Below are 56,666 nucleotides of genomic sequence, written 5' to 3' on the forward strand. Positions count from 1 at the left end.
TCGCGTACACCCTCCTGCAGCGCTGGATCGTCGGCGGCCTCACCGCCGGCTCTCTCAAGGGCTGACCGAAACCGCCCCACACGAAGGAGTAACCACCAATGACTGACATGCCGGTCTTCGGCGCAGGTATCTGGCACTTCGCGACGTACAAGGACCGCTACGCCACCGACGGGTACGGCGACCCGGTCGGCCTGCTCGAGCAGATCGACCGGGCCGGCGCCGTCGGCGACCTGTCCGTCGTCGACCTGAACTGGCCGTTCGCCGGGTACGACGGGGCGCTCGACGAGGTCAAGGAGGCACTGAAGCGCAACAACCTGAAGGCGATCGCGATCACCCCGGAGATCTACACCCGCGACTTCGTCAAGGGATCCTTCACCAACCCCGATCCCGGCGTCCGCAAGCAGGCGCTGGAGCTGATGCACAACGCCACCGAGCTGGCCAAGGACCTGGGCTGCTCGTACGTGAAGCTCTGGCCCGGTCAGGACGGCTGGGACTACCCGTTCCAGGTGGACTACCGCGACATCTGGAACCTCGCGCTGGACGGCCTGAAGGAGCTCGTCTCCGCGCACCCGGACATCAACTTCGTGATCGAGTACAAGCCGCGCGAGCCGCGGGTGAAGATCATCTTCCCGAACGTCGCCCGGACGCTGCTCGGGATCGAGAAGATCGGCCTGCCGAACCTCGGCATCCTGCTCGACTTCGGCCACTCGCTGTACGGCCAGGAGACGCCGGCCGACGCCGCCCAGCTGGCGATCGACTACAACCGGCTGTTCGCGATCGACGTGAACGACAACCTGCGCGGCTGGGACGACGACATGGTGGTCGGCTCGGTGCACCTGGTCGAGACGTTCGAGTTCTTCCACACGCTGCGCAAGAACAACTGGGAGGGTGTCTGGCAGCTGGACCAGTTCCCGTTCCGCGAGGACAGCGTCGAGGCGGCCAAGCAGGCGATCCGGTTCCTCAAGGCGGTGCACCACGCGCTCGACGTACTTGACGACGAGGCGTTGGCCGCGGCGCAGGCGTCGCACGACGCGCTGGCCGCGCAGAAGCTGGTGCAGAAGGTGCTCCTGAGTTCGATGGCGGAGCTCGCATGACACTGACCGTCGAACACACCACGATGCCGGTGCTCGGGCGGCTGCCGATCCACAGCAGCCGGGCCGAGCAGGTGGCGCACATCGCCGAGGCGGCCCGGCAGATCCGGATCCAGGACCTCAAGCTGGTCCACCACGCAGGCGCCGGCCACATCGGCGGTGACTTCTCCGCCATCGACATCCTGGCCACCCTGTACGGCGCGGTGCTCGACATCACGCCGGACACGGTGACCGCGCACGAGCGCGACCGGTTCATCCTGAGCAAGGGCCACGTCGCCGGGGCGCTCTACACCACGCTGGCGGCCTTCGGGTTCCTGCCGGTCGACGAGCTCGCCACCTTCCTCAAGCCCGAGTCGGCCCTGAACGGGCATCCGAACCGGAACAAGGTCGCCGGGGTCGAGGCGAACACCGGTCCGCTCGGCCACGGGCTGCCGGTCGCGGTCGGGCATGCGCTGTCGGCCAAGCTGGACGTGTCGATGCGCCGGACCTACGTGCTGGTCGGTGACGGCGAGCTGCAGGAGGGCAGCAACTGGGAGGCGATGATGGCGGCCTCGCAGTACCAGCTGGACCGGCTGACCGTGATCGTCGACCGGAACCGGCTCCAGCAGGGCGCCACCACGAAGGAGACCAACGACCTGGACCCGCTGCCGGAGAAGGCGATGGCGTTCGGGTTCGCGGTGGTGGAGGTGAACGGTCACGACCACGGCGAGCTGCTCGACGTGCTGTCTGCCGTACCCTTCCGGCCCGGCAAGCCGACCTTCGTGATCGCCCACACGCACAAGGGGCACCCGATCTCGTTCATGAGCAACAACGTCGCCTGGCACCACCGGGTGCCGGACGCGGCGGAGTTCCAGCAGGCGCTGACCGAGCTGGAGGCTGTTGTTCCCGGATACACCAAGGAGCTTCCAATGACCGAGCGAAGCGAGGGCATCATCAAGCACAGCCGGCCTCGTGTCTCATCCGCGCCCGGAGCGAAGCGAGGACGCGGATGAGCATGGTCGAGACTGCCTCGATCGCCGACCAGCCGCGGTACGACTGCCGGGACGCGTACGTCGAGACGCTCGCCGAGCTCGCGCACGCGGACCACCGGATCGTCGGGGTGGTGAACGACTCGGTCGGGTCCAGCAAGCTGAACAGCTTCCGCAAGGCGTTCCCGGACCGGTTGATCAACGTCGGGATCGCCGAGCAGGACATGGTCGGGGTCGCGTCCGGCCTGGCCAACGGCGGCCGGATCCCGTTCGTCTCGGCCGCGTCCTGCTTTCTGACCGGCCGCGCGCTGGAGCAGATCAAGGCGGACGTCGCCTACTCGAACACCAACGTGAAGCTCTGCGGGATGAGCCCGGGCGTCGCGTACGGCGAGCTCGGCCCGACGCACCACTCGATCGAGGACATCGCCTGGTTGCGGGCGATCTCCAACCTGACCGTGATCGTGCCGGCCGACCCGATCGAGACCGCGGCGGCGCTGCGCTGGGCGGCGGCCTCGGACGGGCCGGTGTTCATCCGGGTCAGCCGGATGAGCGTGCCGAAGGTGTACGCCGACGACTACGAGTTTCGGATCGGCAAGGCGATCACGGTCCGGGCCGGTGACGACGTGACGCTGATCAGCAACGGGACGGTGCTGTGGCGGGCGCTGGCCGCGGCCGAGCAGCTCGCCACCGAAGGGATCTCGGCCCGGGTGCTGTCGATGCCGACGGTGAAGCCGCTCGACGTCGAGGCCGTGGTCGCGGCCGCGCGGGAGACGGCCGGAATCGTCACCGCGGAGGAGGCAGTGTCCGGCGGCGGCCTCGGCGGTGCGGTGGCGGAGACCGTCGTACAGCAGCACCCGGCGCGGGTGTCGATCCTCGGGATCCCCGAGTTCGCGCCCACGGGGTCGGCCGGGTACCTGCTGGACCGCTACGGGCTCTCGCCGGACGGCATCGCGGACGCCGCGCGCCGGCTGCTCAAGCCAAGTAGCTGACCAGGTCGGCGATCGAGATCATCGCGAAACCGTGAGTGTCGGCGAACGCGCGCAGGTCGGGCCCGGTCATCAGGGTGCCGTCGTCGTTCATCAGTTCGCCGATCACTCCGACCGGCGGCAGCCCGGCCAGCCGGACGAGCTCGACCGTGGCCTCGGTGTGACCGGGCCGCTGCCGGACACCGCCCTGCACTGCCCGCAACGGGAGGATGTGACCGGGCCTGATCAGGTCCGTGGGCTGCGCCGCCGGATCGGCCAGCACGCGGACCGTCCGGGCCCGGTCGGCGGCCGAGATGCCGGTCCCGACCCCGCTGCTCGCGTCGACCGAGACCGTGTACGCGGTCCGCAGGCTGTCCTGGTTGTCCGGCACCATCAGCGGCAGCTCGAGCCGGTCGAGGATCTCCGGTGCGGCGGGTGCGCAGACGTAGCCGCTGGTGTGCCGGACCAGCAGCGCCATCAGCTCGGGGGTCGCCAGGCTCGCGGCGAAGGTCAGGTCGCCCTCGTTCTCGCGGTCCTCGTCGTCGACGACCACGACCGGCCGTCCCAGGGCGAGCTCGTCGATGGCGCGCCGGACGGTGTCCAGCCGGGTCTTGGTCGCGGTGCTCACGGTCGTTGTCCTCTCGGCGTGAAACTGGCGCCGTACTCCGGGGCAACGACAAGCTCCGCGGGCACCACGGCAGCAAACGCCGACAGCGCACCGCGAAGACCTGCCACGTGCGTCTTCCCATCCGGACTTTCACCGTCGGTCCCGGAGTTCCACCGGGTCAACCGCATCTCCTTGCGGACATGCGGGTCGCGGACTGTCACCGCCGGCTCGGAATTTCACCGACCCCAGAGCACGTGTGGTCTTGCTGTTCGCCGCTCAGTCTATCCGTCACAACCACCCTTGGAGTGTCATGTCCATCTCAGTCTGGCGTGCAGTCGAGCTGACGCTGACGCGCAACCACGAGGAGCCGTACGCCGCCGAGGAGTGGGCCGACTTCGAGCACGAGAGCGGCCTCCGGCTGCGGCGGCCCGCGTTCTGGGACGGCGGTGACACCTGGCGGGTCCGCTTCGCCGCGCCGTCGCCCGGCCGGTGGACCTGGACGAGCGGCTCAGACAGCGGCGAGCTCGACGTGGAACCGGCTGATCCCGGGCAGGACGACCCGTTCTACGCACGCGGCTTCTGGCGGATGTCGCCCGGCGGTCGCAGCCTGGTGCACGCGGACGGCACGCCAGCCATCCTCGCGGGCGACACCGCCTGGGCGCTGCCCTGGCGAGCGACCCCCGAGCAGGTCCGGGAGTACGCCGCCGACCGGCAGGCGAAGGGGTTCAACGCGGTCCTGCTGATGACCGTGCAGCCGGACATGCGTGCCGTCGGCCCACGCGACCGCACCCAGGACGAAGGCTTCGCGGTCGGCTTCGAGGACCTCCCGGACGGGCACCTCAACCAGCCGAACATCGAGTACTTCCAGTACCTCGACGACCTGCTCCGGATCCTGGTCGAGCACGGGCTGGTCCCGGTGCTCCAGCCTGTCTTCCACGGCTTCGGCTGGAAGGGCCTCGAGGTAGCCGGGCCCGTCGTACCGCCGGAGGAGTATGCCCGCTACTGCCGATACCTGGTCGCCCGGTACGGCGCTCAGCCGGCGATCTACCTGGTCGGCGGGGACGGATCCGGTCGCGAGCCCCAGATCGCCGCCGGCGGGGCCGAGGTGCACGCGACGGACTGCTACGAGCAGCCGACCGGCATCCACTACCGCCCGCACATCCACGCGGACGCGCACCAGGATGCGGACTGGCTGGACTTCCAGTGGTGCCAGACGGGTCACAGCGGTGAACACGTCCCCGAGCGGGTTGCGGACATGTGGCGGAACCGGCCCGTCAAGGCGATCGCGAACGGCGAACCGACGTACGAGAACACCGGGCGGACCGGCGTCGGCGCCGGCTGGTGGCAGGGTCACGAGGCGTGGAGCAACCTCTGCGCGGGCGGGACGATGGGCGTCGTCTACGGCGCCGGCAGCCTGTGGCAGTGGAAGCTGCATCCGGACGAGCCGGGGCACGCGGACTTCTTCGCGGCGCCGGGCGCGGGCTGGCGGGAGGCGGTCGGCTTCGAGGGGTCGTCGTACGTCGGTCTGCTCACCAAGATCCTGCGTGGGCTGCCGACGACCGACATGGAGCCGGACTGGACCCGGGTCATCTCCGGCCGGGCGCTGAGCGTGCCGGGCCGGCTGCTGATCATCTACCGCGAGCACGGCGGCCCGGTGCCGGTGTTCGACGACGACGTGCCGCTGCCGTACACGATCATCGACCCCCGCGACGGCTCGGTGGTGGCCGCCGGCAAGCGCGACTCGCCCCGCGACGTCCTCCCCGACCCCGGTGGACAGCCCCGCGTCTACATCTGCCTGGCTGACCTATAGTCGTCGCTTGTTAGGGGGTCTCGACGTGAACAACCGCGCGGTGCGCCAGCCAGGGCTGGACGAGTTGCGGCTGCTGGCGAAGGTGGCCCGGATGTACCACGAGAAGGGCATCCGGCAGCCGAAGATCGCGGCTGAGCTCAACCTGTCCCAGGCGCGGGTGTCGCGGATGCTCAAGCAGGCCGTCGAGGTCGGCATCGTGCACACCGTGGTGACCATGCCGAGCGGCGTGCACAGCGACCTCGAGGACGAGCTCCAGGGCCGGTACGGACTGCGGGACGCGGTCGTCGTCGACACCCTCGGCGTGGCGGACGACGTGCTCCCGGCGCTCGGCTCGGGCGCGGCGGCGTACATCGACATGACGCTCACCGGCGGGCATGTGATCGGTATCTCGTCCTGGAGCGAGACCCTGATCAGCGCCGTCGACCGGATGCCGCGCAAGAGCGTGCCGGTCGTGGACCGGGTGGTGCAGATCGTCGGCGGGCTGGGTGACGCCGCGGTACAGATGCAGGCCACCCGGCTGACCGCCCGGTTCGCCGAGCTGACCGGCGGGATGCCGGTCTACCTGCCCGCCCCGGGCCTGGTCGGCACCCCGGCGGTCCGGCGGGCGATGATGAACGACGTGTCCGTTCGGGACGTTCTGGGCACCTGGGGACAGCTCACCGACGCCCTGGTCGGGATCGGCAGCCTCGAGCCCTCACCGCTGTTGCAGCGCAGTGGGAACGCGGTCGCGGAGGCCGACCAGGACGAGCTGCGCCGGCTCGGCGCGGTGGGCGACGTCTGTTTCCGGTTCTTCGACGAAGAGGGAAAGCACGTGCGCTCGACGTTCGACCAGCGAGTCATCGGGGTGACCGCCAAGGAGCTGCTGGCGGTGCCGCGCCGGATCGGGGTGGCCGGCGGCGACCGGAAGTTCTCCGCGATCCGGGCCGCGCTGCTCGGCGGCTGGGTCAACATCCTGATCACCGACCTGGCGATGGCCAACCGCCTGCTCGACGCCTGATGGATCGCGAGGAGCAGCAAGACGTCTACCGGACGCTCGACCTGGCCCTGCGGGTCGGCGAGGTGCTGCTGTCCAGCGGCGCCGGTACGGCGGACGCGACCGCGACCATCCTCGGCGTCACCGCGGCCGGTGGGCTGCGCGGCTGCGAGGTCGACATCACCTTCACCTCGATGGCGATCTCGTACCAGGCGGCGCCCGAGGTCGCGCCCGAGACCCACATCCGCCTGGTCCGCTACCGCTCGCAGGACTTCTCCCGGCTGACCGACGTCGACCGGCTGGTACGGCGACTCGCCCGGGGCGACGTGACCCGGGACGAAGCGAGTCGCGAGCTGGCGCGGCTGACGTCGGCGGGACCGCCGTACCCACGCTGGAGCGCCGTGCTGGCCTGGGGGGTGATGGCCGGTGGCGCGACGTTGCTGCTCGGTGGTGGCTGGCTGATCACGCTGGTCGCGGTCGTCACCGCGATCGTGATCGACCTGAACAACCGGTGGTTCAACCGGCAGCGGCTGCCTGCCTTCTACCAGCAGGTCGCGGGCGCGTTCGTCGCCACCGCGGTCGCGCTGGTCCTGTACGCCGTCCACGCGCCGGTGAAACCGTCCCTGGTCGTTGCCGCAGGCATCATCATGCTGCTGGCCGGGATCGCGCTCACCGGTGCCGTCCAGGACGCGCTCACCGGGTACTACGTGACGGCGGCGGCCCGAAGTTTCGAGGCGATGCTGCTGACCGGCGGGATCATCGCCGGCGTGAGCCTCGGCCTCACGGTGGGGATCAAGCTCGGTCTCAACGTCGGCATCGAGGCGCAGACGATCCAGCTGGCGAACCTGCCGATCATGGTCGGGTCCGGTGCGCTGATGGCGGTCGCGTTCGCGTACGCGTCGTACGCGCCGCTGCGGGTGCTGCTCCCGGTCGCGATCATCGGGGCGCTCGGGTCGCTGGTCTTCACGTTGATGACGCGGGCTTCGTTCGGGCCGGCGTGGTCGACGGCAGCCGCGGCCTTCGTGGTGGGTCTCGGGAGCTACTCGCTGGGTCGGCGTACCGGAGTGCCGCCGCTGGTGGTCGTTGTGTCGGGCACCATTCCGCTGCTGCCGGGACTGACGATCTACAAGGGCCTCTACGAGCTGATGGGACTGGGCAACCTGATCGGCATCGTCAGCCTCGCGACCGCGGTCGCGATCGGTGTCGCCATCGCGTCCGGTGTGATCCTCGGTGAGTACGTCGCCCAGCCGATCCGCCGCGAGGCCCGGCGACTCGAGGATCGCCTCGCCGGGCCACGCCTGGTCGGACCACGCCGTCCGGTCCGTCGCCGGACCGGATCCCGCCGGTCCCGCCGACGGTCTGCTCAGCCTCAGTAGGCCCGCCTTACCTGATCTCCTCCAGTACGACGTCGTCCAGCTGCAGCCAGACGTCCTGGCCGCGGCCGAAGAAGCCGCCGTACAGCTCGATCAGGGACTCACGGCCGGAGTCGAACTCGACGCTGACCTTCTCGTACGCCGGGTGCGCCCCGCCGGACTTCTGCGCGATGGTCTGGCCGCGCAGGGTGCGGACGCCGAGCATCGTCTCGGTGTTGTTCGCCGCGGTGCGCATCCAGGCGGACAGGCGGTAGCGGTGGTGCGGCCGGACGACGACGTTCTGTTGCAGCTGGTGGGTGCCGATCGAGTCCCGGACGTAGGCGTTGTTGGTGCCGCTGTGGCCGAGGTTGGACCGGTCGATGCCGCCCCGGCCGTTGAGCTGCCAGGGTGAGGTCGGCGTACTGCCGGTCTGGTCCTCGAAGCCGGGGTCGCTCACCAGGTTGGTGACCTGGCCGTCGTCGGTGAGCTTGGTGCGCATCAGGAACACGTTGTACGGATCCCACTGCGACATCGTGAAGTAGAGGTCGTCACCGGACGACCACGGGTGCATGTAGGTCCCGTACAGTCCGGGGAAGTCCTTGCCCTTCACAACAACCTGCTCGCCGCTCCACGGTCCGGTCAGCGACTTCGACGAGCGCAGTACGACGGATGCCCGCGTCTCGTCCAGGTACATCATCAGCCACTTGCCGACGTGCGCGTTCCACTGCACCGAGACCTCGCTGACCGGGCCGATCGCGATCGGCACCGCCGCGCTCTCCTTCGGCGACCAGGTCCGGCCGTCCCAGTACCGCCAGGCGCTCTTCTGCAGGACCTGCTGCTCCGGGACTCTGGCGATGTGGGCGTTGCCGAAGCGGCCGTTCGGTGTGCCGATCATGTAGACGTAGCCCTGGTCGCGGACCAGGGCCACCATCTGGAAGTTGTTGTCCCACGCCTTGGTGTTCTGCCAGCGTGCGTTCGGGTCCTTGGTCCAGGTCTCGCCGTTGTCGTCGGAGTAGGCGAAGCCGGAGTAGTTCGTGAACCAGCTGCCGGCCGGGCCCCAGTAGTTGACCGACATGTACTGCACGTACTGGCGCTTGCCGACCGCGATACCGCCGGTCGGGATGACCGTGTGCTCGTCGCGGTCGACCTTCTTGCAGTCGAGGAACTGCTTGGCGTGGCCGGGACGGTCCTCGGCGGCCGAGTCCAGCGACATCCCGTCGGCCAGGTTGCGGTCCTTGCTGCGGAACAGCAGGTTGCAGCGCCAGTCGATGGTGGCCGGGTCGCCGACACCGCCGCCCGGGCCGGTCCAGCCGCTGCCGTAGCTGTCGCCGAACGCGGTAAGGATCTCCCCGGACCCGTTGTCCCACAGGATGCCGAGGTCGGTCGCCTTCAGGGCGAACCGCGCCTCGGTGTCGTTGATCGACTCCGGGCCGGTCAGTTTGGCGATGCGCTCGGCGGGCGACGGCACCGCGGACGCCTGGGCTTCGGAGGACTGGTCGGCCGGCACCAGAGCGGCTCCGATCAGCACGGGCAGGACGAGTAGCAATCGTTTCCGCATGCGTTGTCTCCTCGGGCGGGCAGAGCACGATCGTGAGAAATCGATTTCCGCCGAACGTAGTCCTTCGTTGTCAATGGGTCAACAGCTGGGTGTGGTTTACTTCCTGCTGGTGCGATTCCAAGGTGTGACGGTCGGGAGCTTCCCGGGCCCGTCGGCTCCGCCGGTGGCGGAGTGACCCGGCGCTGACCGGGGCCACGCGGTGATACCCCGCTTCTAGCTCGGACCCCCAGTGGTCCCTGACCGGAACCTAGGCGGTGTCTCCTGGTCCCGCGCCTACTGCGCGGGACCACCAGCCACGACCTACGCTGAATGTCGTGCAGCGTGTGGATCTGGGTGAGGTCGAGTACGAGGTCGCGGCGAAGGAGATGCGCGGCTGGGTGGAAGAGCGGGTCGAGGACGCGGCTCCGGACCGGCTGTTCCTGCTGAGTCATCCGCCGGTGATCACCTACGGGCCGCGGACCGTGCTGGACGATCTGCCGGCGGAGGCCGCGGGGATTCCGGCGGTGGCGGTCGATCGGGGCGGGTTCGCGACGTACCACGGGCCGGGCCAGCTGGTCGGGTACCTGGTCATCGACCTGAAGCGCCGCGGGCCGGTCGACATCGTGCGCTGGCTCGAGAACGGGCTGATCGAGGCGCTCGGGTCACTCGGGTTCCCGCTGGTACGACGAGACACGCCGAAGGGCGCGAGCAGCCTGGTCGGGGTCTGGACCGAGGACCACCGGAAGCTGTGCTCGATCGGGATGCGGATCCGGCGCGGCGTGACCAGTCACGGCTTCTCGGTGAACGTGGACCCGGACATGACGGTCTTTCACACGTTCACGAGTTGCGGCCTGCACGACGTGACGATGGTCTCGCTGGCCGAGCTCGCCGCCGAGCGCGGCGTCCCGGCGCCCACGGACGCCGCCGTCCGTGACGCGATCGCCCACTCCCTCGGATCCCGGTAGCCTGCGGCAATGAGCCAGGAGGAGGACGACGGCCGGTACGACGCTCCGCCGTTGCCGCCGGTGGTGATCCTCGCCGTCGTCGGGCTGCTGTGCGGGTTCGCGACCATCGCGCTGGTGTGGCTGAGTGAGCGCAGCTGCGAGCGGTTCCGCGACACCACGAACTGCGGCGCGCTCGGCCTCCCGCTGCTCGTGCTGATCGTCGCGATCACCATGGTGCTCGGCGGGCTCGCGCTGAGCCGGCTCGCGATGCCCAACCCGCGCGTGGTGGCCTTCCTCGGCGTCGCCTTCATGCTGATCGTCGTCCTGGCGTTCCTCACCGAGAACCTGTCGTCACCGTGGACACTGGCCGTCGTCCCGGTGCTGACCGCGATCACCTTCCTCGTCGCCAATCTCGTCGCCCGACTCCTGGAGCGTGCCGATGCCTGACCTGCCCGTCTACGACTGCCCGCGTACGCCGGTCGCCCCCGCCCTCGACGGGACCCTGACCGACCCGGCCTGGAACATCGCGCCGTGGACCACCCCGTTCGTCGACATCGGCGGCGACGGCCCGGTCCCGCAGTACCGGACCCGGGCGAAGCTCATGTACGACGACGAGTACCTCTACGTCGGCGGTCTGCTCGAGGAGCCGCACGTCTGGTCCACGATGGCCGAGAAGAACACCAAGTTGTTCGAGGAGAACAACTTCGAACTGTTCCTCGACCCGGACGGCGACGGGCTGAACTACTACGAGTTCGAGATCAACCCGCTCGGCACGATCTGGGAGCTGACCCTGCCGAAGCCGTACGTCGACGGCGGCGTGCCGGTGGACCCGACCAACCTGCCCGGGCTACGGACAGCGATCGACATCGACGGCACGCTGAACGACCCGTCCGACATCGACACCGGCTGGTCGGTGGAGCTCGCCGTACCGTGGGCGGACCTAGCGGCGTACAACGAGGGTCGCGCGACGCCGCCGAACCCGGGTGACGAGTGGCGGATGAACCTGATGCGCTGCCAGTGGCCGCACGAGGTCGTCGACGGCGCCTACGTGAAGGGCGACGACCTCAGCTTCTGGGTCTGGTCGCCGCAGTACGTGGTCGACATGCACCGCCCGGACCGCTGGGGCATCCTTCGGTTCTGACCCCGCTACCCGGCGTCAACAGACCAGGGGGACAATGAGGTACGTGGACTTGGGGGGTGACGACAGGTACGGCGACGAGGTCGTGAGCGCGATCGAGCGTGCCTGTGAGAGCGACCCCCGGACGGCGCTGCGGCTTGTCGCGGAGTACTCGAGCCACTGGTGGTCCCAAGGACTGCAGGACGAGGCTGCCGCCGCCGCTGAGCGGGTGCTGAGCATCCTGGGCCGGAGCGTGCCTGTCGGACTCGACGAGGAGTACCTGCTCGCCGTACTGCACGGAGCCGCGTCGGCCGAGCAGGAGCAGCTGGAGCTGGCCCAGCAGATCGTGCAGGCGACGACAGGTCCCTTTCGGTACTCCGTCACCGTGCTGCTGTGGTCGCTGGTGTTCGGGCCGTTCGAGTCCGCCGCGGTGGTCGAGGAGGTCCTGGCGCGGAACGAGGGCGGCGACGCTTGGACCAGGGCAGCAGTCGAGCTGTGCCGCGGTTACCCGGGCCTGACGTCCGCCACTCCGGGTGATGCCGCTCAGGCGCTCCGTACGGCGCTGGGACGCTTCCGGATGCTCGACGACCGCTGGGGGATGTTCCTGGCGCTGACCGCGCTCAGAGAGATCGTGGACGACCCGGTCGACGTCATCAGCGAGGCCCTGGAGCTGGCCGAGAAGCTCCGCGCGGACGACGAGTCCGGACTGCTCCTGTGCCAGCGGGGCGAGCTCTACCGCCGCCATGGTGACCTGGACGCGGCCGGCGAGGACTTCAGCTGGGCGCTGGCCTTGGCCGAGCACGCCGAGCTGCCGGAAACGGCTGCCGCCGCCCACATCGGCCTGGCGCGGGTCGCCCGCGGCTGCGGCGACCTCCTGACCGCCCGGGAGCACCTGGCCGTCGTCCTGTCCCGCGACTCCGAGGATCTGGAAGACGCCCGCTACGAGGCGATGCACGAGCTGAACCTCCTGATCAACTCCGAAGCCTCCGCATAGCACCAGGCCACACACTCCTGTGGTACGGCGACACACCTGTGGCAGCGGCCACAACAGGCGGGTCTCGCCGGACTCGCGGATGGCTGGTTAGAGTCGAGTCGACCCAGCCCCCGACACTGCAACGGAGCAGCCGGATGGACAAGACGTACGACTCGCCGCAGGCAGCGGTCGACGACATCGGCGACGGCGCGAGCCTCGCGGTCGGCGGCTTCGGGCTGTGCGGCAACCCGATGGAGCTGATCAGCGCCCTGCACGACAAGGGGGTGACCGGGCTCAGCGTGGTGTCGAACAACTGCGGTGTCGACGACTGGGGCCTCGGGATCCTGCTCGCGGACAAGCGGATCGCCAAGATGACGTCGTCGTACGTCGGGGAGAACAAGGAGTTCGCCCGGCAGTTCCTGTCCGGTGAGCTCGAGGTCGAGCTGACCCCGCAGGGCACGCTGGCCGAGAAGCTGCGGGCCGGCGGCTGCGGGATCGCCGCCTTCTTCACGCTGGCCGGCGTCGGCACCCAGGTCGCCGAGGGCGGGCTGCCGCAGAAGTACAACGCCGACGGCACGGTCGCGAAGGCGTCGCAGCCGAAGGAGACCCGGGAGATCAACGGGACGACGTACGTGCTGGAGGACTCGATCACCACCGACTTCGGGCTGGTGCACGCGCTCAAGGGCGACACCCACGGCAACCTCGTGTTCGACCGCAGCGCGCGGAACTTCAACCCGCTGGCCGCGATGGCCGGCCGGGTCACCATCGCCCAGGTCGAGGAGCTGGTCCAGCCTGGTGAGCTGGACCCGGACGAGATCCACCTGCCCGGTGTCTACGTCCAGCGCGTCGTTGCCGTCGGCAAGGACATCGAGAAGCGGATCGAGAAGCGCACGGTTCAGCCGCGCGAGGCCTACGAGGCCCAGCGCGAGAAGATGGAGGCCTGAGATGCCACTCACCCGTGAGCAGATGGCCGCCCGCGCCGCCGCGGAGCTGGCGGACGGCTCCTACGTGAACCTCGGCATCGGCCTGCCGACGCTGGTGCCGAACTACATCCCGGACGGCGTCACCGTCGTACTGCAGTCGGAGAACGGCATCCTCGGCGTCGGGCCGTACCCGGTCGAGGGGGACGAGGACCCGGACCTGATCAACGCCGGCAAGGAGACCGTCACGACGCTGCCGGGGGCCTCGTTCTTCGACTCCGCACTGTCGTTCGGGATGATCCGCGGCGGCGCAATCGACGCGGCCATCCTGGGCGCCATGCAGGTGTCGGCCACCGGCGACCTGTCGAACTGGATGATCCCCGGCAAGATGGTCAAGGGGATGGGCGGCGCGATGGACCTGGTGCACGGCGCCAAGAAGGTGATCGTGCTGATGGAGCACGTCGCCAAGGACGGCTCGCACAAGATCCTCGAGGAGTGCGATCTGCCCTACACCGGCCGCGGCGTGGTCAACCGGATCATCACCGACCTCGCCGTGCTGGACGTCACCGACGACGGCCTGAAGCTGGTCGAGCTCGCCGACGGCGTCACCTTCGACGACCTCCAGTCCAAGACCGGCGCCCCGATCAAGCAGTGACGGCAACTCTGGTGCGGCTCGACGACTCGGCTTAGGGTTCGGGCACGCCCTGCGCCACAGCGCGGGGCGTGTCCGCCAAGCTCAGGAGTCCGCCCATGCTGCTCAGCTCGTCCCTGCGACCACGCCGAACCATCGCGGTCGCCACAGCGGCCACAGCTCTCGCCGCGATCGCCTTCAGTCCACTGACGTCCAACGCAGCGCCGCCGGGCCGGCCCGCCGACAGCCGGCCGTTCGTCACCGGCACCCAGACGGCGCCCGTGTACGAGTACGACAACGCCATCCGCGAACGGGTCGCCGTCGAGGTGCCGGTCGACGCCGACGAGAACGGCGTCAACGACCGGGTGATGGTCGACCTCATCCGCCCGGGTGAGGCCGCACAGGCCGGCGTCGACGTGCCGGTCATCATCCAGGCCTCCCCGTACTACGCCTCGAACCCGGCAAGCTACTTCGACGCGAACGGCACCCGCACGGTGTTCAACACCTGGCTGGACAACTACTTCGTACCGCGCGGCTACGCGGTCGCCTTCGTGGACCTGATCGGCACGTTCCGCTCGTCCGGTTGTGACGATGTCGGCGGCGACTACGAGGTGGCCGGCGGCAAGGCGGTCATCGACTGGCTGAACGGCCGCGCGAAGGGCTCCACGCCCGCGGGTGCCCCGGTGACGGCTGACTGGTCCACCGGAAAGGCCGGCATGATCGGCGTCTCCTGGAACGGCACCATCGCCAACTCGGTGGCCAGCACCGGGGTGGACGGCCTCGAGACCATCGTGCCGATCGCGGCCATCTCCAGTTGGTACGACTACACCCGCAGCTACGGCGTCCCGTTCTGGGGCAAGTACGTCGGGTTCCTGCACGACTACGTCAGCAACGACGTCAGTCCCCGCTGTCCGGAACTCACCAAGGAGCTCGAAGCCGCGTCCGATTCGGCCACCGGCAGCTACAGCCCCTGGTGGGACCCGCGGAACTACCGCCTCGACGCCGCGAACGTGAAGTCCAGCGTGTACGTCGTCCACGGCCTCAACGACGAGAACGTCAAGACGCGACACTTCGGCGAGTGGTGGGACGAGCTGGCGAAGAACGGCGTACCGCGCAAGATCTTCCTGCACCAGGACGTCCACATCGACTCGTTCAGCTACCGCGACACCTGGGTGCAGCGGTTGCACCCCTGGTTCGACCACTGGTTGCAGGGCCTCGACAACGGCGTGATGGACACTCCGATGGCGACGATCCAGCGCGAGGACGGCGCGTTCACGACCGAGGCGACCTGGCCGGCCGCCGGCGCCCAGCAGACCAAGCTGTCACTGGCCGCGCCGACCGGCCGGACCGCCGGCACGCTGACGACGGACGCGGTGCCCTCCTCGGGCACAGTCGAGTTCGCCGACCGGAAGGATTCCGACGACGACTACGTGCTCGACCCGACAACGCTGCGGCCCGACCGGGCCGTGTTCCTGACGAGCGAACTGACCGGCGCGGTGCGGCTGTCCGGCACCGGCACCGTCAAGGTCCGCGTGCAGTCCTCCCAGCCGTCGGCGGCGATCAAGGCACGCCTGGTGGACTACGGTCCGGCCACGCGCTACACGTCGTACTTCACCAAGGGGACCTCGACCTGCTGGGGCGACGGGAACGCGACCGACACCGGCTGCTACGCCGACACGGGCATCGCGGCCGCGCCGTCCGACCTGAACGTGGTGGCCCGCACGATGGCGGACATCGGTCACTACCGATCCCTGACCCAGCGTGAGTCGTTGCAGCGCGGAGTCTGGTACGACCTGACCTTCGAGCTCAACGCCGATGACGCGGTGTTCGCCGCCGGGCACCGGATCGGGCTCGTCCTGACCGTCGAGCCGGGAAACCCGGACGACCTGGTCGAACGCCGGGCGCTGACGATCGACCCGGCGGGATCGTCGCTCACCTTGCCGCTGACCGGTACGACGACCTCGCTGCGCACTCCTGGTCCGGCCGAGACGGTGACCGCACGGCAGAAGGCGCATCCTGAGCCCGAGCGGGACCCGGCCGAACTGATCCGGCAGTTCGTCGAGACGTCGCGGTAGCGACCTGACGGCCAGGCGGGCCGCTTGGTCCCGCCTGGCTGTCCACATCGCGTTAAAGGCAGCTGACACTTCGGTGCGAATTCCGGTATGACGGGGGGCATGGAGCTGGACGTGTTCGTCATCGGTGGAGTCGGGGTCGACACGATCGTGCGGGTGCCGGGGTTGCCGCTGCCGGCGACCGAGACGATCCACGTCGATCCGGTCGAGACGTATGTCGGCCACACCGGCCACGGTGTCGCGCTCGGCTGCCACCTGCTCGGCCTGCAGGCCGGCCTCGCGGACGTGATCGGCGACGACGCGGAGGGGCGCCGGATCCGGCAGCTGTACGACGACCTCCGGATGCCGCTGCACGTCGTACTCCATCCGAGTGGCACCCGCCGATCGGTAAACCTGGTCGCCCCGGACGGCCGTCGCCTGGCCCTGTACGACGCCCGCCAGCCTGCCGGCCTGCGCGTCGACCCGGACCTCTGGCGGACGAACGTCGTCCGCGCGCGGCACGTGCACGTCTCGATCATGGACTTCGCCCGGGACGCGCTGTCCGACGCGCTCGCCGCGGACTGCACGATCTCCACCGACCTGCACGACTGGGACGGGCGCAACGACTACCACAAGGACTTCGCGACCGCGGCCGACATCGTGTTCGTCTCCACCAGCGCGTTGCCGGACGACGCCGTCGAGTGGATCTTCGCCAACGGCCGGGCCGAGGTCGTGGTGGCGATGGCCGGCGCTGACGGCAGCTACTTGCACGTCCGAGGCGAGGAACCCGTGCACCTCCCGGCGGTCGAGCTCCCCGACCGGCCGGTCGTCGACACCAACGGCGCCGGCGACGCCTACGTCGCCGCGTTCCTGGCCCGCTGGCTCGACGGGGTGGGTTGGTACGACGCCGCGCACGCCGGATCGGTCGCCGGCGCCTGGGCCTGCGGCTCGCCCGGCACGCACACCGACCTGATCACGGCCGAGGATCTAGCTGTTCGAAGTAGAACGCTCGGATGAAGCAGTCCCGCGGCTGACCGACGGCGAACATCACACAGACCTCGCCGGCCGCGGACACCAGATTCACGATGTCGGGCCGCCTGGATGCCTTCAGCAACGGCAGCAAGCGCGCTGCCACCCGCTTCCGCCCGGCCCTAACGAGTCATCGGTGGGTGGAGGGTGGTGGCGGTGCCGCGGCGGAAGAGTTGGGCGGGGCGGCCGCCGTCTCGGGTGGTGGTGGCGCCTGCGGGGGTGACGAAGTCGGGGGTCTTGGTGACTTTGCGGTGGAAGTTGCGGGGGTCGAGGGGCGTGTCCCAGACGGCTTCGTAGACGCCGCGGAGCTCGGAGATGGTGAACTCCGGCGGGCAGAACGCGGTCGCCAGCGGTGAGTACTCGAGCTTGGCGCGGGCCCGCTCGACGCCGTCGGTGAGGATCCGGTGGTGGTCGAACGCGAGCCGGCCCGGATCGTCCAGCACCTCGGCGACGCCGACCCAACTCGCCGACGCCGCGTCCGTCCCGGCGACCGGCGCGGGCAGATCCGGCACGAGCGCCAAGTAGGCGACGCTGACCACCCGACCGCGCGGGTCGCGGGCGGGAGCGCCGTACGTCGCGACCTGCTCGAGGTGGATCCGGTCCGAGGAGAGGCCGGTCTCCTCGGCGAGCTCGCGGCGAGCGGTCTGCTCGAGGTCCTCCTCCGGCCGCACGAACCCACCCGGCAATGCCCACCGACCCCGGTACGGCGCGATCCCCCGCCGGATCAGCAGCACCTGCAAGGCGCCGTCGCGGACGGTCAGGATGACCAGGTCGGCAGCCACGCCGAGCGGTACGAAGTCCATGACAGCACTCTAATCGTCACCTTGACGAAAAGTCATCCAACCCCTTATCGTCAAACTGACGACAAGGAGAGATGCGAGATGGCAGACATCACCCGGTTCCGCTTCATCAGCCACCTGCGGGCCAACCCGACCACCCACGTCCGGCACCTGCGCAACGGCAAGCTGGTGCACGACGGCGCCGGCCAGGCGTTCTGGTTCCGCGCGCTGAACTCGTCGCTGAGCGAGATCCCGGTCGACGACCGCGAGCAGCCGCTGCTCTTCCACGGCCGGACGCAGGACTTCCAGGACGTGGCCGTGCAGGCGACCGTGACCTACCGGGTCACCGACCCCGGTCTGGCCGCGGCCCGGCTGGACTTCGGCATCGACCCGGACAGCGGGCTGTGGCGGTCGACGCCGCTGGAGCAGCTCGGCGGCCTGCTCACCGAGCTGGCGCAGCAGACCGCGCTCGACCTGCTGGCCCGGATGAGCCTGACCGAGGCGCTGTCCGAGGGCATGACCGGGCTCCGCCGGGCGATGAGCACCGGGCTGCGCGAGGACCAGCGCCTGACCGGCCTCGGGATCGGCATCGAGGACGTCCGCGTGGTCGCCGTACGGGCTGAGCGGGACGTCGAGAAGGCGCTGCAGACACCGACCCGGGAGATGGTGCAGCAGGCGGCGGACAAGGCGACGTACGAGCGCCGGGCGATGGCGGTCGAGCGGGAGCGGTCGATCGCGGAGAACGAGTTGCAGAACCAGATCGAGCTGGCCCGGCGCGAGGAGCAACTGGTCAACCAGCGCGGTCAGAACGAGCGGCTTCGAGCGACGGAAGCCGCCGCGGCCGGGCAGATCGAGACCGCAGCCGCGGCGGGGCGCAAGCGGGCGCTCAGCGAGGCCGAGGCGGATGCGAAGCGGGTGATCGGCGCCGCCGAGGCGGTTGCGGAGAAGGCGATGCTGGACGCGTACGCCGAGCTGGACCAGGGCACGATCCTGGCGATGGCGATCAAGCAGGGCTCGCTGCCCGAGATCGGGACGCTGAACCTCACGCCGGACCTGCTCACGCCGCTGCTGGCCAAGCTGACCGCCGGAGAGCGGGCCTGAGATGAGCCTCCCACCCAGGGCAGTGCTGGTGCACCGGGCGACCGAGCTGACCGAGCTTGTCGCCCGGCACGGGACCCGTCAGCAGGCCGGCTTCTTCCTGGCCGGCCGCGGCCGGGACCTGGCCGAGCTCGACGCCCGGCACCAGGCCCAGCAGGAGGCGCTCGCGACGGTGTCGGCAGCGATCCCGCTGGACTGGCGGCGTGCTGTTGCCGAGCGCAACGACCTCGACCGGTTCGGGTTCGGCCCGGAGGACGTGGTGATCGCGGTCGGCCAGGACGGCCTGGTCGCGAACGTGGCGAAGTACCTGGACGGCCAGCCGGTGATCGGGATCAACCCCGAGCCGGCGCGCAATCCCGGCGTACTCGTGCCGCACGAGCCGGCCGCGATCACCGAGCTGCTGCACGAGCGGACCGTCGTTGAGCGAACGATGGTGGCCGCGAGGACCGACGACGGGCAGCAACTGATCGCGCTGAACGAGGTCTACATCGGGCATCGCACGCATCAGTCCGCGCGTTACCGACTGTCCTCGCCTGACAGCCTGCCGGAGCGGCAGTCGTCGTCCGGGATCCTGGTCGGCACGGGCACCGGGTCGACCGGCTGGTGCCGATCGGCCTGGCAGGAACGGCGTAGTCCGCTGGCCCTGCCCGCGCCGACGGACCCGACGCTGTGCTGGTTCGTCCGTGAGGCCTGGCCGTCACCGGCGACCGGGACCGACAACACCGAGGGCTTGGTGAAGGCGCCTGACGTACTGACCATCACCGCCGAGTCGGACCTCGTGGTCTTCGGCGACGGCATGGAGTCGGACACGCTGGCGATCGGCTGGGGTCAGCGCGTCGAGGTCGGCGTCGCCCCGGTCAAGCTGCATCTGGTCGTGTGACGCCCGATCGGCTGCAGGTGATGACTGTCTGCCAGGCGGAGTACAAGCGCCGGGCCGACCCGCCGATCGGTCCGACGGCCGCGAAGACATCACCTCGGCTGGCCGGACGGGCGTTCGCCACGGCTTCCACGGCGAGCTCCGGCTTGTCGATCGTCGAGGAGCAGACGTCGAGGATGTACTCCGGCACCTGCAACCGCGGGTCGACGCAACCGACCAGCGGTACGCCGACCGCCGCAACGATCGGGAACACCGTGCCCGGGATGCCCACCGCGCACTCCGCCGTCGCCGAGGCCGGGACCGACCCGAGCGGACTGATCTCGTACTGCTCCCACAGCGTCCGGTCCTCGCGTGGGTGCAGCCCGACCACGATGTGCTTGCCTGCGGCCTCCAACTTCGCCGCCGCATCGAGCAGCAGCTGAGTCCCGGGCGCCGCGCCACCGGTCGGGTCCGGCCGGGTCACGCTGGTCAGCACGAGCACTCGGTCGGCCTGTGGCGTGTAGTCCGGCAGGTTGTCCGTCTGCGCCGAGCCGACCATCCGCACCCGCCGTTGCCAGCCCAGGTACGTCGCGAAGACGTCCGACTCGGCCGGAGACGCCGCCGTGACCAGCTCGAGCCGCGACCGGAACTCCTTGGCCCGCGGCGCTTCCACCGGCTTCAGGTAGGCCAGCGAGCTCGCCACCAAGGGCAGGCGCTTCAGTGCGGCCGCACAGTCCGCCGGCCAAGCCTCCGCGCCGTTGACGACCAGCAGGTCCGCCGGAGGTACGTCGTCCAGCGTCGCCACCGTGACCGGGTCCGTCGGCGTGACTCGCGACCGGTCCGGGACCAGCTGCACCGGCCTTCAGAACGGACCGTCGCGTCGTGAGCATGCGCCCGACCGTAGGTCGCCCGGATGAACTCCGGCTAGACCTCCTTCGACGGCTGAATGATCAACTCTGGCAGATTGACCTCACGCGGTCGACCGACGACGTAGGCGACGAGCTCGGCGACCTCGGACGGTGGCACGGCCGGCAGACTGGTCCTGAGCTCGTCGACCATGCTCCGAAGCTCGGCCGTGAACTGGTCGGCCAGCTCAGTGCCGTCGATCATGCCCGGCTCGACGTTGGTCACCCGGATCCCGTCGCCGGCGAGCTCCGTCCGCAACGCACGGGAGAGGTAGCTCACACCGGCCTTGGAGGCCCCGTACGCCGCCATCCCCGGCATGAAACGGTCCGCAGCCAGCGACGAGACGTTGATCAGGTCGGTCGTCCTCGTCGCGGCCGAGCGCTTCAACGCCGGCAGGAAGGCGTGGGTGACGGTGAGTACGCCGGTCAGGTTGACGTCGACGGTACGGCGCCAGTCGTCGGCCGGCACGTCGCCGAACGGGATCACCTTCATGATCCCGGCGTTGTTGACCAGCAGATCGAGGTCGCCGAAGCGCTCCTGGACCAGCTGAGCCGCCTCGGCCACCGCCCCTGGCTCGGTCACGTCAGCCGGCACGACGAGCGCCGTACCACCGGCTTCGGAGATCTGGGCGGCGACCTTCTCCAAGCGGTCGCGACGCCTGGCAAGCAGCGCGACGGACGCACCGTCCGCGGCAAGACGAGTAGCGATGGCGGCGCCGATCCCGCTGGCGGCGCCGGTGACGAGTGCGATGCGTGAGTTGTTGGTCATGCGCCCACCTTCCGGCGGTCGGGACCACCTCGGTCTGGCATCCGGCCGCGACCGCCGCGTCGCCGGGCTGCGGCGCGAAGAGATCGCGCTGCTGGCCAGCGTCAGCGTCGACTACTACATCCGCCTCGAGCAGGGCCGGGCCGAGAACCCGTCCGTGGCGGTGCTGACTGCCGTCGCGGATGCGTTGCGGCTGAGTCCGGCCGAGCGTGATCACCTGCGGATGCTGGCCTGCAGCGCTCCACCAGCGGTGCCGGCGCGGACCGCCGTACGGCCGCAACTGGAGGCGATGATCCAGGCGATGCGCGACGTTCCTGCGATCGTGGTCGACCGGCTGAGCACCGTGCTGGCGTGGAACCGCGGCGCAACGGCAGTGATCGCGGACTTCGACGACCCGCGCAACCGGAACCTGGCCCGGCTCTACTTCCTGGACCCGCACGCTCGGGAGTTCTACGCGGACTGGGAGACCGTCGCGCGGGACGCCGTCGCGCTACTCCGGCGCACCTCGGCCGAGTACGCCGCCGACCTCGAACTGACGGCCCTGGTCGACGAACTCCGCACCGCCAGCCCCGACTTCAACCGCTTCTGGACATCCCAGGACGTCGCCGCCCGCTCGCACTGCCCCAAGACCCTCAACCACCCCACCGCCGGCCAGCTCACCTTCACCCTCGAATCCCTCCAAGTCCCCGGCGACACCCCCCACTACGTCCTCACCTACACCCCCGCCAACCCCACCACCCAAGCAGCCCTCGAAACCCTCCTCACCACTCAGTCCCCGTTGAGGTCGTCGGCGTAGGAGACCGGGGACCAGCGGAAGGCGACTGGGTCGGGGAAGGTGGTGGCTACCTGGCCGAGTCCTTTGATGACTGTCGCGGTCCCGTTCGCGTGGCCGACGGCGTACAGGAAGCCTGTCTTGGTGTCCTTGTCGATGCCGAGCAGCAACGTGCCGTACTGGCCGCACTTGCTCGCCGTGAGCGTCTCGAACGCCTGCCAGGTGCGGGTCCGGACCGGCGTGACGACCGGCTTCATCGGCGTGCTCACCGGGATCCGGACGGTGTAGAGCGCACCGCCCTTGGTGTTCGCCAGGAAGGTGTCGTACGACGGCTGCTTGCTGATCAGCGTCATCGTCTTGACCGCGCCAAAGCCTGCGTACGAGCCGGTTCTGCGCCACCCGTTGTCCTGCCGGTGCCAGCGCAGCAGCACGCCGTCCTTCCGCAGCCCGTACAGCTCTGTCCGCGGCGCGACCGCACCGGCGTTGTACGCCGACCACTCGACCAGGCTGAAGTTCGACCAGCCACCGCCGATCCGTTGCAGGTGCGGGCCCGGCGGCTCGACCTCGTCGTTGCCGTCGACCGCGTACGAACTGCCGTACAACGCGTCCCCGATGACGACGTACCCGGACCGAACGCTGCCCGCGCCCGACTTCGGGTAGTCCTCGAAGTGACTCGCGATCCGTACCTGGCCGGCTGAGTACACCCCCGTCGTCGTGCTGGACCGAGTGAGCGTGGGCGGCGTCGTCGTGGTGACGACCTTGAACGTATGCGCCCCCGCACCCGTCACCGAGCCGACCCACGCAGTACATGGCGCGGACGTCGCGGCCTCGGCCGCCGACGGCACCAGCCCCACCGCGAGTACGGCGCCGCAGGCGAGCCCGATCGCCCGTCGAACCATCCGGATCACTCCCCGTTCAGGAAGTCGTAGTAGGAGACCACGGACCACCGGAAGTCGAGCGGGTCACCGAAGGTGCCGCCCTCGACCTTGCCGAGGCTGTTGATGACCGTCGACGTGCCATTCGCGTGCCCGACGGCGTACAGGTAACCGGCCTTGGTGTCCTTGTCGATGCCCAGCAGCAACGTGCCGTACTGACCGCAGCGGTTCGCGACCAGCGTCTCGAAGCCCTGCCAACTCCGCGTGCGGACCGGCTTGACGACCGGCTTCATCGGCGAGGTGACCGGGATCCGGATCGTGTAGAGCGCGCCGCCCTTTGTGTTCGCCAGGAAGGTGTCGTACCCGGGCCGCTTGCTGATCACAGCCATCGTCTTCACCGCCGAGAACCCGGGGTACGAGCCGGTGGCGCGCCAGCCGTTCTGGGTGACGTGCCAGCGGAACAGCACGCCGTCGGTGCGCAGCGCGTAGAACTCGGTCCGCGAGACGTCGCCGGCCTCGATGGTGTCGTACGTCGCCCACTCGATCAGGCTGAACTTCGACCAGCCGCCGCCGATCCGCGTGTACTGCACGGGACCCTCGAGCTCGTCGAGCCCGTTGGTGGCGTACCCGGCGCTGTACAACGAGTCCCCGATGATCACGTAGCCCGTGTTCACGCTGCCTGCGCCGGACTTCGGGTAGCTCTCCCAGTGACTCGTGAGCCGCACCTTGCCCGGGCTGAACGCGCCCGCCGTCGTGCCGCCGGTGTTGATGGACGGCGGCGCCGTCGCGGTGACCGTCCGGCCAGTGTGTCCGCCGGTAGCAGTCACACCGCCGACTCCCGCCGTACAGGCCTCGGTCGCACTCATCCCCGTCGCCTGCGCGACCGGTGACGCCAGCCCCAGCGCCAGGACTGCCCCGCAGCTCGCACCCAGCATCCGTCGCCACATGTTCGGTTCTCCCTCGCTTCGCCCGTCTCGCTCACTCGATGCGCGGCGTGGCCGAGAAGTTGCGGCGCGAAGTTTTTCCCGTGCTGTGTACAGGAGCCCCGGCGAGGCGGCCGCGGCCGGGGTCGACGTCCCGGTGATCATCCAGGCCTCGCCGTACTACGCGGGTGACAACAAGGCCTACTTCGACGGCAACGGCGTCCGGCAGGTGTTCGGCAGCTGGCTGGACAACTACTTCGTGCCGCGCGGGTACGCCGTCGCGTTCGTCGACATGCCGGGGACCTTCCGGTCGACCGGCTGCAGCGACGTCGGCGCTGACCTCGAGGTGCTCGGCACCAAGGCCGTGATCGACTGGCTGAACAACCGGGTCCCCGGCTACAACGCCGACGGCAGCCGCGCCAAGGCCGACTGGTCCACCGGGAAGGCCGGCATGATCGGCGTCTCCTGGAACGGCACCATAGCCAACTCGGTCGCCAGCACCGGCGTCCGCGGCCTGGAGACCATCGTCCCGATCGCTGCGATCTCCAGCTGGTACGACTACACCCGCAGCTTCGGGATGCCCTTCTACGACGAGTACATGGGCTTCCTGCACGACTACGTCAGCAACGACGCGTCACCGCGCTGCGTCGAGATGACGAACGAGATCGAGCAGGACTCCGACACTCGCACCGGTTCCTACAGCAAGTGGTGGGATCCGCGGAACTACAACCTGGACGCGCGCAACGTGCACGCCAGCGTGTACCTCGTCCACGGCCTCGGCGACGAGAACGTGAAGACCCGGCACTTCGGCGAGTGGTGGGACCAGCTCCAGCGGTACGACGTGCCGCGGAAGATCTTCCTGCACCAGGGTGTGCACCTCGACGGGTTCAGCTTCCGCGACGAGTGGGTGAACAAGCTGCACCCGTGGTTCGACTACTGGCTGCAGGGCCTGAACAACGGCGTCATGCAGACCCCGCAGGCGACCGTCCAGCGCGAGGACGGCACCTTCTACGACGAGCCGCGCTGGCCGGCCGTCGGCGCTCGCCTGACCACGTTGAAGTTGAGCAAGGCGTCGGACGCCAAGACCGGTGGGCTGTCGATCGCCGCGGCGTCGAGCGACCCGGTCAGCTTCACCGGGACGGACGATCCGTCGGTGGACACCGTCGTACTCGACCCGACGACGGCGCGGCCGGATCGGGCGGTGTTCCTGAGCGACGAGCTGGAGAAGGCCGTTCGGGTCACCGGGACCGGGAAGGTGTCGGTCCGGGTCGAGGTCAACAAGGTTGCCGCAGGCATCAAGGCGCGGTTGGTGGACTACGGTACGGCGACTCGCTACACCAACGTCACCAACGTGCCGAACACCTCGGTGTGCTGGGGTGACGGGAACGCCCTCGACACCGGCTGCTACGCCGACACGCAGGTCAACACGGCGGTGTCGGACACGTCCGTCGTGGTGCGGACGCTGGCCGACGTCGGGCACTACAAGTCCTTGTACACCAAGGAATCGCTGCGCTCGGACCAGTGGTACGACCTCAGCTTCGAGCTGAACGCCGACGACGTGGTGTTCGCCCCCGGCCACCGCCTCGGCCTGGTCCTCACGGTCGAACCCGACAACCCTTCCGTTCCCTTCACCGGAGCCACCATTACCCTCGACCCCACCCGCTCCTCCCTGCCCCTCCCCCTCACCGGCTACACAGCGGCGCTGCAGACCGCGGAAGCCCCGCAGTCCCGCATCCCGTCCACCCGCCTGGCCCAACCCGAGCCGGAAAAGGACCCGGCCGAGCTGATGCGCCAAATGGTGGAAGCCTCCCGCTAACCGCCCGAACCATTTCATGGGATAACCCCTTGCCGTGTCCCTTCTCCCCTCGTATTCCCGGGGAGAAGGGACCATTTCAGGGGATATCCCGTGAAATGGGGAGGGAGGCGTAGGCGGTTACAAGGGTGGCTGCGTCGTTTGACCAGTTGAGGTCTGATGCGGCTGAGCGGACGCCGTCGGTGTAGGTGCTGTAGTTGTTGATCAGGTCTTGGACCGCGGTGGTCAGGGAAGCCGGGTCGCCGGGGGTGTAGAGGGTGCCGAGTTTGTACTGGGTAACCACGGCGCGGAGCTCGGGGAGGTCGGCAGCGACCACGGGGACGCCGGCACGGACGGCGTGGAAGAGTTTGTTCGGGAGCGCCAGACGGTGGTTCTCGCAGGTGTTGGTGAGGGTGACCAGCGAGATGCCGTACGAGCGGAGCGTGTCGTCGACCTCGTCGATCGAGCGCTCGGCGACCGTCTCCACCGGCCCGAGATCCAAGCGGTAGTTGGGATCAACCGACCCCATCAGCACCGTCCGGAACGGCGCCAACTGACGCGCGGCCGCCACCACCGTCGGCAGATCACGCCCCGCCCCGACGCGACCGGCGTACAGCAATCCTTCCGGCCGATCCGGCGCCGCCGGCACGTCGTCGGCCTGCGGGAACGTGTTCCGTACGACGCGAACGTCAGCCAGCCCGCGTTCGCGCAACCGCCGCGCAATCCCGTCCGACACCGTGATCACGAACCGCGCCTTCGACGCCAGCGAAACCTCGTACCGCCGCCCACGCGCCCGCCACAACGGCGTCGGCCGCCCAGGCAACGCCCGGTCGAACCACAGCTCATGGGTGTCGTAAACCAAGTCCGCCGACCACTCGGCGGCAAACGAAGCAGCGAGCTCCAACGTGTTGAAGTCGTGCGCGTGCACCACGTCGAACGGCCCCGCGGCGGCCACTCGAGGTGCCGCCGCGGTTCGCCACTGCTTCTCGGTCCGGTCCCGGTGCTCCGGCAGCAGCAGCCACCGGCCGAACCGCTGGACCAGCACCTTCGGCCCGTTCCGACCGTGCCCGACCGCCGGGCCGCCGTTGCTGCCCCGCAGACCGGCCGACCGGGAGACGGACTCGACCGTCACCCCCGGACCGACCTCGAAGCCTTCCGGAACATCGCGGCCGATCACGTGAATCTCGTGACCGGCCGCGACCAGAGCCGTTGCCTCCCGCAGGATCCGCGAGTCCCCGGCGATCGGGGACTGCGCGATCATCAGTACCCGCATGTCACCTTCCGCCGAGGAAGGGCAGCAGCACCTCCACGGACTTGCGCCCGTCGTGCAGCTCACGGACGTACTCCGGACCGGCGTCGGCGATCTTGCGGGCCGTGTCGCGCTCGGCGACCAGCCGCTCGATCACCTCGGACAGGTCGTCCGGGGTCGCCTCCGCGATCGGCAGGCCGGTCGGCAGCAGGTCGCGGACCGGGTCCGCGATGTGCCCGACGGTGACCCGCCCGGCCGCCATCGACTCGCAGGCGAAGACGCCGTACGAGCCGAGCAGCAGCTGGTCGACCACGATGTCGGCGTTGCGCACCATCTCCGCGAGTTCGGAGTGCGGGACGCCCTGCACCCGCTGGTACTTGATCAGGCCTCGCGCATCCAGGTCCGTGAGCACCGGGTCGACGTACACCGACCCCTTCAGCGCGCTGGCCGACGGCGCGTGCAGCACCACCGGCACCTCCCGCTCCAGCACCGGAGCGGTCGAGGCGAACTCCTCGAGGTCGACCGTCAGCGGCAGCCAGATGCCGTTGTCGACGAACTCCAGCAGGTCCGGCGTGGTGACGAAGATCGTCCCCTCGTAGCCCTCCAGGTGCGTCCGCATCAGGTCGTTCGCGGCCTGCAGGCGCGTGGTCAGCTCGTCGTCGGCGTTCCGGAACGGCGACCACTGGTACTGCGCCCGGTGCTGCGCCGGATCGCGGATCTCCGAGCCGTGGAAGACCAGACCGTGCTTGATGCCCGCCTGGTCCAGCATCGGTACGTCGTTCGTCCACATCTGCCCGCGCTGCTGCCCGAACATCGGCCGGCCGGCCTCGAACAGCACGTGGGTGACCTCGCGCAACGCGTACGCCGTCAGCTCCAGCTGCCAGCGCAGGTCGGACCGGTACTGGCGGTAGGTGCCGGTCCGGTGCACGCGGAAGTCGAACGCGCCGCTGCCCGTGGTCAGCGACTCGGCCTTGAGGTTCGGCACCTCACGCTCGAGCGCGGTCGCCCACAGCCACGCCTGTCCGGCGCTGTTGACCGGGCCGAGCAGCAGCCGGCGCTCCTTCTTGATCGCCCGGCCGCCCGGCTGGACGACCTCGAGCTGCTGCCCGACGAGCTCGCCGTACAGGCCGCGCAGCTTGTCCGCCTGGCCGGACCAGGAGACCTCCTGCTGGTACACCGGGTCGGCGACGCGCTCGCGGTAGGTGTCGAGGTCGCCGAGGACCGTGCGCACCTTCGACGCCAGGTCGTGCGCGTCGGCCGCGACGAAGACCTCGCCGATCCGGATCCGGTCGACGAACTCCTTCATGCTCGGCATGTTGCTGACCACCACCGGCAGCCCGGCGAAGGCGTACTCGAACAGCTTGTTCGGCAGCGCCATCTCGTGGCTCGGGTAGCGCAGGATCGGGATCAGGCCGACGTCCGCGGTCCGCAGGAAGGCGACCACCTCGTCCGGCTTCACCGGGTCGAGGCAGTGCAGCCGGTCCTGCACCTCGAGGCTCGCAGCCTGAGCCTGCAGCGCCCGTACGGCGTCGGTCGCGACACCCGGCACGCACACGACGGCCAGGTGCGCGTCCGGCAGGTCCACCAGCGCCTGGACGGCGGTCTCGATCCCGCGGGCCCGGGTGACACCGCCGCTGTAGACCAGCAGCGGGACCTCCGGGCGCAGGCCGATCCGGCTGCGGATGTCGGACACCTCGACCGACACGTCCGCCGGGTTCGGCGTGTTCATGATCACCGCGGGCTCGTGATCGAGGTCGTGGTCCTTCTGCAGCGTCCGCGCGATCGCCGGGCTGACCGTGATCACCCGGTCGGCGTCGCGGATGTACTCGGCCTCGTGGTTGGCCCAGGCCGCGATCGACCGGCGGGTGCGGGCGCCGTACCGGGACAGGCCGGCGACGTACTCGTGCGCGTCGTAGACGACCTTCAGGTGCTTGCCGCGCAGCTTGGCCCGGCCGGCGGCGCGGGTGGCGACCCCGATCACGTGCATGTCGTGCGCGTGCACGACGTCCGGCTCGAGTCGATCGATCAAGTCACCGAAGGCGATCTCGAGGTCCAGCGCCTCGGGGTGCAGCTTGCGCCACGGCGCCGGCCACCCGAGCCGGTGGATCACGCCGTCGTACGCGCGCCAGCCGAACTTGAACGGCACGTCGGCCTTGTTCCCCACGCCCTTGCGGACCCAGGTCGCCTTCTTCGCGGCCTGCCACCTGGACCGCCGCAGCAGCCGGGTGGCCACGCCGGCCTTGAACTTCAGCGGATTGCCCTGGCCCGCCTTGGCCCGCGCGATGGCGTGCCCGGAGTCGGACTTGAGCTCCTTCAGCTCGGCCTGGATCCGCTGGCTGCGGGCGACGTACGTCGACCGGTTCTTGTACCCCACCAAGGGCGGCCGCCAGTCCCGGCGGGCCTTGCGGCTCCGCTTGCGCTCCTCCCGGAGGCTGAACGGAACCGCCACCCGGACGATCAGCGCGCCGTCGAGCATCTCCCTCGACGGCAGGCCGCTGGCCGAGACCCCGAGCACAGTCACCTCTGCTCCGGTCTCGGCCAGTGCTGCGGCCTCCTTGCGGACCCGACTGTCGTTGGTGACGTCGTTTGCGACCATCATCACGACCCGCAGGCCGGCATGTGTCACTGGCTGACCGACCTTCCGATCACGATCCGGCGGACGCCGGCCCAGCGCGCTGGGTCGGTGCGGTCACGGCCGTCCACGAGCACCTGCACGCCCGGCAGCTCGGCCGGGGTCAGCTGCGCGTACTCCGGGTGGTCCGCCTGCAGCACAGCCGCGTCCACCGGCGCGCCCAGCGCGTACGGCGTGAAGCCGAGCTGCCGGAGCTCCTCGTCGGTGTACAGCGGGTCGTGCACGGACACCTCCGCACCACGGGCCTTCAGCGCCTCCACGGCCGGGAAGACCCCGGAGAACGCGGTCTCCTTGACACCACCACGGTACGCCGCGCCGAGCACGACCACCTTGGCTCCGGCCAGGTCGCCGTACGCGCCCTCGAGCAGGCCGACGGTGTAGTCGGGCATGCCGAGGTTCGCCTCGCGGGCGGCCCGGACCACGGTGGCGTCCGGGTCGGTCCACAGGTAGAGCCGCGGGTAGACCGGGATGCAGTGGCCGCCGACCGCGATACCGGGCCGGTGGATGTGGCTGTACGGCTGCGAGTTCGACGCCTCGATCACCTGGTGCACGTCGATGCCGTGCTCACCAGCGAACCGGGCGAACTGGTTGGCCAGCCCGATGTTCACGTCGCGGTAGGTGGTCTCGGCCAGCTTCGCCAGCTCGGCCGCCTCGGCCGACCCCAGGTCCCAGACACCGTTGCCGCGCTCCAGGTCGGGGCGGTCGTCGAAGTCCAGCACCGCCTCGTAGAACGCGGTGGCGCGCTTGGCGCCCTCCTCGGACAGGCCGCCGACCAGCTTCGGGTACTTGCGCAGGTCGGCGAAGACGCGGCCGGTCAGCACCCGCTCCGGCGAGAACACCAGGTGGAAGTCCTGGCCCTCGGTCAGGCCGGAGACCTCTTCCAGCAGCGGCTTCCACCGGTTCCGGGTGGTGCCGACCGGCAGGGTGGTCTCGTAGCTGACCAGGGTGCCCGGGCTCAGGTGCTCTGCCAGCGACCGGGTGGCGCTCTCCATCCAGCCGAACTCCGGCTCGCCGGTCTTCTCGTCGACGAACAGCGGCACCACCAGTACGACGGCGTCGCTGCCGGGGATCGCGTCGGCGTAGTCCGTCGTCGCCCGCAGGCGGCCGTCGGCCACGGTCTCGGCGAGCAACTCGGCCAGGTGCGCCTCACCCGGGAACGGCTCCTGCCCGGCGTTCACCTGCTCGACCGTCTTCGGGTTGATGTCGACGCCGACGACCTGATGGCCCTTGGCCGCGAACTGGACCGCCAACGGCAGCCCGATCTTGCCTAAGGCAACAACACTGACACGCACAGGAACTCCACTAGGTAGTGATTCTTCATCGGGGGCCTCGGAGCTTCCGTTCCAGCGGGTGCTCGACGAACTTGTAGAGCAGCCACGAGGCGAAGATCGAGAGGACAAGGACACCGGCGTACCAGGTCAGGTTGGACCAGCCGATCGGCCCGGCCACACCGTGGTACTCCTTGATCGCGTACAGGATGGTGGCGTGCACCAGGTAGAACGCGTACGACCACTGGCCGAGCGCGACCAGCGGCTTGCTGCGCAGCCAGGACCGGCCACCGCGGGTGTCCCGGGAGGCGACGGCGAGGATCAGGAAGCCGTACAGGAGGGTCAGGACTTCCTTCTGGCACAGGCTCATGGTGGTCGCGAACGGGACCTGGGTCGGGTGCAGACCGGAGTAGTACAGCGTGTACAGACCGGCGGAGGTGACGAGGAAGGCGAACCAGACCGGGATCCGCGGCTTCCAGCCGGTCCGCAGCGCGATCGCCAGGCCGATCCCGAACAGGAACGCGACCGAGTGCAGGATCGGCTGCGGCAGCACCGGCACGAGGTCCTTGTAGTGGAACAGCGCCAGTCGGTAGGCCCCGCCGACGACGATCACCGCGACGCACAGGATCAGGCCGCCGGCCACCTTGAGCTTCTTCGTGGCCCGCCAGACGAACGGGAAGTACGCGTAGAAGAACGCCTCGACCGACAGCGTCCAGCCGGCCGGGTTGCCGCCGTACAGCACGACCGGGTTGTTCGACCAGCCCTGCAGCAGCAGGCCCGACAGCACCAGCACGGTGATCGAGACCGGCTTGATCCACAGCATCCCGGCCGGCGGGTCGAACCGGTAGAAGACGAAGATCGCCGCGATCAGGGTGAGGAAGTACAGCGGGAAGATCCGGGCGAACCGGCGCCGGTAGAAGGTGCGGATCTTCGTCCCCGGCTGGGCCGACCAGGTCAGCACGAAACCGGACAGCACGAAGAAGAACGTGACCCCGGACGTCCCGTACTTCAGGAACCTGTGGATCGGCAGCGGGGCCAGCTGGGTCATGTGGTGCGCGAACACGAAGAACGCCGCCCACCAGCGCAGGCCGGTCAGCGACTCCACCCGCGGCAGCCGCTTGCGGGGCTCGGTCGGCGGCGGCCCGGACTCACCCGGGAAGCCACTGACCGGAGCACCCGGAGGCGGCGCGGCCGTGTCGGTGGTGGTAATGGCCGAAGCCGCCGGCCCCGGAGAGCCCGGGGTGGGCGGCTGGCTCTGTTCTTCGGCGGCTTTGGTCACGTAGTTACTCCGTGAGTGCGGCGACGACACGCTCGGCGGCGTGTCCGTCTCCGTAGGGCATGGGGCGGTCGGCTGCCGGCGCCGGCCGGGCGGCCAGCTCGGGCAGCTTGCTCACGTCGGACGTAAGGACGTTCCAGCCGTCCTCCAGGGTCTCGACCCACTCGGTCTCGGTGCGCAGCGTGGTGCAGACCCGGCCGAGCAGGAAAGCCTCCTTCTGCAGGCCGCCGGAGTCGGTCACCACACCGGACGAGCCGAGCACGGCCGCGACCATGTCCGGGTACGCCAGCGGCTCCCGGACGTGCAGCGAACCGTCCGGACGCTCCAGCTTGATGCCGTGCTCCGCGCACTTCGCGACCAGCCGCGGGTGCGCCAGCAGCAGCACCGGGTAGCCGGCGTCGGCGAGACCGTCGACGATCGCGGCCAGCCGGGCCGGGTCGTCGGTGTTCTCGGCCCGGTGGATCGTCGACACGACGTACTCGCCGCGCTTCAGGCCTTCCGGCAGCTGGAACGAGTCGTCCGTCACCGCGTCGCGGACCCGGAAGCACACGTCGGTCATGACGTCGCCGACCAGGCGGGCGCGGTCCTTCAGGCCCTCGTTGGCCAGGTGGTCCATCGCCACCTGGGTCGGAGCCAGCAGGATGTCGGCCGCGTGGTCGGTCAGGACCCGGTTGTGCTCCTCCGGCATCCGCCGGTTGAACGACCGCAGCCCGGCCTCCAGGTGCGCCACCGGCAGGTGCATCTTCACCGCCGACAGCGTCCCGGCCAGCGTCGAGTTGGTGTCGCCGTACACGAGCACCCAGTCGGGCTTGTGCTCGTCCAGTACGGCGTCCATCGCGGACAGCATCGAGCCGGTCTGGACCCCGTGGCTGCCGGACCCGACACCCAGGTGGACGTCCGGGTCCGGGATCCGCAGGTCGGCGAAGAACACGTCGGACATGTTCTTGTCGTAGTGCTGGCCGGTGTGCACGATCACGTGCTGGTGCTCGGTGGCGGCGAATGCCTCCGCCACCGGCGCCAGCTTGACGAACTGCGGTCGTGCCCCGACGACGCTCAGGACCTTCATGACTCGGCGGGCTCCCCGGCGACCTTGATGGTGCGGTCCTCACCAGCGGACTGGATCACGGCCTCGGCCACCCGGACGGTGGTCAGGCCCTGCTGCAGCGTGACGATGTCGGCCTCCTTGCCCAGCACGGCGTCGCGGAACGCCTCGTGCTCGGTGCGCAGCGGCTCCGGCTTGCTGATCGCGTACCGGATCATGTCGCCCTCGCTGACACCGCGGAAGTGCGCGACGTCGTCCCAGGCGGTCTGCACGGTGCCGTTGGCGTGGAAGGACAGGTCGGCCAGCAGCGTGTCGGCGATGAACGCGCCCTTCTCGCCGGTGACGACGGTGAGCCGCTCCTTCATCGGGGACAGCCAGTTGACCAGGTGGCTGGTCACGGTGCCGTCGGCGAGCTTGCCGGTCACCGCGATCAGGTCCTCGTACTGCCGGCCGGACTTGTGCGCGCTCTGCGCGGACACCGTGACGAACGGCGACTGGGTCACCCAGGCGGTCAGGTCGATGTCGTGGGTGGCCAGGTCGAGCACCACGCCGACGTCGGCGATCCGGGCCGGGAACGGGCCCTGGCGGCGGGTCGTGATCTGGTAGATGTCGCCCAGCTCACCGGCCTCCAGCCGCACCCGCAGCGCCTGCAGCGCCGGGTTGTACCGCTCGATGTGACCGACCGCGCCGATCACACCGGCCGCCTCGAACGCCTTGGCGATCTCGGTCGCCTCGGCCGAGGAGCCGGCCAGCGGCTTCTCGATCATCGCGTGCACGCCGGCCTCGGCCAGCGCCTTGGCGATCTCGGCGTGGTACTGGGTCGGCACCGCGACCATGCAGTAGTCGATGCCCTCGGCGATCAGCTGCTCGATGTTCTCGTGCACCGGACGGCCGGCGGCGACGTTGAACTTGTCACCGCCCGGGTCCGCGACGGCGACCAGGTCGACGCCCTCGAGGGACGCCAGGACGCGGGCGTGGTGACGCCCCATCATGCCCAGGCCGATCAGGCCCGCTCGCAGGTTCGCCATCTCACGCACCAGCCTTCGCCACGGTGTTCACCGCGGCCACGATCCGGTTCAGGTCTTCCTCGGACAGCGAGGGGTGGACCGGCAGCGAGAGCACCTCGGCCGCGGCCTTCTCGGTCTCCGGCAGGTCCAGCTCACGCCGGAACGAGGGCAGCCGGTGGTTCGGGATCGGGTAGTAGACGCCGCAGCCGACACCGTGCTCGTTGCGCAGCGCGTCGGCGAAGCCGTCGCGGTCCTCGGTCACCCGGATCGTGTACTGGTGGTACACGTGGGTCGCCTCGGCGGCCACCGCCGGGACGGCGACACCCTGCAGGTTCGCGTCCAGGAAGGCCGCGTTCTCCTGCCGCTGCTTGGTCCAGCCGGCCAGCTTGGTCAGCTGCACCCGGCCGATCGCGGCGTGCAGGTCGGTCATCCGGTTGTTCAGGCCGACCAGCTCGTTCTCGTACTGCTTGAGCATGCCCTGGTTGCGCAGCAGCCGCATCCGGCGCTCGATGTCGGCGTTCGCCACCGAGTTCATGCCGCCCTCACCGGACGTCATGTTCTTGGTCGGGTACAGGCTGAACATCGCGAACTCGCCGAAGGTACCGACCTGCGCGCCGTTCCAGGTCGCGCCGTGCGCCTGCGCGGCGTCCTCGTAGATCTGGATGCCGTGCTTGTCAGCGATCGCCTGCAGCGCGGTCATGTTCGCCGGGTGGCCGAACAGGTGCACCGGCATGACGGCCTTGGTCTTCTCGGTGATCGCGGCCTCGACCGCGGCCGGGTCCAGGCAGAAGTACGTCGGCTCGACGTCGGCGAACACCGGGGTGGCGCCGGTCAGCGCGACGCTGTTCGCAGTCGCGGCGAAGGTGAAGGACGGGACGATGACCTCGTCACCGGGGCCGACACCCGCGGCCAGCAGACCGAGGTGGAGACCCGACGTGCCGGAGTTCGTCGCGACGCACGCACGGCCGGAGACCAGCGCTGCGCCGAACTCCTGCTCGAACGCCGCCACCTCGGGGCCCTGGGCCAGCATCCCGGACTGCATGACCCGGTCGACGGCTTCGCGCTCCTCCTTCCCGATGATCGGCTTCGCGGCCGGAATCGGCTGCACCATCAGTTCTCCTCCATGTCTTCACCGGCCGGCCGCAGCCGCCCGTCGGTTTCGATGTACATCTCGCCCGTGTTCGGGCACTTCCACTCGCCGTCACCGACGGCGAGCAGCGGAACGCCGGCCTTGCCGACCCACTTGATGCGGCGGGCCGGTACGCCGGCGACCAGCGCGAAGTCTGGCACGTCCTTGGTCACCACCGCACCCGCGGCGACGGTGGCCCAGCGGCCGATGGTGACCGGCGCCACGCAGACGCTGCGCGCCCCGATCGAGCAGCCTTCCTTCATCGTCACGCCGACCGGCTCCCAGTCGTGGCCGCTCTTCGGCGACCCGTCCGGGTTGACCGCGCGCGGGAAGTAGTCGTTGGTGAGCACCACGGCCGGGCCGATGAACACGCCGTCCTCGAGCACGGCCGGCTCGTAGACCAGGGCGTAGTTCTGGATCTTGCAGTTGTCGCCCATCCGGACCCCGGTCCCGACGTAGGCGCCGCGGCCGACGATGCAGTTCTTCCCCAGCACCGCGTTCTCGCGGATCTGGGCCAGGTGCCAGACCGACGAACCGTCGCCGATCTGGGCGCGGTCGTCGACGTCGGCGGACGGCGCGATGCGGGACGTCACAGGATCTCCTTCGTACTGAGCCAGCTGGTGAGTGCTTCGGCCGAGCGGCGTCCGTCGTGCAGCTCCGCCACGAAGGCGGGTCCGGCGGCCGCCCGCTCGGCGGCGGCGTCACGATCGGCGATCAGGCCGGTGAGAACATCACCCAGAGTGTCGGGATCCGCCTCCACGATCGGCACCTCTCGCCCAGTCAGAGTACGCACCCGTTGGCGCACACTTTCACCGACGTACGAGACGACGATCCGCCCGGCGGCGAGCGCTTCGGCAGCCGCCACGCCGTACAGGCCAATTCTGAGCTGGTCTACAACGATGTCAGCGTCGCCGATGACCCCCGGCATCCCGCTGTGCGGCACACCGGTGATCCGCCGGTACTCCAGCACCCCGCTGTCGTGCAGCTCGGTCAGCACGGCGTCGATCCGGTCGGTGCCCTTGAGCTGCGCGTTCGACGGAACGTGGACGACGACCGGACGCTCGCCGCTGAACAACGGCCGCGCCGCCTGCGCCCACGGCGCCGGGTCGATCGCGACCGGCAACCACTGCGCGTCGGGTACGTCGTCCAGCAGGTCGACCGTGGACACGAAGACCGGCAGGCCCAGGCTCTCGACGAGCTCGGCGTGCCGGCGGGCCTGCGTCTCCAGGCGCTCGGTCAGGTCGTCACCGGGGGCGAACGGCGACCAGCGCTCGCGCTTCGCGTGCCGGCTGGGCAGCCGGATGTCGGAGCCGTGGAACAGCAGACCGACGTTCACGCCGGCTGCCAGCAGCGCGGCGATGTCGGCGGAGGCGTCCGGGAAGCCGCGGGCGCCGAAGATCGGGCGCAGCGACTCCACCAGGACGTGGGTGTGCGAGCCGACGTACTGCTCCTGGGCGCGCTGCCAGCGGGGCTGGCCGAACCACGCGAGCGCGACGCCGTAGTCGGTGGCGAACTGGAACTGGCCCTTGCGGTGCAGGGCGAACGAGACGGCGCCGACCTCGGGCAGGGTCTTGGCAGCCTGTGCCCAGGCGTAGCCCTGCCCGGCGGAGTTGGTCGGTCCGACCAGCATCCGCACTGGGGTCGTCGCCACCGGCGGGAACGCCGGCAGCTGCGCGTACGAGTACCGCAAGCCGCGCAGGCGCCGCCGGACCGCTCCCGCGGTCCGGGCGAGTGGCGCCGGCAGGTGCTCTCGGATCGAACGCGACGCCGTCATCGAATCACCCATTACCTGCCGGTGCCTTCAGCATGTCCAGCTCGCGGCGGGCGGCCGGGATGCCGAGCACCACTGGGGTGCTCGCCTTCCGCTGGCCGAGGTTCCAGCCGGCCCAGATCGCACCGGCGTCCAGGGCGACCACGACGTCGGCCTTCTCGATCGTCGTCATCACGTCCCGGCGACTCAGCACCCGGGCCCAGTAGGTCTTCCCCAGATCGCTGCTGGCCCGCTGCCCTCGCAGGAACTTCACCGGCGCCGACGTCTTGATTGCCTTAGGCAACATCCGCCCGGCGACCTTCTTCCCCTTCCGCGCCCGCCACTGCACAGCCTTGACGACCCGCTTCATTCCAGTGGGCCTGGGCTTCGGAGTGGGCGCAGGTGCGGGACCGGCGTCGGTGACTGCGGCGGCTGCAGGAGCAACCTGAGCTTCGTCCGCGGTGACAGCTTCCGGTTCGGCGACCGCCTCGGGGGCGATGACCGCGTCGGGGGCTTCTTCCGTCGGATCGGCGACCGGCTCGGGCTCGGGCGCGGGAGCGGCGGGCATGCGGCCGGGGCCGATGAGGGTGAAGGAGTTGACCTTGTCGGCCACCCAGCCACCCGGTGCGACCCAGCCGACCACGTCGAGGACGACGTTCGGGTCGCCGAGGTCCTCCTTGACGGTGTCGAAGTACGCCGGAGGCAGCCGGCGGGTGCTCAGCAGTACGACGTTCTTCACGCCCGGACTCCCTTCACGGCGGCGGCCAGCGACTCGATCCGCGGGTCCAGCTGCAGGTCCCGCCGGTAGGACGCGCCGAACTCGCGCGCCTTGGCCCGGATTCCCTCGTCGGCCGTCCGGGCCGCGTGCGCGGCCTCGGTCAGCGCGGCCGCGATCGCCTCCGGCGTCACCTCGGCCACCGGGAACCACAACGGGTGCCCGCGCAGCACGTCGGACGCCGCGTTCTCCGGGTCGTGCACGGACACGACCGGCAGCCCGGTCGCGAGGTACTCGAACACCTTGCCGCTGGTCACGTACCGGCCCTTGCCGAGCATCAGCAGCTGGACGTCGAACTCGTCGTACGCCTTGGCGATCTCGGCCTTGCCGACCGGGCCCTCGTAGCTGACCCCGTCGTCCTTGGCGTTGTTGATGGTCGCCAGCATGTCGGCCCGCGGCTGGGCGTAGTACCCGAGGTAGCCGTGGATCTTCGCCTTCGCGCCGGCCAGCTCCTCCGACGACGAGCGGGCGATCTGCCAGCCCTCGACGAACTCGGCCAGCGGCACCTTCGGCGACACCGTGCCGACGTACCCGAACACCAGCGGGCGGTCGGTGACCGGCCCGCGGTCGTTGGTGTCCGGCACCAGGTCCGGGTCGAAGCCGTTGGCGACGGTGTGCATCCTGGCGGCGTGCGCCGGGTAGAGCTGCTCGTGCCAGTCCTTGATCGGGTCGTTCACGAACCAGACCTCGCGGGCGGACTCGACCAGCTTCTTCTCCCACTTGGCCGCGCGGCTGTTCGGCTCGTGCAGCCGGTCACCGGTGAAGACGTCCAGCAGCCAGGCGTCGCGGTAGTCCATCACGTACGGCACGCCGTGCTTCTGGTGCAGCCGGTACGCGGCGGTGAACGCGACGTGCGGGTTCGCGGTGGCGACGGTCAGGTCGACCTTGTGGGCGGCGTGGATCCGCTCCGCGGCCTTCTCGATGATCGAGCGCCACGGCCCGTACCCGGTCTCCGGGAACGGGATCTGGTCCTGTTTGGTGCGCCACTTGCTCCACAGCTTCGGGTTCGCGGCCCGGCGCTTGGACCACTTGCGCAGGTCGGCTTCCAGGATCGGCCACTCGAACGGGACCCGGACGACCTCGACGGACGGGTCGACCCGCTCCTCGAGGGTCAGGTCGGCGCCGGTGAACCGGTGGAAGGTCTCCCGTTCGGCCGTCAGCACGGTCACCTTCCAGCCGAGCGCGGCGAACCGGTTGGCCGTGGCCAGGGCCCGGTAGACACCGCCGCCCCGGCAGGGCGGGAAGCCCCAGGCGACGTACAGCAGGTGTGGGCGGTCGGTCATGTACTTCCTCTTACCAAGTCGAGAATCGCGTCGGCCAGTTCGTCGTACGGCGTGGTCGTGGGCAGATGGTCCGCCGCCCACTGAAGCGCGTGGTCGCGCAGTTTCTCCAGCTCACCCGGATCCGCGGACCAGCGACGCAGCGTCTCGGCCGCCTCCGTCACCGAGTCCACCAGGACTCCGCCACCGGACTCCTCGATCACCTTGGACTGCCGGGGCAGCCGGGTGGACAGCACGGGAAGACCGCTGGCGAGGTACTCGTAGATCTTGGACGGCATCGCCTCCACGAAGGCCGGAGTCGGCTGCAGCATGGCCAGGCCGGCCCAGGCGCCCTGCGTGAGCCGCCAGGAGTCGGCCGGCGGCTGGCGTCCGTGCAACCGGACCCGGCCGGCCAGGTCGGACTGGCCGATCCGGGCTTCGAGCTGGTCCCGGTCCGAGGGTGCGACCGGGCCGATCAGGTCGAGTGACCAGTCCGCCGCCGCGGCGACGGTCTCGACCATGTCGAACAGGCCACGGCTGGCCCGCAGGTCCCCGACGTACACGGCCCGTGGCGCGCCGGACGGCGGCGTCGGGGCCAGGAACGGCACGTAGGGGAAGTTCTGGACGACGATCCGCCGCTTGGCCTCGTGCGGCGCGAGGTGCGAGTCGGCGACCACGGTCAGGTCGGCCCGGGCGGCCAGCTTGGAGCTGGCCCGGACGATCAGCCGGGCCGGCAACCCGGCCGGGCCCTTCGCCCAGGCGCGGTCGGCGAGCAGCCGACCGTAGTCCTCGTGCACGTCGGCGACCATCTTGCGGCGGCGCACGGCGGTGACGAGCCGGGTGACCGGGATCATGTCCGGGTCGACCGTCATCACCACCTTCGCGCTGGTCCGCCACGGCAGCACCGCCGTCCGGGCCAGCCGCTGGACCAGGTTGCCGCGCGGACCGGCGTGCACGACCGCGCCGGCCGGTCCGGCCTCGGCTTCACCCAGGCCCCAGAGCTCGACGCTGAGCTGCCGGCGCTGCAGCGCCGCGGTGATCTTGTGCAGGCGCGCGTCCGCCACGTCGTGACCGGTCGTGATGATCCCCACGTCCGGCGCCGTGCTGCGTGCCATCGGTCAGAGGTCCTCGAGCGAGACGGATTCCGCTTCGCCGACCTGCAGGAACTTGGTGTACGCCGCGATCACCTCGTCCGGTTGCCCCCGCATCATCAGCTTGCCCTTGTGCAGCCAGATGCAGTCGTTGCAGAGCTCGCGGACGCTGCTCATCGCGTGGCTGACCAGGAACATGGTCCGGCTGTTGGTGACCAGGTCCTGCATCTTGGCCGCGGCCTTGGTCTTGAACTTGGCGTCACCGGCGGACAGCGCCTCGTCGATCAGCAGGATGTCCGGGTCCATGTGCACCGCGACGGAGAACGCCAGCCGGCTGAACATGCCGGACGAGTACGTCCGCATCGGCATCTCCATGAAGTCACCGAGCTCGGCGAACTCGGCGATCTCCTCGTACCGGGCCTGGATCTCCTTGCGGCTCAGGCCGGCCGCCAGGCCGCCCAGCACGACGTTCTCCCGGCCGGACAGCGCCGCGTTGAAGCCGACACCGAGCGACAGCAGGGTGGAGACCCGGCCGTGCACCTCGATCCGGCCGGTGGTCGGCGGCAGGATGCCGGCCACCGCACGCATCAGCGTCGACTTGCCGGCGCCGTTCGCGCCGATGATGCCGATGGTGGTGCCGTGGTCGACGTCGAAGGACACGTTCTGAACGGCCTTGACCTCGCGGACCGCCCGCTCGCCGCGGCCGAACCGGACCAGCGCGCTCTTGAAGGTCGGCACTCGCTCGAACGTGGTCCGGTAGGTGATGGACACGTCCTGGACCTTCACGGCCGGCATGCCCGACGGGGTCTTCTGCATCGGCTTCTTCTCGGTCTCAGAGACGGACAACGAACTCACGCTCCCTCGACATGAAGAACAACGAGCCGATCACGAACGCCGCGATCGCCCAGAAACCGGCGCCGGCCCACATCTCCCAGTTCGGGATGTCGCTGCGGACCAGCAGGTCGGTCCACCCGCCGATCAGCGAGTAGAGCGGGTTGTACTGGATGAAGCCCTTGAACTTCTCCGGCGCCTGCTCGGCGAACCAGAGGACCGGGGACAGGTACAGCCAGATCCGGACGAAGTACGGCAGGAAACTCGTGGTGTCGCGGAAGTACACCTGCAGGGCGGCGAAGATCATGCCCATCCCGGCCGCGAAGATCGTCAGGAAGGCCAGGAAGACCGGAGCCAGCAGCATCTGCCAGCCCAGCGGCTGGCGCATCAGCAGGTGGATCACCAGATACACGCCCAGCGTCGGCAGGAACCGGAAGAACGCCGTCCGGACCGCCGACAGCGGCAGCAGCATCCGCGGGAACGACTGGTTCATCAGCAGCTTGCCGCCGCCGACCACGCTGGCCGCACCGGCGGTCATCGCACCGGAGAAGTAGTAGAAGGCGAACAGCCCGCCGCACATGTGGGCGAACCGCTCCGAGGCGTCGACCTTCGAGCTACCGCCGGCGATGATGTCGACCAGCAGGTAGTACACCGCCGCCAGCAGCAGCGGGTTCAGGACCAGCCACACCTGACCGAAGAAGGTGTTGGTGTTGGCCGCCCGGATGTTCGTCCGGGACATCTCCGCCGCGAACTCCCGGCGCTGCCACAGCGCCTTGAAGTAGGGACGCAGCTTCGGCAGGCCGACCTTGTGCGGTTCGTACACGTGCACCGACGGGTTGAACTCCTCGTCGACGCTTGTCGCGTTCATTCAGGCGACGCCTCTCTCTGCCCGGTATCCGACTGGGGCTCGGCGGCTGCCGCCCGGTACGACGGCGGGCCACGCAGACCGGGAAGCAGAGTAGCGGATCGGCGTCAATACCGACGACACAGTGGTCCTCCATAGTGAGCAACGACGTACAGACGGCTACCAAACGTCGAGCCCTGCACCGAAGCACCGACTGACGGCTCCGTCGCGGTCGCCCATCGCCGATCGTTATCTGGAATATACATTTGACGCCCTCGGACGGCCAAAACGCCTTCCACAGCACGAAAAATCGCGGTCAAATCGCGGCTGCGGCCGGGACGGTGTTCAGAGGTACGACGTCCGCCGTACGCCGGAAGTTCGCAGGCCCCGGAGTGACGTGTCCCACCGCGATTGTGAAGCCGGTGAGCTGTGCGGGCTGCTGTTACCGGTGGGGCCCCAGGGGGTGCTTCCTGGCCGGGGCGAGCCGGGCGGGGCACGTCAGGTCCCCGCTCCCCATGGACAGCCTCACCATCCACGGAGTTCCGCTCAGCACCTCCCTGGGGTCCACCCTGGATCCGGGGGCCTGCCCGCCATGGGCGGAAGCGGGCCGGGCACACGCCGGATCGACGGGCACGATGACCAGGGCGGCGGTCATCGCACCGAGACCGACCGAGGAAGGCAGGTGCGGGTTCGCACCGGGGGCGGCAGCGCCGAAGCGAGCGGCGGCGGGATGCAGAACCGGTCGCATCGGACTCTCCTCCTCATCGGCCTCACGATGGAGATGCACAGTTTGTACACCCTCCAGCACAGCCGGTGATGGCACGGAAGTGCGAGGGCACCGATGCGCCGGGATCGAGACCCAACCGAAACGGGCTCCGCTGACGTGACAGCGAACTCGGGCCAGAATTGGAACAGCAGCCCGGCGGCGCTCAGGTGGTCCGTCGCCGGGCTGCTGGACCTCAATTCTCGCTCACGACTGCGAAGAAGTGGTGGCCAGATGGTGACACGGCACAAGAATGCTGACAGGACAACAAACATCGCTGGGTGCGTAGACGTCGCCACGGACAGTGCGTACCTCGCTGACTGTACGGTAACCGCTATCGCCCTACCCTGGAACGGCGGTAGCGGACAGTGACAGCACTCGGAAGGGAGGCGAGGGTTGTGAGCACAACCGACACGGAGCGTGCCGACCACCTGCGCGTCCTCGGGCTCAGCGACGACGAGATCAAGGTCTACCAGCACCTGCTGCGGACCGGCCCGTCGTCGATCACCGAACTGGACGACGCGGTGCCCGGCCGCCAGGCCACCATCGACGCGACCCTCGGCGGGCTGGTCCAGGCCGGACTCGCCCGGCGGTCCGGCTCGGACCACTCCCGCTACCTCCCGGTGCCTCCGGACGCCGGTCTCGAGGCGATGACGCTGCGCCGCGAGTCCGAGCTCAAGCAGGCCCGGATCGAGGTCCTGAATGCGTACGACGAGTTCCGCCGGACCGTGCACAACGAGTCCACCACGCACCTGATCGAGGTCGTCACCGGGAACGCGATCGTCGAGCGGATCCGGCAGATCAAGGGCGGCGCCCAGCGCGAGATCCTGGCCATCGACTCCCCGCCGTACTACATCGGCGGCCCGAACCAGGAGGAGATCGACCACCTCAAGCGCGGCGTCTCCTACCGGGTCGTGTACTCCCCGGAGTCGGTCGAGGTGCCCGGCTACCTGACCGAGAACATCCTGCCGTGCGTGGAGGCCGGTGAGCAGGCCCGGGTGCTGCCCGACGTGCCGGCCAAGCTGACCATCATCGACGGCTCGATCGCGTTCGTGTCGATGTCGGTGCGCGACACCGACGTGAACCGGTCGCTGCTGATCATCCGGCCGAGCAGCCTGCTGACCGCGCTGATCGGCATGTTCGAGCTGTGCTGGCGCAACGCGCTGCCGCTGCACGCCTCGGTCGGCGCGGAGGACGACCGGCTGGAGCCGATCGAGCGCCGCCTGCTGGCGTTGCTCGCGACCGGCGCCGCGGACGACACGATCGCGCGCACGCTCGGCATCAGCCGCCGTACCTTCTTCCGCTACCTCGAGCGGCTGATGAACCGCACCGGCGCCAGCACCCGCTTCCAGCTCGCCCTGCACGCGGCCCGGGAGAACTGGCTGTAAACCCGTTGCTCAACACAACAAAGGGTCCCCGGCAAACGCCGGGAACCCTTTGTTCCGACGATTTCAGGACGCTGCGGCGGTGAACTCCTTCGCGACGACCTCGGCGATCTGCGCGGTGTTCAGGGCCGCGCCCTTGCGCAGGTTGTCGCCGCAGACGAACAGCTCGAGGGCGTTCGGGTCGTCCAGGGACTTGCGGATCCGGCCGACCCAGGTCGGGTCGGTGCCGACCACGTCGGCCGGCGTCGGGAACTCACCCTCGGCCGGGTTGTCGAACAGCAGCACGCCCGGCGCGTCCCGCAGTACCTCACGGGCCTCGTCGGCGTTCACCTCGTGCGCGAACCGGGCGTGCACCGACAGCGAGTGGGTGGTGATCACCGGCACCCGGACGCAGGTCGCGGACACCTTCAGGTCGGGCAGGCCGAGGATCTTGCGCGACTCGTTGCGGACCTTCAGCTCCTCCGACGACCAGCCCTCGTCCTTCAGCGAGCCGGCCCACGGCACGACGTTCAGCGCCAGCGGAGCCGGGAACGGGCCGAGCGCGTTGCCGATCACTCGCCGTACGTCGCCCGGCGTGGTGCCCAGGTCGCGATTGCCGGCCACCTTCATCAGCTGGTCGTAGAGCGCGTCGATACCGTCCTGCCCGGCGCCGGAGGCGGCCTGGTACGACGCCACGACCAGCTGCTCGAGCTCGTAGCGGTGGTGCAGCGCGCCCATCGCCACGATCATCGACAGCGTCGTGCAGTTCGGGTTCGAGATGATGCCCTTCGGCCGGTTCCGGGCCGCCTCGGCGTTCACCTCGGGCACCACCAGCGGCACGTCGTCGTCCATCCGGAACGCGCCGGAGTTGTCCACCACGACGGCGCCCTTGGCGGCCGCGATCGGGGCCCAGTGCGCGGACACCTCGTCCGGTACGTCGAACATCGCCACGTCGATGCCGTCGAAGGCCGCCTCGCTGATCGCGACGACCTCGACCTCCTCGCCGCGGACCTTGAGTTTCTTGCCTGCGGAGCGCTCGGACGCGATCAGCCGGATCTCTCCCCACACGTTCTCGCGGGTGGAGAGCAGGGCCAGCATCACCGTGCCGACGGCGCCGGTGGCGCCGACCACCGCCAGCGCGGGCAGGCCCGTCCGGTCCTCGGTCTGGTTGTCCAAAGCGCTCACAGGGGTCACCGTCCAGTTCCTCCGTACACGACAGCTTGGGTGTGCTCGTCGTCCAGGTCGAATGCAGTGTGCGCCGCGGTCACGGCGGCGTCCACCAGGTTCTCGTCCACGACCACCGAGATCCGGATCTCCGAGGTGGAGATCATCTCGATGTTCACGCCGGCGTCGGCGAGGGCGGAGAAGAATTTCGCGGACACGCCCGGGTGCGAGCGCATTCCGACACCGACCACCGAGACCTTACCGATCTGGTCGTCGTACAGCAGCTGCTCGTAGCCGACCTCGTCCTTCATCCGGGCCAGCGCGGACATCGCCCGGGCGCCGTCGGCGCGCGGCAGCGTGAACGAGATGTCGGTGCGGTTGGTGGCCACCGCCGACACGTTCTGCACGATCATGTCGATGTTGGTCTCGGCGCCGGCGACCGTCTCGAAGATCCGGGCGGCCTCACCGGGCTTGTCGGGCACCCCGACGACCGTGATCTTGGCCTCGCCGCGGTCGTGGGCCACGCCGGAGATGATCGCCTGTTCCATCTGATTCAGTTCCTTCGCATCGACGACCCAGGTGCCTTCCTTCTGCGAGAAGGAGGAGCGCACATGGACAGGGACGTTGTAGCGCCGCGCGTACTCCACGCAGCGCAGGTGCAGCACCTTCGCGCCGCAGGCGGCCATCTCGAGCATCTCCTCGTAGGAGATCTTCGGGATCTGCTTCGCGGCCGGCACGATCCGCGGGTCCGCGGTGAAGATGCCGTCCACGTCGGTGTAGATCTCGCAGTAGTCCGCCTCCAGCGCGGCGGCCAGCGCGACCGCGGTGGTGTCGGAGGCGCCGCGGCCCATCGTGGTGATGTCCTTGGTGTCCTGGGCGACGCCCTGGAACCCGGCCACGATCGCGATGTGGCCCTCGCCGAGGGCCTCCTCGATCCGGCCCGGCGTGATGTCGATGATGCGCGCGTTGCCGTGCGCCGAGGTGGTGATCACGCCGGCCTGCGACCCGGTGAACGAGCGGCCCTCGTAGCCCAGGTTCGCGATCGCCATCGCCAGCAGGGCGGCCGAGATCCGCTCACCCGAGGTGAGCAGCATGTCGAGCTCGCGCGGCGGCGGCAGCGGGGAGACCTGCTGGGCCAGGTCCATCAGTTCGTCGGTGGTGTCGCCCATGGCCGAAATGACCACCACGACGTCGTTCCCGGCCTTCTTCGTCGCGACGATCCGTTGGGCCACGCGCTTGATGCTCTCGGCATCGGCGACCGAAGAACCGCCGTACTTGTGCACGACGCGTCCCACAGGTGTCTCCTCAAACCACTGGTTGCGGTACGCCGTGCGGCGTTGCACCAGGCGTAGTCTCGGGCCCTCATTCTAGCCGTGACTCGTTCGTTGCCTACCCGTTGACCAGCACCCGGGCCGCCCGTCCGGCCGATCGCCGGGGCGCCGGAAGGTTCCACGGCGACGCTCCGGAGCCGCCGGAAAGCGTCCGGCCGGCACCGGGCCTTGTTCATATAAGTCATCACTGAAATACTCGGCCCGTGCACGCGTTCGACATCCTCGGCGACCCGGTCCGGCGCCGGATCCTGGAACTGCTGGCCGACGGCGAACTGCCGGCCGGCAGTATCGCCGCCACCATCGGCGACGAGTTCGGGATCAGCCAGCCGGCCGTCTCCCAGCACCTCAAGGTGCTGCGGGACAACGGCTTCGCCACCGTCACGATCGACGGCACCCGGCGGCTGTACGCCGTCGACCCCGGCCCGCTGCGCGAGATCGACGGCTGGCTGGACCGCTACCGCAAGTTCTGGATCAACCGCTTGGACGCACTGGAGACCGAGATCCACCGCGGCCGCCGCTGAAACCTTCGGGTCGGCCGGTGCATCTGGGTAGGTAAGGAGACCCAGAGGAGTGGTGGATGCGCAACATCGTGGCCCGGTTGTGGATGTCGGAGGACGGCATCGTGGACCGGCCGGAGTACTGGCTTCCGGAACCGGCTCTCGATCGGCTGGCGACCGGCGCCGAGACGGTGTTGCTCGGGCGGAACACGTTCGAGCAGTACGCCGCGTCGGTGGCGCGCTTCCATGGTGCCGCCGTACCGCTGGATCGGGTGCGCAAGCTGGTGATCGCATCCCGGCCGGTGATCGCGCGGCCGCACACCGAGGTGCTGCAGGGCGACCCGCACCGGGTGCTGCGGGCGCTGAAGCAGGTGCCTGGCGCCGACCTGCACGTGGTGGGCAGCGTCCGGCTGGTTCGGTCGCTGCTGCGCTGGCGGTTGATCGACGAGGTGTCCCTGCTCATCCAACCGGTCCAGGCCGGCTTCGGCTCGCCACTGTTCCCGGACCGTCGTGCGCTGCGACTGATCTCGATGTGCGCGGGCGACTCCGGCGTACTGGAGGCGAACTACCGCGTCGACTACGCGGCGACGGCGACTTCCTCCAGGTCTGCCTCGGCCGGCCGGTGGGGCGGGACGTGGAGCACCGACAGCGTCGCCAGCAGCGCGAGCACGGCCATCAGGACCCACGCGTAGCGGACGCCGAAGGCCTCGACCACGGCGCCGGCGACGGCTGAACCGACCGCGGAGCCGATCATGCCGCCGCTGATCATCCAGCCGAAGATCTCGGTCCGTGCCGAGGCCGGAGTCATCACCCCCAGCCGTTCGTAGATCGCTCCGACGGTCGGAGCGATCAGGCAGCCGGCCGCGAACAGCATCAGCGCCAACGCGACCACTGATGACGTAGCGAAGACACAGCCGGTGACGAGCACGGTCATAGCGAGCATCCGGCGCCAGACGTACGAGTTGCGCCGTCCGGGCAGTGCGCCACCGACCAGACCGCCGATCAGGCTGCCGAGCGCGGCGACCGTCTCGAGTACGCCGGCGATCAGCCGGTTGCCGTGCTCATCGGCGAACGCGACGATGCCCAGCGACATCGATGCGAAGCCCGTCACCAGACAGGCGAAGGCAAGGAGCAGCCCGAACCGGTGGCGGTGGAACACCAGCTGGCGAGCGGTCGGGCGGGGCTCGTCGCTCTCCTCGTGGTGCGCGCCCGGCCGCTGCTTGAGGCCGAACCACCAGATGGCTGCAGCAGCGGTCACCGCGCACGCCAGCAGACCGGCACGCGGGCTCGCGAAGCTGACGATCACCGCGCCGACCATCGGGCCGACGACGAACAGGACCTCCTGCGCGGTCGCGTCCAGCGCGTAGATCGCCCGCAGCCGCGCACCCTGGACCAGCCGCGGCCAGCTGGCCCGCAGCGCGGAGGTGACCGGCGCGACGAACATCCCGGCCAGAGCGGCTGCGATCGGCAGCGCCCGGTACCAGCTGTCCGGCAGCAGGGCCACCACGGCCATCAGGACGCCCCAGGCCATCCCGGTGCCGATCAGCACCCAGCGAGCGCCCTTGCGGTCCGCTCTGCGCGACCAGACGACGCTGGCGATCGCCGTACCGATGGAGTAGGCGCCGGCCACCACGCCGGCCCAGCCGAAGTTGCCGGCGGCATCCTTGGCCAGGTAGGCCAGCGGGACCATCGTCGCCATCACCGGCATCCGCGCGATCAGGGCCGACGCCAGCAATGCCATCACACCGTGGGTCTTCCAGAGATCGCGGTACGCCGTCAGGTCCATAGGGCGCATTCTGTCCTGACAAACCGGTTCGCCGCCTCGGGAATTCTCCCTATCCGGACAACCCGCGGGTATGCGAACATATGTTCGTGTCGAACGGTACGGCGAGCATCCTGCATGCCGACCTGGACGCGTTCTACGCGTCGGTCGAGCAGCGGGACGACCCGCGCCTGCGCGGCCGCCCGGTGATCGTGGGCGCCGGCGTCGTGCTGGCCTGCAGCTACGAGGCGAAGGCGTACGGCGTCCGGACCGCGATGAACGGTGGACAGGCGCTCCGCCGCTGCCCCGGCGCGATCGTGGTCGACCCGCGGATGTCGGCGTACTCCGAGGCCAGCAAGGCCGTCTTCCGGGTCTTCGAGAACACCACACCGCTGGTGGAAGGGCTGTCGATCGACGAGGCGTTCCTCGACGTCGGCGGGCTGCGGAAGATCTCCGGGACGCCGCTCGAGATCGCGCAGCGGCTGCGGGCGGACGTGATGTCGCAGGTCGGGCTGCCGATCACCGTCGGGGTGGCGCGGACGAAGTTCCTGGCCAAGGTGGCCAGCGGGGTCGCGAAGCCGAACGGGCTGCTGGAGGTGCAGCCGGAGCGGGAGTTGGAGTTCCTGCATCCGCTGGATGTCGAGCGGCTCTGGGGTGTGGGTGAGGTGACCGCGGAGAAGCTGCGGACTCGTGGGCTGACCAAGGTCGGCGACGTCGCGATGTTGCCCGAGGCCGCGCTGGTGGCGATGCTCGGGCGCGCGTCGGGGCGGCATCTGCATGCGCTGGCACACAACCGCGACCCACGGCCGATCGAGGTCGGCCGCCGGCGGCGGTCGATCGGCTCGCAACGGGCGCTCGGCCGGTCGCCCAAGTCGCCGGCGACGCTGGACGCCGTGCTGGCCGGGTTGATCGATCGGGTGACGCGGCGGATGCGGACGGCGGGGCGGGCCGGGCGGACGGTCACGCTGCGGCTGCGGTTCGACGACTTCAGCCGGGCGACCCGGTCGCATACGTTGCCCCAGGCAACGGATCAGACGCGGGCGATCCTGGTCACCGCGCGGGCGTTGCTGTCGGCCGCCCGGCCGCTGATCACTGCGCAGGGGATCACGATGATCGGCATCTCGGTGGGGAATCTGGAGAACGAGGCGGCCCTGCAGTTGGCCCTGCCGTTCGACAAGGCGTCGAACGACGAGCTCGACTCGGCCCTCGACTCGGTCAAGGACAAGTTCGGCACGAACGCGATCACCCGCGGGATCCTGCTCGGCCGCGACCAGGGTCTGACGGTGCCGATGCTGCCCGACTAATAGGAATTGTCGTGGAGGCGGCCGGCGTACCAGTTGAGGGCGGCTTGGAGCTCGTTGACCTGGTGGGCGCGGTGTTTGGGGGTGCGTTCGTGGGCGACGGGGTAGAGCTTCAGGCCGCCGTGGTGCCGGCGTCGTGGGGTCGGGAGGGTGGACTGGTGCGCGGCGTCCAGCCAGGCGATCAGCCAGGGGCGTTTCAGGTCGCCGACCAGGCGGAGGCGGGTCACGGCTGACCAAGGTACGGCGGCTTGCTGGTAGCCGCGTTCGAGGGAGAGTCCTTCTGGGGTCAGGCGGAGGACGACGCGGCGCCGGAGGACCAGGCGCCAGTGCCGGATCGCGAAGTACAGGCTGATCGCGGACACGGTGACGCCGATGACGGCCGAGACCGGGTCTTGCGCCGAGGACTCCTTCGGCCAGAACCCGGCAGCGAGCAACGTGGTGAGCACGGCGATGATCACCGGCCGCGTCCTACTGGTAGCAAAGGCAGCCCCACTCCGCCCCGCGGCGTGCTGGCCGGCCGCATGCTGCACGGGCGCCTGCTGCCCTCCCGCATGGTGCTCGGATGCGGGCTGCGCCCCCGCATGCTGCGCCGGCTCCGGTGAGGCGGTGGGGGCTGGGAGGAGTTTGGTGGGGGTGGGTGGGACTAGTAGTGCGGTGTTGGCTGGGGAGCCTGCGGTGTGGAGGACTTCTTGGGGGGTTGGACGGTGGGCGGGGTCTCTTGCCAGGCAACGCCGTACTAGATCCTGGAGTGGATCGGGCAGCGGTGGGATGTGCGGCTGCTCGTTGACGATCCGGTGCAGCAGCGACGCCGGGTTGCCGGTCGCGAACGGACCACGACCGGACGCCGCGAACACCAGTACGGCGCCCAGCGCAAACATGTCGCTCGCCGGCCCGATCGCCGTACCCGTGATCTGCTCCGGCGACAGGTAGCCCGGCGTACCGATCACCACGCCGGTGGCCGTCAGGCTCGCGTCCTCCAGCGCCCGCGCGATGCCGAAGTCGATCACCCGCGGCCCGTTGCCGGTAAGCACGATGTTCGACGGCTTGAGGTCGCGATGGATCAGCCCACACGCGTGGATGGCGACCAGCGCCTCGGCCAGCCCACCCGCGAGTGACCGGACCCCGCCCGGCATCAACGGACCGGACGTGTCGATCGCCTTCTGCAGCGTCGGTCCCGGCAGATACTCGGTCGCGAGCCACGGGCGCTCCGCGTCCGGGTCTGCGTCGAGGACCGCCGCCGTGAACGCGCCACTGACCCGGCGAGCAGCCTCGATCTCCCGGGCGAACCGGGCCCGGAACCCGTCGTCACCGGCGAGCTCGTCGCGGACCACCTTGACCGCGACCAGCCGGCCGCCGGGCGACCGCGCCAGGTACACCGCACCCATCGCGCCACGGCCGAGCCGGGACTCGATCGCGAACGACCCGATCGTCGCCGGATCCCCAGGGTGTGTTGTCATCGGGGAGTCAGGCTAACCCGGGTTCAGGAGCGCGGGTAGCCGATCTCGGCGATCCCTTCGGCGAGGTCCTGCAGCCGGCGCCGGCGGTTGAGCGACGTGACGACGTACTCGGTGAGCGGCATCAGCGCGTACACGTGCCGGATCGGCTCGAGGTCGAGCGCCACCTCGTAGTAGTCCTCGGCGAACGTCAGGTATGCCTCGGGCCGGCCATCCGCGAGCACCTCGAACAGCTCGTCGGCGCCGTCCTTCTCGACCCCTTCGACCGGACCACAGCGCCACTCGGTGTCGGCCGCCGTACGCCAGAACGCGACCGTCGCCCGTGGCGCCCCCATCGGCTCCCAGAAAGCCTTGTCGTCCCGCGCCCCGTGGAACACCTCCGGCACCCCGTCGACGAGCCCCGGCCAGGCCCGCATCCCGTTCACGTACGGCGACATCGGCGACTCGTGGTCGAACCCGTACCCGAACGCCCCGTCCGCCGAGAACACGATCGAGTACTCGTCCCCCGACCCGTCCCGCATCAACGCAGCCTCTTCACGGTCCGACCACCGCGCATCGAACGAGAAGTAGTTCAGGTCGTCGACGTCGTTCAGGACAAGATCCAGCACCGCCAGCGCCCGGCTGACCCGCTTCACGGTCGGCAGATCAGGCATCCGCGCCAGCAGCTCGTAAACAGACACGACCCCATCCAACCGCCCTCAGACGACCTCGTCGACCCAACGCCGCCCATACCCGATGATCGCCGCGCGGAGCTCACGCAACTTCTGACCGCGCCGCACCACCGACTGCCCGTGCCCGACCGGGAAGAGCAGGTAGGCCCCATCCCGCCGCCGCGCTGCCGGCACGCCACTCGGCTCCTGGCCGGGATCGAACCAAGCCACCACCCACGGCCGCCGGAGGTCTCCGTCGATGCGGATCTGGCCGACCGCGTGCCACGGCACACTCAGCTCGTGACCGCTTCGCTTGACGGTCAACCCCGCCGGTGTCAGCCGCATCTCAGCTGGCCGCCGGAGGACGAGCCGCCAGCTGCGCACGGCCGTGACCAGGCAGACCAAGCCCACCAGGTTCAGGAACAGCGCGACCTCGAACGTCTCCCGGTCGTACGAGAACCCGCGGGGCAGCAGCGCGTAGGCAAGCAAGGCGGTGATCACCCCGACGACGACCGGGCGTCTCCGGGTGGTGGTGAAGGATGCACCGGCATCCATTTGTTCGTGCACACAGGCCTCCTGACTGCGATGGGGTCCTCAACGTAGTTGTTGAGGACCCCATCGCGGGCCGGTCAGGCGCTTGCCTGTGGATAACTCGTCAGCGGCGTTGGACAGCCTCTTCGGCGACCTCGACGAGCTCACGGTCGGTGGCCTCGGTCTCGGCGTCGTGGGCCGGCTCGAGGCGGTCGTGCGCGATCAGCGACTGGATGGCCCGCAGTACGGCGCTCGCCGCCGCTCCCCACGTGGACACGTAGGAGAACTGCCACCACCACAGCGCCTCGATGATCCGGCCGTCCTCGTAGTGCGCGAGGCCGTGCACGAGGTCGGTGGCGATCGCGGTGAGGTCGTCGGACAGCCGGTTCACGGTGATCTCGGGCGGCGCGGCGTACGGGTCGAAGACCTCGGCGTACTCGTCCAGGCCCTCGAACAGCACCGCCAGCCGGTCCCGCATCGCGTCCAGGTCCGGGTCCGGGCCGGCGTCGCTCTCGAAGCGCTCCTCCGGCACGAAGTCCTCGAACGCGCCGAGCCGGCCGCCGGCCAGCAGCAGCTGGCTCACCTCGAGCAGCAGGTACGGCAGCGAGGCGAGCCCCTCGTCGACACCGTCCTCGTCCGGCTGCGCCGCGATGTCGCGGACCGAGATCAGGAAGCTTCGCACCTGGTCGGCGATCTGCTCGGCGAACTCGGTCAGGTCCTCGTTGTCGGTGCCCAACGCGCGTTCCGCAATATCTGTTGGTTCAGTCATCGATCGATCGTCGCCCTTCAAACGCCCGTCCGAGGGTGACCTCGTCGGCGTACTCGAGATCACCGCCTACTGGAAGTCCACTAGCCAAACGGGTGACGCGCAACCCCATGGGCCGGAGCAACCGGCTCAGGTAGGTGGCGGTCGCCTCACCCTCGAGGTTCGGGTCGGTGGCCAAGATGATCTCGGTCACCTCGCCACTGGCCAGCCGCTGCATCAGCTCCTTGATCCGGAGCTCGTCCGGCCCGATCCCCTCGATCGGCGAGATCGCCCCGCCGAGCACGTGGTAGCGGCCGCGGAACTCGCGGGTCCGCTCGATCGCGACCACGTCCTTGGCCTCCTCGACCACGCAGATCAGGGCCAGGTCGCGGCGCGGGTCACGGCAGATCCGGCACTGCACGTCCTCCGCGACATTGCCGCAGATCTCGCAGAACTTGACCTTCTCCTTCACCTGCACGAGCACGTGCGCCAGCCGTCGTACGTCGGTCTCGTCGGCGGCCAGCAGGTGGAACGCGATGCGCTGTGCGGACTTCGGACCGACGCCGGGCAACCGGCCGAGCTCGTCGATGAGGTCCTGTACGGCCCCCTCGTACACGTCAGCCCGAGTCCCGACCGGAAAGCCCGGCCCCGCCACCCGGGTTCGCGAACCCGATCCCACCAGAGCCCTCGGCACCGGAGCCTTCCCCGGCGCCGGCGGTGAAGCCGCTCGTGCTACTCCCGCTCGCGCTCGGCCCGCCGGTGCTGGAGGTGCCCGGACCGGGGGTGTCATCGTCCGGGGCGTCGTCGGCGCTCGTGGTGTTTCCGCTCGTGATGCCCGGGGCAGAGCCCGGCAGTGTGAAGCCGGCCGGCGCCGAGGATCCACCGCCGAAGCCGGGCCCCTCGGACCCGAATCCGGGAATCCCGCCGGCCAGCGGGCCCATCGCCTGCGCGGCGGCCTGCTTCGCGTTCTCCGAGGCGTCCCGCACGGCGGCGACGACCAGGTCGGCCAGTGTCTCGGTGTCGTCGGGGTCGACGGCCTCCGGCTTGATGTTCAGGCTGAGCAGCTCGCCGGTCCCGGACACCAGCGCGGTCACCAGCCCGCCACCGGCCGAGCCCTCGATCTCCTGGCTCTCCAGGTTGGCCTGGGCTTCCATCAGCTGGTTCTGCATCGCCTGCGCCTGCGCGAGCAGGTCGGACATGTCGAAGCCGCCAGCACCGCCACCGTCGAACACCGCGATCTCCTCGTCGAGCCGCTACCTGTTACCGAGCCTCAACCCTATCCGGTCCCCCGGACAACCCCACCCACCCGCCAGAAACCGACCAGTCTCCCCAGCTTGTCCACACTCCTGTGAACAAAGTTATCCACAACCCTGTGGATCCTGTGGAAGCCCCTCCCCGCCGTCCGGCGCCGCGTGTGGGTGGAGTTGTGGACTAGGGCTGTTCCCAGCCGGACGGGGCGATGTAGTCCGTGTACCAGGTGGTCAGTTCCACGAGCGGCCGCAGCGACTTGCGGATCTGCTTGACGTCGGTCGTGTCGAGAGGCTTCTCGGCGTAGACGGCGCGGCGGCGGAGCAGGTCGGCGCGGGGGTGATCCGGTGCGAACTGGGCCGGCACACGGCGGCCGATCGGACCGATGACGTCGTACCCATTGCGGTCGAGCCGCTTGACGACCGCGTCGAGCTCGCTGCCGGTGGGCTCCGCGTCGACCATCTGCCGGAACAGCGTCACCTGATCACCGGCCGGGCTCGCCGAGCCCCCGCCGAGCGTGAACCCGTCCAGGTCGAACGTGAACGTGATTCGGATCCGCCGCGCGATCCACCACGTCGCGCGCGACTGCTGCCATCCCGCCGCGTGGTCGGACAGCCCGCTCAGCCAGAACGTGCCGAACTCGCCCGTCCCGTTGAGCTCGTCGCAGAGCTGCTGCAACGGCCCGCGGACATGACGCTCCAGGTCGTCCCGATGCGTCTCCAACTGCGCCGGCCCCGGATCCCCTTCGAGATCGACCAGTACGTCGAACGCCGCGTCCGTCCACCCTTGAAACGCCATACCCCGCAATCTCCCACTGCCCACCGACAGTCCATCGCTACTTCCGGTGGACTGTCGGCGCTCAGGGCTGCTGCCAGCTGGGTTGGTCGGCGCGCTCGCGGATGGTGACGTTGATGCGGTTGAAGAGGTTGAGCGTGCCGATCATCAGGAGAATCGCGGACAGCTGCCGCTCGTCGTAGTGCTCCGCGGCGGCGGCCCACACAGCATCCGGGACCCCCTCGTCCGAGCGGTCCGCCAAGCGCGTCACCACCTCGGTCAGCTCCAGCGCCGCTCGCTCGGCCGGGGTGAAGTACGGCGCGTGCCGCCAGGCCGCAACCACGGCCAGGCGCTCGTCCGTCTCACCCGCCTTCTTCGCCTCATGGACGTGCCCGAGCGCGCACGCGCTGCAGCCGTTGATCTGGCTGGCGCGCAGTCCGATCAGCTCCAGCGTCGTCCGCCTCCGGAATTGGTGGCCTTGAGCAAGTACTGGATGCCTCTCATCCCGTCCGGCAGCACGAATGCGGGGTTCTTCATCCGCAGGTCCATCGTCGTTTCCTCCAGCAGAACAAGGCGCCGCTGTCACATCGGCGCGGTTTCACGGGTCAGTGCAATGACCCCACCCGACGAAGGAACGTGACCGATGACCCAAGGCGAGTTTCCGGAACCGCTGCCCGACGACCAGTTGCTGATGCTTCGATTCGAGGACCACCGTGAGCATCTGCGTGCGGTCGCGCACCGGATCCTCGGCTCGGCGAGTGAGGCGGACGACGCCGTCCAGGAGACCTGGCTGCGGCTTCATCGCACGGACGCGTCCACGGTGGAGAACCTCGGCGGCTGGCTCACGACGGTGGTCGGGCGCATCTGCCTCAACATGCTGCGCGATCGGGGCAGGCTGCGTGAGGAACCGCTGCCGTCTCAGCCTGTTGGGCTTGCGGCTGAGGTGGATCCGGAAGCCGAGGCGGTGCTCGCGGATTCGGTTGGCGTTGCGTTGGTCGCCGTACTGGAGACTCTTGCGCCTGCTGAGCGGCTGGCGTTCGTTCTGCACGATCTGTTCGAGGTGCCGTTCGACGACATCGCGCCTATTGTCGGCCGCACTCCGGCGGCGACCCGTCAGCTGGCCAGCCGGGCTCGACGTCGCATCCGAGGTGCGCCGCCGGCGCCTGCGGCGGCCGATCGGGCCGTCGTCGATGCG

At 69.6% G+C, this 56,666-nt stretch carries 56 protein-coding genes and 1 riboswitch (2 of these 57 running past the window's edge); of the genes, 24 read left to right on the forward strand and 32 right to left on the reverse strand.

Going from position 1 to position 56,666, the window contains the following annotated elements; all coding sequences use genetic code 11:
* The 4 genes in view from AB0H36_RS08960 to AB0H36_RS08975 are tightly spaced (at most 33 nt apart) and all read left to right on the forward strand, a layout consistent with a single transcriptional unit that may run on beyond the window.
* On the forward strand, window positions 1–65 hold the 3' end of the coding sequence (locus AB0H36_RS08960; protein WP_360518974.1) for a carbohydrate ABC transporter permease. The gene continues 832 nt to the left of window position 1, outside the view; only the last 65 of its 897 coding nucleotides appear in the window; the start codon falls outside the window, past its left edge; the stop codon is at window positions 63–65.
* Window positions 66–98: 33 nt separating this feature from the next.
* On the forward strand, window positions 99–1,094 hold the full coding sequence (locus AB0H36_RS08965; protein ID WP_360518980.1) for a sugar phosphate isomerase/epimerase family protein: 996 nt from the start codon (window positions 99–101) through the stop codon (window positions 1,092–1,094).
* Complete coding sequence (locus AB0H36_RS08970; protein ID WP_360518983.1) at window positions 1,091–2,083, forward strand: transketolase; 993 nt, start codon at window positions 1,091–1,093, stop codon at window positions 2,081–2,083. The genes AB0H36_RS08965 and AB0H36_RS08970 overlap by 4 nt, the downstream gene beginning before the upstream one ends.
* Window positions 2,080–3,048, forward strand: a complete 969-nt coding sequence (locus AB0H36_RS08975; protein ID WP_360518986.1) for a transketolase C-terminal domain-containing protein — start codon at window positions 2,080–2,082, stop codon at window positions 3,046–3,048. Before AB0H36_RS08970 ends, AB0H36_RS08975 begins: the two co-directional genes overlap by 4 nt.
* Here AB0H36_RS08975 and ribB read toward each other — a convergent pair.
* Window positions 3,032–3,652, reverse strand: coding sequence for a 3,4-dihydroxy-2-butanone-4-phosphate synthase (ribB, locus tag AB0H36_RS08980; RefSeq protein WP_360518989.1), 621 nt, complete (start codon window positions 3,650–3,652; stop codon window positions 3,032–3,034). The two genes, AB0H36_RS08975 and ribB, sit on opposite strands and share 17 nt — an antisense overlap.
* A gap of 103 nt (window positions 3,653–3,755) precedes the next feature.
* Window positions 3,756–3,889: riboswitch (FMN riboswitch) on the reverse strand.
* Window positions 3,890–3,941: 52 nt separating this feature from the next.
* Here ribB and AB0H36_RS08985 point away from each other — a divergent pair.
* Genes AB0H36_RS08985 through AB0H36_RS08995 form a run of 3 tightly spaced genes read left to right on the forward strand, consistent with a single transcriptional unit; the run spans window position 3,942 to window position 7,790 of the window.
* Window positions 3,942–5,441: a DUF4038 domain-containing protein gene (locus AB0H36_RS08985; protein ID WP_360518992.1), complete on the forward strand. Its 1,500-nt coding sequence runs from the start codon at window positions 3,942–3,944 to the stop codon at window positions 5,439–5,441.
* A gap of 7 nt (window positions 5,442–5,448) precedes the next feature.
* On the forward strand, window positions 5,449–6,438 hold the full coding sequence (locus tag AB0H36_RS08990) for a sugar-binding transcriptional regulator (RefSeq protein ID WP_360518995.1): 990 nt from the start codon (window positions 5,449–5,451) through the stop codon (window positions 6,436–6,438).
* A complete protein-coding gene (locus tag AB0H36_RS08995) occupies window positions 6,438–7,790 on the forward strand; it encodes a threonine/serine exporter family protein (RefSeq protein WP_360518998.1) in 1,353 nt (450 codons plus the stop codon). The genes AB0H36_RS08990 and AB0H36_RS08995 overlap by 1 nt, the downstream gene beginning before the upstream one ends.
* A 7-nt stretch (window positions 7,791–7,797) precedes the next feature.
* On the opposite strand, the gene AB0H36_RS09000 is transcribed toward AB0H36_RS08995, so the two are convergent.
* The gene (locus AB0H36_RS09000) at window positions 7,798–9,324 is read right to left on the reverse strand and encodes a DUF4185 domain-containing protein (protein WP_360519002.1); all 1,527 of its coding nucleotides are present in this window, start codon (window positions 9,322–9,324) and stop codon (window positions 7,798–7,800) included.
* Between the two features lie 314 nt (window positions 9,325–9,638).
* Between AB0H36_RS09000 and lipB the strand changes: the two genes are divergently transcribed.
* The 8 genes from lipB (at window position 9,639) to AB0H36_RS09040 (ending at window position 16,956) form a co-directional block, all read left to right on the forward strand.
* Complete coding sequence (gene lipB, locus AB0H36_RS09005) at window positions 9,639–10,268, forward strand: lipoyl(octanoyl) transferase LipB (protein ID WP_360519005.1); 630 nt, start codon at window positions 9,639–9,641, stop codon at window positions 10,266–10,268.
* 9 nt (window positions 10,269–10,277) lie between these two features.
* Window positions 10,278–10,694 carry a hypothetical protein gene (locus AB0H36_RS09010; protein WP_360519008.1) on the forward strand — a complete coding sequence of 139 codons (417 nt, stop codon included), beginning with the start codon at window positions 10,278–10,280 and terminating at the stop codon, window positions 10,692–10,694.
* Window positions 10,687–11,388, forward strand: coding sequence for a carbohydrate-binding family 9-like protein (locus AB0H36_RS09015; RefSeq protein WP_360519011.1), 702 nt, complete (start codon window positions 10,687–10,689; stop codon window positions 11,386–11,388). Before AB0H36_RS09010 ends, AB0H36_RS09015 begins: the two co-directional genes overlap by 8 nt.
* Window positions 11,389–11,431: 43 nt before the next feature.
* Complete coding sequence (locus AB0H36_RS09020) at window positions 11,432–12,358, forward strand: hypothetical protein (protein WP_360519014.1); 927 nt, start codon at window positions 11,432–11,434, stop codon at window positions 12,356–12,358.
* Window positions 12,359–12,492: 134 nt separating this feature from the next.
* Window positions 12,493–13,281, forward strand: coding sequence for a CoA transferase subunit A (locus AB0H36_RS09025; protein WP_360519017.1), 789 nt, complete (start codon window positions 12,493–12,495; stop codon window positions 13,279–13,281).
* Window position 13,282: 1 nt separating this feature from the next.
* Window positions 13,283–13,912, forward strand: a complete 630-nt coding sequence (locus AB0H36_RS09030) for a 3-oxoacid CoA-transferase subunit B (protein WP_360519020.1) — start codon at window positions 13,283–13,285, stop codon at window positions 13,910–13,912.
* 95 nt (window positions 13,913–14,007) lie between these two features.
* Window positions 14,008–15,963 (forward strand): CocE/NonD family hydrolase, encoded by a 1,956-nt coding sequence (locus tag AB0H36_RS09035; protein ID WP_360519023.1) that lies wholly within the window; start codon window positions 14,008–14,010, stop codon window positions 15,961–15,963.
* A 99-nt stretch (window positions 15,964–16,062) separates the two neighbouring features.
* Window positions 16,063–16,956, forward strand: a complete 894-nt coding sequence (locus AB0H36_RS09040; RefSeq protein ID WP_360519026.1) for a carbohydrate kinase family protein — start codon at window positions 16,063–16,065, stop codon at window positions 16,954–16,956.
* Window positions 16,957–17,090: 134 nt separating this feature from the next.
* Here AB0H36_RS09040 and AB0H36_RS09045 read toward each other — a convergent pair whose 3' ends face one another.
* Complete coding sequence (locus AB0H36_RS09045) at window positions 17,091–17,771, reverse strand: NUDIX domain-containing protein (RefSeq protein ID WP_360519029.1); 681 nt, start codon at window positions 17,769–17,771, stop codon at window positions 17,091–17,093.
* A 78-nt stretch (window positions 17,772–17,849) separates the two neighbouring features.
* Between AB0H36_RS09045 and AB0H36_RS09050 the strand changes: the two genes are divergently transcribed.
* Complete coding sequence (locus AB0H36_RS09050) at window positions 17,850–18,848, forward strand: SPFH domain-containing protein (RefSeq protein WP_360519032.1); 999 nt, start codon at window positions 17,850–17,852, stop codon at window positions 18,846–18,848.
* A 1-nt stretch (window position 18,849) separates the two neighbouring features.
* On the forward strand, window positions 18,850–19,725 hold the full coding sequence (locus AB0H36_RS09055; protein WP_360519035.1) for a hypothetical protein: 876 nt from the start codon (window positions 18,850–18,852) through the stop codon (window positions 19,723–19,725).
* Here the strand turns inward: AB0H36_RS09055 and AB0H36_RS09060 are convergent.
* Window positions 19,703–20,557 carry a hypothetical protein gene (locus AB0H36_RS09060; protein ID WP_360519038.1) on the reverse strand — a complete coding sequence of 285 codons (855 nt, stop codon included), beginning with the start codon at window positions 20,555–20,557 and terminating at the stop codon, window positions 19,703–19,705. The two genes, AB0H36_RS09055 and AB0H36_RS09060, sit on opposite strands and share 23 nt — an antisense overlap.
* 68 nt (window positions 20,558–20,625) lie before the next feature.
* Window positions 20,626–21,375, reverse strand: a complete 750-nt coding sequence (locus AB0H36_RS09065; protein ID WP_360519041.1) for an SDR family oxidoreductase — start codon at window positions 21,373–21,375, stop codon at window positions 20,626–20,628.
* Between AB0H36_RS09065 and AB0H36_RS09070 the strand changes: the two genes are divergently transcribed.
* Window positions 21,374–22,168 (forward strand): helix-turn-helix transcriptional regulator, encoded by a 795-nt coding sequence (locus AB0H36_RS09070; RefSeq protein WP_360519044.1) that lies wholly within the window; start codon window positions 21,374–21,376, stop codon window positions 22,166–22,168. The two genes, AB0H36_RS09065 and AB0H36_RS09070, sit on opposite strands and share 2 nt — an antisense overlap.
* Here the strand turns inward: AB0H36_RS09070 and AB0H36_RS09075 are convergent.
* Together AB0H36_RS09075 and AB0H36_RS09080 are read right to left on the reverse strand one after the other, a co-directional pair.
* Complete coding sequence (locus tag AB0H36_RS09075) at window positions 22,141–23,043, reverse strand: hypothetical protein (RefSeq protein WP_360519047.1); 903 nt, start codon at window positions 23,041–23,043, stop codon at window positions 22,141–22,143. The genes AB0H36_RS09070 and AB0H36_RS09075 overlap by 28 nt on opposite strands.
* Window positions 23,044–23,048: 5 nt before the next feature.
* Window positions 23,049–23,966: a hypothetical protein gene (locus tag AB0H36_RS09080; RefSeq protein ID WP_360519050.1), complete on the reverse strand. Its 918-nt coding sequence runs from the start codon at window positions 23,964–23,966 to the stop codon at window positions 23,049–23,051.
* Between the two features lie 85 nt (window positions 23,967–24,051).
* Here AB0H36_RS09080 and AB0H36_RS09085 point away from each other — a divergent pair, with 85 nt between their 5' ends.
* On the forward strand, window positions 24,052–25,758 hold the full coding sequence (locus AB0H36_RS09085) for a CocE/NonD family hydrolase (protein WP_360519053.1): 1,707 nt from the start codon (window positions 24,052–24,054) through the stop codon (window positions 25,756–25,758).
* 76 nt (window positions 25,759–25,834) lie between these two features.
* Here the strand turns inward: AB0H36_RS09085 and AB0H36_RS09090 are convergent, their stop codons facing one another.
* The 14 genes from AB0H36_RS09090 to AB0H36_RS09155 are packed head-to-tail and all read right to left on the reverse strand — an operon-like array spanning window position 25,835 to window position 41,911.
* Window positions 25,835–27,007, reverse strand: a complete 1,173-nt coding sequence (locus AB0H36_RS09090) for a glycosyltransferase (protein ID WP_360519056.1) — start codon at window positions 27,005–27,007, stop codon at window positions 25,835–25,837.
* Between the two features lies 1 nt (window position 27,008).
* Window positions 27,009–29,609, reverse strand: coding sequence for a glycosyltransferase (locus AB0H36_RS09095; protein WP_360519059.1), 2,601 nt, complete (start codon window positions 29,607–29,609; stop codon window positions 27,009–27,011).
* A complete protein-coding gene (locus AB0H36_RS09100) occupies window positions 29,606–30,907 on the reverse strand; it encodes a nucleotide sugar dehydrogenase (protein WP_360519062.1) in 1,302 nt (433 codons plus the stop codon). Before AB0H36_RS09100 ends, AB0H36_RS09095 begins: the two co-directional genes overlap by 4 nt.
* A gap of 25 nt (window positions 30,908–30,932) precedes the next feature.
* Window positions 30,933–32,162, reverse strand: a complete 1,230-nt coding sequence (locus AB0H36_RS09105) for an acyltransferase family protein (protein WP_360519065.1) — start codon at window positions 32,160–32,162, stop codon at window positions 30,933–30,935.
* Between the two features lie 4 nt (window positions 32,163–32,166).
* Window positions 32,167–33,225 carry a UDP-N-acetylglucosamine 2-epimerase (non-hydrolyzing) gene (gene wecB, locus AB0H36_RS09110; RefSeq protein WP_360519068.1) on the reverse strand — a complete coding sequence of 353 codons (1,059 nt, stop codon included), beginning with the start codon at window positions 33,223–33,225 and terminating at the stop codon, window positions 32,167–32,169.
* The gene (locus AB0H36_RS09115) at window positions 33,222–34,229 is read right to left on the reverse strand and encodes a Gfo/Idh/MocA family oxidoreductase (RefSeq protein ID WP_360519071.1); all 1,008 of its coding nucleotides are present in this window, start codon (window positions 34,227–34,229) and stop codon (window positions 33,222–33,224) included. The genes wecB and AB0H36_RS09115 overlap by 4 nt, the downstream gene beginning before the upstream one ends.
* A gap of 1 nt (window position 34,230) precedes the next feature.
* Window positions 34,231–35,322, reverse strand: a complete 1,092-nt coding sequence (locus AB0H36_RS09120; protein WP_360519412.1) for a DegT/DnrJ/EryC1/StrS family aminotransferase — start codon at window positions 35,320–35,322, stop codon at window positions 34,231–34,233.
* Entirely contained in the window at window positions 35,319–35,954 is a 636-nt protein-coding gene (locus tag AB0H36_RS09125; protein WP_360519415.1) for an acyltransferase, read from the reverse strand. Before AB0H36_RS09125 ends, AB0H36_RS09120 begins: the two co-directional genes overlap by 4 nt.
* Window positions 35,927–37,111, reverse strand: coding sequence for a hypothetical protein (locus AB0H36_RS09130; protein WP_360519074.1), 1,185 nt, complete (start codon window positions 37,109–37,111; stop codon window positions 35,927–35,929). The genes AB0H36_RS09125 and AB0H36_RS09130 overlap by 28 nt, the downstream gene beginning before the upstream one ends.
* A 4-nt stretch (window positions 37,112–37,115) precedes the next feature.
* The gene (locus AB0H36_RS09135; protein ID WP_360519077.1) at window positions 37,116–37,826 is read right to left on the reverse strand and encodes a hypothetical protein; all 711 of its coding nucleotides are present in this window, start codon (window positions 37,824–37,826) and stop codon (window positions 37,116–37,118) included.
* Window positions 37,823–39,145, reverse strand: a complete 1,323-nt coding sequence (locus AB0H36_RS09140; RefSeq protein WP_360519080.1) for a glycosyltransferase — start codon at window positions 39,143–39,145, stop codon at window positions 37,823–37,825. Before AB0H36_RS09140 ends, AB0H36_RS09135 begins: the two co-directional genes overlap by 4 nt.
* Entirely contained in the window at window positions 39,142–40,236 is a 1,095-nt protein-coding gene (locus AB0H36_RS09145) for a glycosyltransferase (RefSeq protein WP_360519083.1), read from the reverse strand. Before AB0H36_RS09145 ends, AB0H36_RS09140 begins: the two co-directional genes overlap by 4 nt.
* 3 nt (window positions 40,237–40,239) lie before the next feature.
* Window positions 40,240–41,058 carry an ABC transporter ATP-binding protein gene (locus tag AB0H36_RS09150; RefSeq protein ID WP_360519086.1) on the reverse strand — a complete coding sequence of 273 codons (819 nt, stop codon included), beginning with the start codon at window positions 41,056–41,058 and terminating at the stop codon, window positions 40,240–40,242.
* Window positions 41,045–41,911 carry an ABC transporter permease gene (locus AB0H36_RS09155; protein ID WP_360519089.1) on the reverse strand — a complete coding sequence of 289 codons (867 nt, stop codon included), beginning with the start codon at window positions 41,909–41,911 and terminating at the stop codon, window positions 41,045–41,047. Before AB0H36_RS09155 ends, AB0H36_RS09150 begins: the two co-directional genes overlap by 14 nt.
* 1,137 nt (window positions 41,912–43,048) lie before the next feature.
* Between AB0H36_RS09155 and AB0H36_RS09160 the strand changes: the two genes are divergently transcribed.
* The gene (locus AB0H36_RS09160; RefSeq protein ID WP_360519092.1) at window positions 43,049–44,038 is read left to right on the forward strand and encodes a helix-turn-helix domain-containing protein; all 990 of its coding nucleotides are present in this window, start codon (window positions 43,049–43,051) and stop codon (window positions 44,036–44,038) included.
* A gap of 63 nt (window positions 44,039–44,101) precedes the next feature.
* Here the strand turns inward: AB0H36_RS09160 and AB0H36_RS09165 are convergent, their stop codons facing one another.
* Window positions 44,102–45,208, reverse strand: coding sequence for an aspartate-semialdehyde dehydrogenase (locus tag AB0H36_RS09165; protein ID WP_360519095.1), 1,107 nt, complete (start codon window positions 45,206–45,208; stop codon window positions 44,102–44,104).
* A complete protein-coding gene (locus AB0H36_RS09170) occupies window positions 45,205–46,473 on the reverse strand; it encodes an aspartate kinase (protein ID WP_360519098.1) in 1,269 nt (422 codons plus the stop codon). The genes AB0H36_RS09165 and AB0H36_RS09170 overlap by 4 nt, the downstream gene beginning before the upstream one ends.
* Window positions 46,474–46,712: 239 nt before the next feature.
* Between AB0H36_RS09170 and AB0H36_RS09175 the strand changes: the two genes are divergently transcribed.
* Together AB0H36_RS09175 and AB0H36_RS09180 are read left to right on the forward strand one after the other, a co-directional pair.
* On the forward strand, window positions 46,713–47,030 hold the full coding sequence (locus AB0H36_RS09175) for a metalloregulator ArsR/SmtB family transcription factor (RefSeq protein WP_360519101.1): 318 nt from the start codon (window positions 46,713–46,715) through the stop codon (window positions 47,028–47,030).
* Window positions 47,031–47,086: 56 nt separating this feature from the next.
* Entirely contained in the window at window positions 47,087–47,698 is a 612-nt protein-coding gene (locus AB0H36_RS09180; protein WP_360519104.1) for a dihydrofolate reductase family protein, read from the forward strand.
* Here AB0H36_RS09180 and AB0H36_RS09185 read toward each other — a convergent pair.
* On the reverse strand, window positions 47,584–48,792 hold the full coding sequence (locus tag AB0H36_RS09185; RefSeq protein WP_360519107.1) for an MFS transporter: 1,209 nt from the start codon (window positions 48,790–48,792) through the stop codon (window positions 47,584–47,586). The genes AB0H36_RS09180 and AB0H36_RS09185 overlap by 115 nt on opposite strands.
* 80 nt (window positions 48,793–48,872) lie before the next feature.
* Here AB0H36_RS09185 and dinB point away from each other — a divergent pair, with 80 nt between their 5' ends.
* The gene (gene dinB, locus AB0H36_RS09190) at window positions 48,873–50,072 is read left to right on the forward strand and encodes a DNA polymerase IV (RefSeq protein ID WP_360519110.1); all 1,200 of its coding nucleotides are present in this window, start codon (window positions 48,873–48,875) and stop codon (window positions 50,070–50,072) included.
* Here dinB and AB0H36_RS09195 read toward each other — a convergent pair.
* The 8 genes from AB0H36_RS09195 to AB0H36_RS09230 all read right to left on the reverse strand — a co-directional run bounded on the left by AB0H36_RS09195 (window position 50,069) and on the right by AB0H36_RS09230 (window position 55,922).
* Window positions 50,069–51,526, reverse strand: a complete 1,458-nt coding sequence (locus tag AB0H36_RS09195; RefSeq protein WP_360519113.1) for a serine/threonine-protein kinase — start codon at window positions 51,524–51,526, stop codon at window positions 50,069–50,071. The two genes, dinB and AB0H36_RS09195, sit on opposite strands and share 4 nt — an antisense overlap.
* Before the next feature lie 23 nt (window positions 51,527–51,549).
* Window positions 51,550–52,203 carry a hypothetical protein gene (locus AB0H36_RS09200; RefSeq protein WP_360519116.1) on the reverse strand — a complete coding sequence of 218 codons (654 nt, stop codon included), beginning with the start codon at window positions 52,201–52,203 and terminating at the stop codon, window positions 51,550–51,552.
* Window positions 52,204–52,221: 18 nt separating this feature from the next.
* On the reverse strand, window positions 52,222–52,740 hold the full coding sequence (locus AB0H36_RS09205) for a hypothetical protein (protein WP_360519119.1): 519 nt from the start codon (window positions 52,738–52,740) through the stop codon (window positions 52,222–52,224).
* 88 nt (window positions 52,741–52,828) lie between these two features.
* The gene (locus tag AB0H36_RS09210) at window positions 52,829–53,473 is read right to left on the reverse strand and encodes a DUF5063 domain-containing protein (RefSeq protein ID WP_360519122.1); all 645 of its coding nucleotides are present in this window, start codon (window positions 53,471–53,473) and stop codon (window positions 52,829–52,831) included.
* Window positions 53,466–54,065 (reverse strand): recombination mediator RecR, encoded by a 600-nt coding sequence (gene recR, locus AB0H36_RS09215; RefSeq protein ID WP_360519125.1) that lies wholly within the window; start codon window positions 54,063–54,065, stop codon window positions 53,466–53,468. The genes AB0H36_RS09210 and recR overlap by 8 nt, the downstream gene beginning before the upstream one ends.
* Window position 54,066: 1 nt before the next feature.
* Window positions 54,067–54,681, reverse strand: coding sequence for a YbaB/EbfC family nucleoid-associated protein (locus AB0H36_RS09220; protein ID WP_360519128.1), 615 nt, complete (start codon window positions 54,679–54,681; stop codon window positions 54,067–54,069).
* A gap of 199 nt (window positions 54,682–54,880) precedes the next feature.
* Window positions 54,881–55,495: a DUF2461 family protein gene (locus AB0H36_RS09225; RefSeq protein ID WP_360519131.1), complete on the reverse strand. Its 615-nt coding sequence runs from the start codon at window positions 55,493–55,495 to the stop codon at window positions 54,881–54,883.
* 61 nt (window positions 55,496–55,556) lie between these two features.
* Window positions 55,557–55,922 carry a carboxymuconolactone decarboxylase family protein gene (locus AB0H36_RS09230; RefSeq protein ID WP_360519418.1) on the reverse strand — a complete coding sequence of 122 codons (366 nt, stop codon included), beginning with the start codon at window positions 55,920–55,922 and terminating at the stop codon, window positions 55,557–55,559.
* Window positions 55,923–56,114: 192 nt separating this feature from the next.
* Between AB0H36_RS09230 and AB0H36_RS09235 the strand changes: the two genes are divergently transcribed.
* On the forward strand, window positions 56,115–56,666 hold the 5' portion of the coding sequence (locus AB0H36_RS09235; protein ID WP_360519134.1) for a sigma-70 family RNA polymerase sigma factor. Its footprint extends 333 nt past the window's final position; only the first 552 of its 885 coding nucleotides appear in the window; the start codon lies at window positions 56,115–56,117; its stop codon lies off the right edge, out of view.

Source organism: Kribbella sp. NPDC050820 (assembly GCF_040653975.1).
In the GTDB taxonomy this organism is placed as follows: Bacteria; Actinomycetota; Actinomycetes; order Propionibacteriales; family Kribbellaceae; genus Kribbella.

Bases quoted from the DNA above. Each gene is read 5' to 3' on its own strand.
- AB0H36_RS09075 (WP_360519047.1), bottom strand. From the start codon at position 23,043: ATGGTTCGACGGGCGATCGGGCTCGCCTGCGGCGCCGTACTCGCGGTG.
- AB0H36_RS08995 (WP_360518998.1), top strand. From the start codon at position 6,438: ATGGATCGCGAGGAGCAGCAAGACGTCTACCGGACGCTCGACCTGGCC.
- AB0H36_RS09090 (WP_360519056.1), bottom strand. From the start codon at position 27,007: ATGCGGGTACTGATGATCGCGCAGTCCCCGATCGCCGGGGACTCGCGG.
- AB0H36_RS09010 (WP_360519008.1), top strand. From the start codon at position 10,278: ATGAGCCAGGAGGAGGACGACGGCCGGTACGACGCTCCGCCGTTGCCG.
- AB0H36_RS08965 (WP_360518980.1), top strand. From the start codon at position 99: ATGACTGACATGCCGGTCTTCGGCGCAGGTATCTGGCACTTCGCGACG.
- AB0H36_RS08970 (WP_360518983.1), top strand. From the start codon at position 1,091: ATGACACTGACCGTCGAACACACCACGATGCCGGTGCTCGGGCGGCTG.
- AB0H36_RS09140 (WP_360519080.1), bottom strand. From the start codon at position 39,145: ATGACCGACCGCCCACACCTGCTGTACGTCGCCTGGGGCTTCCCGCCC.
- AB0H36_RS09195 (WP_360519113.1), bottom strand. From the start codon at position 51,526: ATGACAACACACCCTGGGGATCCGGCGACGATCGGGTCGTTCGCGATC.
- AB0H36_RS09055 (WP_360519035.1), top strand. From the start codon at position 18,850: ATGAGCCTCCCACCCAGGGCAGTGCTGGTGCACCGGGCGACCGAGCTG.
- AB0H36_RS09035 (WP_360519023.1), top strand. From the start codon at position 14,008: ATGCTGCTCAGCTCGTCCCTGCGACCACGCCGAACCATCGCGGTCGCC.
- AB0H36_RS09155 (WP_360519089.1), bottom strand. From the start codon at position 41,911: ATGAACGCGACAAGCGTCGACGAGGAGTTCAACCCGTCGGTGCACGTG.
- AB0H36_RS08975 (WP_360518986.1), top strand. From the start codon at position 2,080: ATGAGCATGGTCGAGACTGCCTCGATCGCCGACCAGCCGCGGTACGAC.
- AB0H36_RS09180 (WP_360519104.1), top strand. From the start codon at position 47,087: ATGCGCAACATCGTGGCCCGGTTGTGGATGTCGGAGGACGGCATCGTG.
- AB0H36_RS09000 (WP_360519002.1), bottom strand. From the start codon at position 9,324: ATGCGGAAACGATTGCTACTCGTCCTGCCCGTGCTGATCGGAGCCGCT.
- AB0H36_RS09130 (WP_360519074.1), bottom strand. From the start codon at position 37,111: ATGACGGCGTCGCGTTCGATCCGAGAGCACCTGCCGGCGCCACTCGCC.
- wecB (WP_360519068.1), bottom strand. From the start codon at position 33,225: ATGAAGGTCCTGAGCGTCGTCGGGGCACGACCGCAGTTCGTCAAGCTG.
- dinB (WP_360519110.1), top strand. From the start codon at position 48,873: ATGTTCGTGTCGAACGGTACGGCGAGCATCCTGCATGCCGACCTGGAC.
- AB0H36_RS09015 (WP_360519011.1), top strand. From the start codon at position 10,687: ATGCCTGACCTGCCCGTCTACGACTGCCCGCGTACGCCGGTCGCCCCC.
- AB0H36_RS09025 (WP_360519017.1), top strand. From the start codon at position 12,493: ATGGACAAGACGTACGACTCGCCGCAGGCAGCGGTCGACGACATCGGC.
- AB0H36_RS09225 (WP_360519131.1), bottom strand. From the start codon at position 55,495: ATGGCGTTTCAAGGGTGGACGGACGCGGCGTTCGACGTACTGGTCGAT.
- AB0H36_RS09145 (WP_360519083.1), bottom strand. From the start codon at position 40,236: ATGGCACGCAGCACGGCGCCGGACGTGGGGATCATCACGACCGGTCAC.
- AB0H36_RS09050 (WP_360519032.1), top strand. From the start codon at position 17,850: ATGGCAGACATCACCCGGTTCCGCTTCATCAGCCACCTGCGGGCCAAC.
- AB0H36_RS09185 (WP_360519107.1), bottom strand. From the start codon at position 48,792: ATGGACCTGACGGCGTACCGCGATCTCTGGAAGACCCACGGTGTGATG.
- AB0H36_RS09045 (WP_360519029.1), bottom strand. From the start codon at position 17,771: ATGGACTTCGTACCGCTCGGCGTGGCTGCCGACCTGGTCATCCTGACC.
- AB0H36_RS09065 (WP_360519041.1), bottom strand. From the start codon at position 21,375: ATGACCAACAACTCACGCATCGCACTCGTCACCGGCGCCGCCAGCGGG.
- AB0H36_RS09070 (WP_360519044.1), top strand. From the start codon at position 21,374: ATGCGCCCACCTTCCGGCGGTCGGGACCACCTCGGTCTGGCATCCGGC.
- AB0H36_RS09115 (WP_360519071.1), bottom strand. From the start codon at position 34,229: ATGGCGAACCTGCGAGCGGGCCTGATCGGCCTGGGCATGATGGGGCGT.
- AB0H36_RS08985 (WP_360518992.1), top strand. From the start codon at position 3,942: ATGTCCATCTCAGTCTGGCGTGCAGTCGAGCTGACGCTGACGCGCAAC.
- AB0H36_RS09210 (WP_360519122.1), bottom strand. From the start codon at position 53,473: ATGACTGAACCAACAGATATTGCGGAACGCGCGTTGGGCACCGACAAC.
- AB0H36_RS09040 (WP_360519026.1), top strand. From the start codon at position 16,063: ATGGAGCTGGACGTGTTCGTCATCGGTGGAGTCGGGGTCGACACGATC.
- AB0H36_RS09030 (WP_360519020.1), top strand. From the start codon at position 13,283: ATGCCACTCACCCGTGAGCAGATGGCCGCCCGCGCCGCCGCGGAGCTG.
- AB0H36_RS09080 (WP_360519050.1), bottom strand. From the start codon at position 23,966: ATGTGGCGACGGATGCTGGGTGCGAGCTGCGGGGCAGTCCTGGCGCTG.